The 57671-nt window shown below is 42.5% G+C and carries 62 protein-coding genes and 1 tRNA gene (2 of these 63 cut by a window edge); 14 read left to right on the top strand and 49 right to left on the bottom strand.

All coding sequences use genetic code 11. From position 1 onward, the window contains the following. The 4 genes from MN199_RS08620 to MN199_RS08635 all read left to right on the top strand — a co-directional run. Positions 1–287, top strand: partial view of an SDR family NAD(P)-dependent oxidoreductase gene (locus MN199_RS08620; RefSeq protein WP_335739115.1) — the 3' portion only. 436 nt of this gene lie to the left of the window's left edge; 287 of the gene's 723 nt are visible here — the last part of the coding sequence; its start codon lies off the left edge, out of view; its stop codon occupies positions 285–287. 119 nt (positions 288–406) lie between these two features. Further along, entirely contained in the window at positions 407–1708 is a 1302-nt protein-coding gene (gene aepX / locus MN199_RS08625) for a phosphoenolpyruvate mutase (RefSeq protein ID WP_335739116.1), read from the top strand. Beyond that, complete coding sequence (gene aepY / locus MN199_RS08630; protein WP_335739117.1) at positions 1709–2839, top strand: phosphonopyruvate decarboxylase; 1131 nt, start codon at positions 1709–1711, stop codon at positions 2837–2839. Then, entirely contained in the window at positions 2826–4010 is a 1185-nt protein-coding gene (locus MN199_RS08635; protein WP_335739118.1) for a phosphonoacetaldehyde reductase, read from the top strand. Before aepY ends, MN199_RS08635 begins: the two co-directional genes overlap by 14 nt. On the opposite strand, the gene MN199_RS08640 is transcribed toward MN199_RS08635, so the two are convergent. Next, complete coding sequence (locus MN199_RS08640) at positions 3961–5421, bottom strand: glycosyltransferase (RefSeq protein WP_335739119.1); 1461 nt, start codon at positions 5419–5421, stop codon at positions 3961–3963. The two genes, MN199_RS08635 and MN199_RS08640, sit on opposite strands and share 50 nt — an antisense overlap. Positions 5422–5503: 82 nt before the next feature. Between MN199_RS08640 and MN199_RS08645 the strand changes: the two genes are divergently transcribed. Further along, positions 5504–6751, top strand: coding sequence for a CDP-glycerol glycerophosphotransferase family protein (locus tag MN199_RS08645; protein ID WP_335739120.1), 1248 nt, complete (start codon positions 5504–5506; stop codon positions 6749–6751). On the opposite strand, the gene MN199_RS08650 is transcribed toward MN199_RS08645, so the two are convergent. The 33 genes from MN199_RS08650 to MN199_RS08810 form a co-directional block, all read right to left on the bottom strand. Continuing rightward, on the bottom strand, positions 6734–7123 hold the full coding sequence (locus MN199_RS08650; protein WP_335739121.1) for a nucleoside-diphosphate sugar epimerase/dehydratase: 390 nt from the start codon (positions 7121–7123) through the stop codon (positions 6734–6736). The genes MN199_RS08645 and MN199_RS08650 overlap by 18 nt on opposite strands. 23 nt (positions 7124–7146) lie before the next feature. Further along, positions 7147–8049 carry a nucleoside-diphosphate sugar epimerase/dehydratase gene (locus MN199_RS08655; protein WP_335739122.1) on the bottom strand — a complete coding sequence of 301 codons (903 nt, stop codon included), beginning with the start codon at positions 8047–8049 and terminating at the stop codon, positions 7147–7149. Between the two features lie 9 nt (positions 8050–8058). Beyond that, the gene (locus MN199_RS08660) at positions 8059–8763 is read right to left on the bottom strand and encodes a WbqC family protein (RefSeq protein ID WP_335739123.1); all 705 of its coding nucleotides are present in this window, start codon (positions 8761–8763) and stop codon (positions 8059–8061) included. Between the two features lie 14 nt (positions 8764–8777). Further along, complete coding sequence (locus MN199_RS08665; RefSeq protein WP_335739124.1) at positions 8778–9974, bottom strand: aminotransferase class I/II-fold pyridoxal phosphate-dependent enzyme; 1197 nt, start codon at positions 9972–9974, stop codon at positions 8778–8780. Then, the gene (locus MN199_RS08670; RefSeq protein ID WP_335739125.1) at positions 9961–11181 is read right to left on the bottom strand and encodes an aminotransferase class I/II-fold pyridoxal phosphate-dependent enzyme; all 1221 of its coding nucleotides are present in this window, start codon (positions 11179–11181) and stop codon (positions 9961–9963) included. Before MN199_RS08670 ends, MN199_RS08665 begins: the two co-directional genes overlap by 14 nt. Positions 11182–11215: 34 nt before the next feature. Further along, positions 11216–11920, bottom strand: coding sequence for a class I SAM-dependent methyltransferase (locus MN199_RS08675; protein ID WP_335739126.1), 705 nt, complete (start codon positions 11918–11920; stop codon positions 11216–11218). Beyond that, positions 11910–13697 (bottom strand): glycosyltransferase family A protein, encoded by a 1788-nt coding sequence (locus MN199_RS08680; RefSeq protein WP_335739127.1) that lies wholly within the window; start codon positions 13695–13697, stop codon positions 11910–11912. The genes MN199_RS08675 and MN199_RS08680 overlap by 11 nt, the downstream gene beginning before the upstream one ends. Continuing rightward, positions 13663–14778, bottom strand: a complete 1116-nt coding sequence (locus MN199_RS08685; protein ID WP_335739128.1) for a DegT/DnrJ/EryC1/StrS family aminotransferase — start codon at positions 14776–14778, stop codon at positions 13663–13665. Before MN199_RS08685 ends, MN199_RS08680 begins: the two co-directional genes overlap by 35 nt. Beyond that, the gene (locus tag MN199_RS08690; RefSeq protein WP_335739129.1) at positions 14775–15182 is read right to left on the bottom strand and encodes a sugar 3,4-ketoisomerase; all 408 of its coding nucleotides are present in this window, start codon (positions 15180–15182) and stop codon (positions 14775–14777) included. The genes MN199_RS08685 and MN199_RS08690 overlap by 4 nt, the downstream gene beginning before the upstream one ends. Then, positions 15173–16051 (bottom strand): glucose-1-phosphate thymidylyltransferase RfbA, encoded by an 879-nt coding sequence (rfbA, locus tag MN199_RS08695; RefSeq protein WP_335739130.1) that lies wholly within the window; start codon positions 16049–16051, stop codon positions 15173–15175. Before rfbA ends, MN199_RS08690 begins: the two co-directional genes overlap by 10 nt. Positions 16052–16079: 28 nt before the next feature. Continuing rightward, positions 16080–16550 carry an acyltransferase gene (locus MN199_RS08700; RefSeq protein ID WP_335739131.1) on the bottom strand — a complete coding sequence of 157 codons (471 nt, stop codon included), beginning with the start codon at positions 16548–16550 and terminating at the stop codon, positions 16080–16082. Between the two features lie 6 nt (positions 16551–16556). After that, positions 16557–19376, bottom strand: coding sequence for a motility associated factor glycosyltransferase family protein (locus MN199_RS08705; protein ID WP_335739132.1), 2820 nt, complete (start codon positions 19374–19376; stop codon positions 16557–16559). A 24-nt stretch (positions 19377–19400) separates the two neighbouring features. Further along, positions 19401–19706, bottom strand: coding sequence for a hypothetical protein (locus tag MN199_RS08710; RefSeq protein ID WP_335739133.1), 306 nt, complete (start codon positions 19704–19706; stop codon positions 19401–19403). Then, positions 19706–20140, bottom strand: coding sequence for a flagellar export chaperone FliS (fliS, locus tag MN199_RS08715; RefSeq protein WP_335739134.1), 435 nt, complete (start codon positions 20138–20140; stop codon positions 19706–19708). The genes MN199_RS08710 and fliS overlap by 1 nt, the downstream gene beginning before the upstream one ends. Before the next feature lie 11 nt (positions 20141–20151). Beyond that, entirely contained in the window at positions 20152–21615 is a 1464-nt protein-coding gene (gene fliD / locus MN199_RS08720; RefSeq protein ID WP_335739135.1) for a flagellar filament capping protein FliD, read from the bottom strand. 9 nt (positions 21616–21624) lie between these two features. Continuing rightward, positions 21625–22002 (bottom strand): flagellar protein FlaG, encoded by a 378-nt coding sequence (locus MN199_RS08725; protein ID WP_335739136.1) that lies wholly within the window; start codon positions 22000–22002, stop codon positions 21625–21627. Positions 22003–22070: 68 nt separating this feature from the next. After that, entirely contained in the window at positions 22071–22895 is an 825-nt protein-coding gene (locus MN199_RS08730) for a flagellin N-terminal helical domain-containing protein (RefSeq protein WP_335739137.1), read from the bottom strand. A gap of 208 nt (positions 22896–23103) precedes the next feature. Further along, on the bottom strand, positions 23104–23931 hold the full coding sequence (locus MN199_RS08735) for a flagellin N-terminal helical domain-containing protein (protein ID WP_335739138.1): 828 nt from the start codon (positions 23929–23931) through the stop codon (positions 23104–23106). 122 nt (positions 23932–24053) lie between these two features. Further along, positions 24054–24878, bottom strand: a complete 825-nt coding sequence (locus MN199_RS08740; RefSeq protein WP_335739139.1) for a flagellin N-terminal helical domain-containing protein — start codon at positions 24876–24878, stop codon at positions 24054–24056. A 197-nt stretch (positions 24879–25075) separates the two neighbouring features. Next, positions 25076–25903, bottom strand: coding sequence for a flagellin N-terminal helical domain-containing protein (locus MN199_RS08745; RefSeq protein WP_335739140.1), 828 nt, complete (start codon positions 25901–25903; stop codon positions 25076–25078). Positions 25904–26065: 162 nt separating this feature from the next. Next, positions 26066–27301 (bottom strand): flagellar hook-associated protein FlgL, encoded by a 1236-nt coding sequence (flgL, locus tag MN199_RS08750; protein ID WP_335739141.1) that lies wholly within the window; start codon positions 27299–27301, stop codon positions 26066–26068. A gap of 2 nt (positions 27302–27303) precedes the next feature. After that, positions 27304–29322, bottom strand: a complete 2019-nt coding sequence (gene flgK / locus MN199_RS08755) for a flagellar hook-associated protein FlgK (RefSeq protein ID WP_335739142.1) — start codon at positions 29320–29322, stop codon at positions 27304–27306. A gap of 42 nt (positions 29323–29364) precedes the next feature. Further along, the gene (gene flgJ, locus MN199_RS08760; RefSeq protein WP_335739143.1) at positions 29365–30384 is read right to left on the bottom strand and encodes a flagellar assembly peptidoglycan hydrolase FlgJ; all 1020 of its coding nucleotides are present in this window, start codon (positions 30382–30384) and stop codon (positions 29365–29367) included. A gap of 1 nt (position 30385) precedes the next feature. After that, positions 30386–31477, bottom strand: coding sequence for a flagellar basal body P-ring protein FlgI (locus MN199_RS08765; protein WP_335739144.1), 1092 nt, complete (start codon positions 31475–31477; stop codon positions 30386–30388). A gap of 10 nt (positions 31478–31487) precedes the next feature. Next, on the bottom strand, positions 31488–32165 hold the full coding sequence (gene flgH, locus MN199_RS08770; RefSeq protein WP_132584446.1) for a flagellar basal body L-ring protein FlgH: 678 nt from the start codon (positions 32163–32165) through the stop codon (positions 31488–31490). 11 nt (positions 32166–32176) lie between these two features. Then, positions 32177–32965 (bottom strand): flagellar basal-body rod protein FlgG, encoded by a 789-nt coding sequence (flgG, locus tag MN199_RS08775; RefSeq protein ID WP_132584448.1) that lies wholly within the window; start codon positions 32963–32965, stop codon positions 32177–32179. 36 nt (positions 32966–33001) lie between these two features. Further along, a complete protein-coding gene (gene flgF, locus MN199_RS08780; protein WP_132584450.1) occupies positions 33002–33748 on the bottom strand; it encodes a flagellar basal-body rod protein FlgF in 747 nt (248 codons plus the stop codon). Positions 33749–33905: 157 nt separating this feature from the next. Continuing rightward, positions 33906–35270: a flagellar hook protein FlgE gene (gene flgE / locus MN199_RS08785; RefSeq protein ID WP_335739145.1), complete on the bottom strand. Its 1365-nt coding sequence runs from the start codon at positions 35268–35270 to the stop codon at positions 33906–33908. Positions 35271–35289: 19 nt separating this feature from the next. After that, the gene (locus MN199_RS08790) at positions 35290–35991 is read right to left on the bottom strand and encodes a flagellar hook assembly protein FlgD (RefSeq protein ID WP_335739146.1); all 702 of its coding nucleotides are present in this window, start codon (positions 35989–35991) and stop codon (positions 35290–35292) included. Positions 35992–36003: 12 nt separating this feature from the next. Next, positions 36004–36429: a flagellar basal body rod protein FlgC gene (gene flgC / locus MN199_RS08795; protein WP_335739147.1), complete on the bottom strand. Its 426-nt coding sequence runs from the start codon at positions 36427–36429 to the stop codon at positions 36004–36006. A 2-nt stretch (positions 36430–36431) separates the two neighbouring features. Beyond that, positions 36432–36833, bottom strand: coding sequence for a flagellar basal body rod protein FlgB (gene flgB, locus MN199_RS08800; protein ID WP_335739148.1), 402 nt, complete (start codon positions 36831–36833; stop codon positions 36432–36434). 75 nt (positions 36834–36908) lie between these two features. After that, positions 36909–37742 (bottom strand): CheR family methyltransferase, encoded by an 834-nt coding sequence (locus tag MN199_RS08805; protein ID WP_335739149.1) that lies wholly within the window; start codon positions 37740–37742, stop codon positions 36909–36911. 16 nt (positions 37743–37758) lie between these two features. After that, on the bottom strand, positions 37759–38688 hold the full coding sequence (locus MN199_RS08810; RefSeq protein WP_132584462.1) for a chemotaxis protein: 930 nt from the start codon (positions 38686–38688) through the stop codon (positions 37759–37761). Between the two features lie 132 nt (positions 38689–38820). Between MN199_RS08810 and flgA the strand changes: the two genes are divergently transcribed. The 3 genes from flgA to MN199_RS08825 all read left to right on the top strand — a co-directional run bounded on the left by flgA (position 38821) and on the right by MN199_RS08825 (position 40354). Further along, positions 38821–39525, top strand: a complete 705-nt coding sequence (gene flgA, locus MN199_RS08815; RefSeq protein ID WP_335739150.1) for a flagellar basal body P-ring formation chaperone FlgA — start codon at positions 38821–38823, stop codon at positions 39523–39525. Between the two features lie 77 nt (positions 39526–39602). After that, a complete protein-coding gene (gene flgM, locus MN199_RS08820; RefSeq protein ID WP_132584466.1) occupies positions 39603–39923 on the top strand; it encodes a flagellar biosynthesis anti-sigma factor FlgM in 321 nt (106 codons plus the stop codon). Continuing rightward, positions 39920–40354, top strand: a complete 435-nt coding sequence (locus MN199_RS08825; RefSeq protein ID WP_335739151.1) for a flagellar protein FlgN — start codon at positions 39920–39922, stop codon at positions 40352–40354. The genes flgM and MN199_RS08825 overlap by 4 nt, the downstream gene beginning before the upstream one ends. A 27-nt stretch (positions 40355–40381) precedes the next feature. Here MN199_RS08825 and MN199_RS08830 read toward each other — a convergent pair whose 3' ends face one another. After that, positions 40382–40840 carry an LPP20 family lipoprotein gene (locus MN199_RS08830; protein WP_132584470.1) on the bottom strand — a complete coding sequence of 153 codons (459 nt, stop codon included), beginning with the start codon at positions 40838–40840 and terminating at the stop codon, positions 40382–40384. Positions 40841–40981: 141 nt separating this feature from the next. On the opposite strand from MN199_RS08830, the gene MN199_RS08835 reads away from it, so the two are divergent. The 3 genes from MN199_RS08835 to MN199_RS08845 all read left to right on the top strand — a co-directional run bounded on the left by MN199_RS08835 (position 40982) and on the right by MN199_RS08845 (position 42951). After that, positions 40982–42118 carry a flagellar assembly protein T N-terminal domain-containing protein gene (locus tag MN199_RS08835; protein ID WP_335739152.1) on the top strand — a complete coding sequence of 379 codons (1137 nt, stop codon included), beginning with the start codon at positions 40982–40984 and terminating at the stop codon, positions 42116–42118. A gap of 47 nt (positions 42119–42165) precedes the next feature. Beyond that, positions 42166–42240: transfer RNA gene (locus tag MN199_RS08840), tRNA-Arg, on the top strand. A gap of 294 nt (positions 42241–42534) precedes the next feature. After that, positions 42535–42951: a disulfide bond formation protein B gene (locus tag MN199_RS08845; RefSeq protein WP_335739153.1), complete on the top strand. Its 417-nt coding sequence runs from the start codon at positions 42535–42537 to the stop codon at positions 42949–42951. 152 nt (positions 42952–43103) lie between these two features. Here the strand turns inward: MN199_RS08845 and MN199_RS08850 are convergent, their stop codons facing one another. From MN199_RS08850 to MN199_RS08860, 3 genes are all read right to left on the bottom strand, one after another. Next, positions 43104–43646 (bottom strand): cytochrome b, encoded by a 543-nt coding sequence (locus MN199_RS08850; RefSeq protein ID WP_335739154.1) that lies wholly within the window; start codon positions 43644–43646, stop codon positions 43104–43106. Beyond that, positions 43646–44716 carry a catalase family peroxidase gene (locus MN199_RS08855; RefSeq protein WP_335739155.1) on the bottom strand — a complete coding sequence of 357 codons (1071 nt, stop codon included), beginning with the start codon at positions 44714–44716 and terminating at the stop codon, positions 43646–43648. The genes MN199_RS08850 and MN199_RS08855 overlap by 1 nt, the downstream gene beginning before the upstream one ends. An 89-nt stretch (positions 44717–44805) precedes the next feature. Next, positions 44806–45027, bottom strand: a complete 222-nt coding sequence (locus MN199_RS08860; RefSeq protein ID WP_132584476.1) for a hypothetical protein — start codon at positions 45025–45027, stop codon at positions 44806–44808. Between the two features lie 103 nt (positions 45028–45130). Here MN199_RS08860 and MN199_RS08865 point away from each other — a divergent pair, with 103 nt between their 5' ends. After that, a complete protein-coding gene (locus tag MN199_RS08865; RefSeq protein ID WP_335739156.1) occupies positions 45131–45568 on the top strand; it encodes an Rrf2 family transcriptional regulator in 438 nt (145 codons plus the stop codon). A 34-nt stretch (positions 45569–45602) separates the two neighbouring features. Here MN199_RS08865 and MN199_RS08870 read toward each other — a convergent pair whose 3' ends face one another. From MN199_RS08870 to rppH, 8 genes are all read right to left on the bottom strand, one after another. Beyond that, positions 45603–46289, bottom strand: coding sequence for a FlgO family outer membrane protein (locus MN199_RS08870; RefSeq protein ID WP_335739157.1), 687 nt, complete (start codon positions 46287–46289; stop codon positions 45603–45605). An 84-nt stretch (positions 46290–46373) separates the two neighbouring features. Then, positions 46374–47039, bottom strand: a complete 666-nt coding sequence (locus MN199_RS08875) for a FlgO family outer membrane protein (RefSeq protein ID WP_335739158.1) — start codon at positions 47037–47039, stop codon at positions 46374–46376. Next, positions 47036–47656, bottom strand: a complete 621-nt coding sequence (locus MN199_RS08880; RefSeq protein WP_335739159.1) for a FlgO family outer membrane protein — start codon at positions 47654–47656, stop codon at positions 47036–47038. The genes MN199_RS08875 and MN199_RS08880 overlap by 4 nt, the downstream gene beginning before the upstream one ends. A 70-nt stretch (positions 47657–47726) precedes the next feature. Continuing rightward, complete coding sequence (locus MN199_RS08885) at positions 47727–48560, bottom strand: thymidylate synthase (protein ID WP_335739160.1); 834 nt, start codon at positions 48558–48560, stop codon at positions 47727–47729. Then, on the bottom strand, positions 48557–49375 hold the full coding sequence (lgt, locus tag MN199_RS08890; RefSeq protein WP_335739161.1) for a prolipoprotein diacylglyceryl transferase: 819 nt from the start codon (positions 49373–49375) through the stop codon (positions 48557–48559). The genes MN199_RS08885 and lgt overlap by 4 nt, the downstream gene beginning before the upstream one ends. A 9-nt stretch (positions 49376–49384) precedes the next feature. Continuing rightward, positions 49385–50179, bottom strand: coding sequence for a sulfite exporter TauE/SafE family protein (locus MN199_RS08895; protein ID WP_132584502.1), 795 nt, complete (start codon positions 50177–50179; stop codon positions 49385–49387). Positions 50180–50239: 60 nt separating this feature from the next. Continuing rightward, a complete protein-coding gene (ptsP, locus tag MN199_RS08900) occupies positions 50240–52498 on the bottom strand; it encodes a phosphoenolpyruvate--protein phosphotransferase (protein WP_335739162.1) in 2259 nt (752 codons plus the stop codon). A 44-nt stretch (positions 52499–52542) separates the two neighbouring features. Then, a complete protein-coding gene (rppH, locus tag MN199_RS08905) occupies positions 52543–53046 on the bottom strand; it encodes an RNA pyrophosphohydrolase (protein ID WP_132584506.1) in 504 nt (167 codons plus the stop codon). Positions 53047–53379: 333 nt separating this feature from the next. Between rppH and mutH the strand changes: the two genes are divergently transcribed. Continuing rightward, positions 53380–54093: a DNA mismatch repair endonuclease MutH gene (gene mutH / locus MN199_RS08910; protein WP_335739163.1), complete on the top strand. Its 714-nt coding sequence runs from the start codon at positions 53380–53382 to the stop codon at positions 54091–54093. A 240-nt stretch (positions 54094–54333) separates the two neighbouring features. On the opposite strand, the gene MN199_RS08915 is transcribed toward mutH, so the two are convergent. The 3 genes from MN199_RS08915 to MN199_RS08925 all read right to left on the bottom strand — a co-directional run bounded on the left by MN199_RS08915 (position 54334) and on the right by MN199_RS08925 (position 56218). After that, positions 54334–54963: a sterol desaturase family protein gene (locus MN199_RS08915; RefSeq protein WP_335739164.1), complete on the bottom strand. Its 630-nt coding sequence runs from the start codon at positions 54961–54963 to the stop codon at positions 54334–54336. A gap of 105 nt (positions 54964–55068) precedes the next feature. Then, complete coding sequence (gene folE / locus MN199_RS08920; RefSeq protein WP_132584510.1) at positions 55069–55713, bottom strand: GTP cyclohydrolase I FolE; 645 nt, start codon at positions 55711–55713, stop codon at positions 55069–55071. A 151-nt stretch (positions 55714–55864) separates the two neighbouring features. Continuing rightward, on the bottom strand, positions 55865–56218 hold the full coding sequence (locus MN199_RS08925; protein WP_132584512.1) for a DUF2750 domain-containing protein: 354 nt from the start codon (positions 56216–56218) through the stop codon (positions 55865–55867). Positions 56219–56377: 159 nt separating this feature from the next. Here MN199_RS08925 and ettA point away from each other — a divergent pair, with 159 nt between their 5' ends. Continuing rightward, a protein-coding gene (gene ettA, locus MN199_RS08930) for an energy-dependent translational throttle protein EttA (protein WP_335739165.1) crosses the window boundary here: on the top strand, positions 56378–57671 show its 5' portion. Its footprint extends 368 nt past the window's final position; 1294 of the gene's 1662 nt are visible here — the first part of the coding sequence; the start codon lies at positions 56378–56380; its stop codon lies beyond the right edge, outside the window.

The raw sequence follows: 57671 nt of genomic DNA on the forward strand, positions 1-57671 counted from the left end.
GTGTTTATGCGGCCAGTAAAGCAGCTTTAGAAGGCTTTACTAAGTCATTAGCCCGCGAAGTAGGCAAAGCCGGCATTACAGTAAATTGTGTTGCACCTGGTTATATGCAAACAGAAATGACTAATAGCTTGCAAGGCGACAAGTTAGAAAGCGTCAAGCGGCGCAGCCCACTGGGCCGTTTAGCTACGCCCGATGACGCAGCTAGCGCAGTGTTGTATCTATTAAGCGAGCAAGCCAACGCCATTACCGGCACAACAATTACTGTTGATGCCGGCAGTACGGCATAATCTCTTACCATTGACATTAAGAATTACATTATGCGTTTAAATAATTAACGCACTAAATAATTCACCCGATAAGCCGATAAGTGTTTAGCGCACATCATTTAATTAAATTTGGAATAAGTATGACTAAAACAGTTTATGTCGGTATGAGTGCAGATTTAGTTCACCCTGGCCATTTGAATATTCTGAAAAAAGCCGCGGAATTAGGTGACGTAGTGGTTGGCCTATTAACGGACCAAGCTATTGCTAGTTATAAAAGAGTACCTTTTATGACCTTTGAGCAACGAAAAATCGTAGTAGAAAACATTAAAGGGGTGAGTAAAGTTATCCCACAAACCACCTTAGATTATGTGCCTAATTTAGAACTATTAAAGCCGGATTTTGTTGTTCATGGCGACGACTGGCAAGAAGGCGTGCAAGCGAAAACGAGGCAGCGGGTAATTGATGCCTTAGCACAATGGGGCGGTAAACTCGTTGAGGTGCCCTACACCCAAGGTATTTCCTCCACCCGTTTGCATGCAGCCATGAAAGAAATTGGTACTACGCCAGATGTCCGTTTGCGCTCATTACGTCGCATGTTAGCCGCGAAACCCTTACTGCGTTTTTTAGATATTCACAACGCATTGTCTGGTTTAATTATTGAAAACACTAAAGTAAATACACCAAATGGCTTGCAAGAATTTGATGGTATGTGGGGCAGCAGCCTGACGGATTCAACCGGAAAAGGTAAGCCTGATATTGAAGCGGTAGATGTATCATCACGCATGGTGACATTAAACGAAGTACTGGAAGTGACCACTAAACCCATTATTTATGATGGTGACACCGGCGGTAAAACCGAGCACTTTGTATTTACCGTAAAAACGCTAGAACGGCTTGGTGTGTCTGCGGTGATTATTGAAGATAAAACCGGCTTGAAGAAAAACTCATTATTTGGCACTGATGTTGAGCAAACTCAAGATAGTATTGAAAACTTTAGCGCCAAAATTCGCGCAGGTAAAAATGCCCAAGCTACCCGTGATTTTATGATTATTGCTCGCATTGAAAGCCTAATTTTGGGTAAGGGTGTTGAGCATGCAATAGAAAGAGCTAAAGCTTTTCTTGATGCTGGTGCAGATGGCATTATGATCCACAGTAGAGACAAAACGCCCGATGAAGTTTTTGATTTCTGCAAAATATATAACCAGTTAGAAAATCGTAAAACTCTGGTAGCAGTACCATCTAGCTATAACAAAGTGACGGAAAAGGAGCTGATGGCTCATGGTGTTAATGTAGTAATTTACGCAAATCAATTATTGCGCAGTGCCTATCCCGCCATGGTTAAAACCGCACAATCTATTCTGACGTATAGCCGTTCAGCAGAAGCCGATGCCGACATGATGCCTATTAAGCAAATTCTTGAGTTAATCCCGGGAGGAAAGTAAATGATAAGCCCAGCAGTTTTTTTTACCGAGCTGGATAAGCTTAGCATTAGCTTTTTTACCGGAGTGCCTGACTCTTTATTACAAAGTTTCTGTGCGTATATAGAAGATAATTTGCCCAAAAGCCAACACACCATCACAGCAAACGAAGGTAATGCTTTAGCTATGGCGGCAGGTTATTACCTTGGTACCGGTAAGCCTGCTTGTGTGTATATGCAAAATTCTGGATTAGGTAATGTGGTGAATCCTCTGACCTCACTGACAGATGCAGAGGTTTACCGCATTCCTGCCCTGCTTGTTATCGGCTGGCGTGGCGAACCCGGAGTGAAAGATGAGCCGCAGCACATAAAACAAGGCAGGATCACACCACAAATGCTGGAACTATTAGGGGTTCCGTATTTTAGTCTGAATGCACAAAGTGATGTTCAGGACTTGCTTTTACAAGCAACAACAATAATGCAGCAGACTCAGAGTCCAGTCGCATTATTGGTTCATAAAGACACCTTCGTAAGTTATAAATCGGCTCAGGATACAACACCCGTCAGCACGTTTAGCAGAGAAGCTGCTCTTAAAACGCTATTGGATTTATCTGACGCTGACACAGCTATGATAGCGACAACAGGAAAGACCTCACGCGAACTCTATGAATTAAGAGAACAAGCTGGCCAAGCTCAGCGAGATTTTTTAACGGTAGGTTCTATGGGTCATGCCAGCTCAATAGCTCTGGGACTTGCGCTATCACGACCTGATAAAAAGGTCACTTGCCTTGACGGTGATGGTGCCCTGCTGATGCATCTTGGTGCCGCAGCTATAATAGGGCAAAGTAAAGCTAGCAACTTGCTGCATGTAGTATTGAATAATTGTGCTCATGAGTCTGTTGGTGGTCAGCGGACGGTTGCTGGCAATATCGATCTGCAATCGATGGCACTAGCTCTTGGCTATCGTCACTATTTTAGGGCATCATCAGCCGAAGAATTAAACGGGCTATGGCCAGAGTGTGCGGCTGCAGCTGGCCCCAATCTGTTAGAAATAAGCATTGCTTGTGGTTCTAGAACAAACCTAGCTAGACCTCACAATACCCCTGAACAAAATAAGCAGGCTTTTATGGAACACCTTGATCATGTCAACCACTGATATTTGGACTCACCACCAACCCATTCGTATAAGTAATGGGCCTTTGCAGGAAACTTTGCTAGCTTCTTTAAAGCTAATTCTGCCTACCGAGCAGATTAAACCCCAAGACTCTATCGTACTGATAACCACGGCAGGCTTTACCAAACGCGGAATAACAGCACAATTGGCTGAATGGCTTTCTCCACTGAAGCTACTAGTTATAGATGAAGTCACAGCTAATCCAGACATTGACACTATAGATAGCTGGATAAACCACTATTCAAAGCAACCCATTGCGGCTGTGATAGGCCTTGGAGGAGGTAGTGCCATGGACGCAGCAAAAGCCATGGCAGTAATGCAGTCGTTGGCTAAAACCGAACGTTCACCTCTAAATAAATTATTTCGAGAAAAAAGCATTAAACAACCGAATTCCAGGCTACCACTGTTGTTAATTCCAACTACTGCAGGTACTGGCTCTGAAGTAACGCCTTTCGCTACTATTTGGGATAACAGACACAAACAAAAACACTCGTTAACCAGCGACAGTGTTTATCCGGATATCGCATTACTGGATGCAAGCCTAACCTTGAGCCTGCCAATCGATGAAACGTTGTATTCAGGTTTAGATGCTTTATCGCATAGCCTTGAATCGTTATGGAACAAACACAGTACGCCCATTAGTGAAGCCTATGCCAAACAAGCTATTGCCCTGTTGGCGACTCATTTCACAACAGTATTAATCACCCCATCCAATTTTGCGGCTCGTCAGGGAATGCAAATGGCCAGTTTATTAGCTGGTTTGGCAATTAGCACAACAAAGACAGCTATCGCCCACGCGATTAGTTACCCTCTCACTAGCCACTATGCCCTGCCCCATGGGCTTGCATGTAGTTTTACCTTGCCCGCATTACTGGAAATGGTGCAATCCTCAACAGAGCTTTCTCATTTGAGTTCTACCCTGCGACAAGCGCAAAGCTTATTGCAACAACTACCTCTGAACGAGGCTCTGCAAGCTAAAATCAATTTCTCACAAATTTATAGCCATACAAATGAAATGTTTCATCCTGACAGAGCGGGTAATTTTATCATGCCATTTGCGACTTCAGATCTGTTAAAACTATTGCAGCACAGTGAAGTACTCCTTAAAACGGCACTAGTATCAGCAGAGCTATCAGCGCTATTGCCACAATGAATGCTATAGGTATAACTAAGGCAGTAGTGAGTGCAGCGGTGACTCCCGACGGGTAAGGTTGAGTAATACAAGCATAAGACGCCCGGCTGATTTTTGTCGCAGGTATTCCTAGATCTTCCGTCAGCTTAGCTTTAATCTCATGAAAGAATGTGCTGGCAACAATAATACAATCAATAGTGTCGATGTCCTGCTTTAATTGAACAGGGCTGATGACGGGCAGACCACAGAATTGACCACCGTGCAGCTTGGTATTATTGTCGCACACAGCGACAGCATGAAACCCTCCGCTCAGATTGGCCAACGCGCGCTCGCCACCAGTACCTGCACCAAATACAATAGTGCGCAGAGCCGGCGCGTAATCAGCGCCTAGCAAATCACCATGATACAAGTAGTGCATATTGCCGAACCTGTACCGCAGAGCCCATAACACTTGAAGTGCGTCGCAACGAAAAACCCGTACTTTCTCACCAATACCTCCCTTCAAAAGCAATAAGCGACGATGACGCCAGATTAATATCTGCCATAGCGTAGCAACCACTGCCTCGTCAGCGCTTGCTTGTCCCGACTGCACAGCGCTTCGGTAATCAAGCCATTGCTGGGTTGTCAGTTGATGCAGCCTAAATACACCGACGTTACCAGCTGCAAACGTCATCGTTTCCGACAGCAGGTTCTGGTACAACAAAGGTATATTTAACACTCTGGGCTTAGGTTTCATTGGTTTTGCGGTAAAATTATTCGCATGCCGGCGATACTTCACCAACACCTGCGGGAAATAATGCACGCCGTTACTGAGTAAGGCTCGGAAATACATCAAGTGATCTTCGTAGCAAGGCTTGGCGGTCGGAGTACCAAACTGCATGTATACATCTCGTCTGTAAGCCAAAGCTGCGCCAATATAAGGTAATGGAAACGGATTTCTTAGATAGTCATGCAATGCCATACTCTGTGGCCATTGATAAGGTTGCTTTTGGATCCGGTATTGCACTGTGCGGCTGCCTGAAAATAAATGCCCGACCTCATTAATTTCTTCAAGCGCATGAGCAACGAGCGCAGGCTTACCATGAGCAAGCCATTCTTCAACAATTCGGCTAACCCGGTTTGGTGTGGAAATATCATCACCAGCGGATGCAACAACTAGCTCACCATCCACTAGATTATCCATAATATGGATAAAGTGCCGACCTATACCCAGATTCTTATCGTTTCTATTTAGCGTTAACTGATGCGGACCAGAATATTGAGCTGTAATGGATTCAATAATACGGTAAGTATCATCAGATGAAGCATCATCTGAAATAATGATCTGCAGGTTGCTATAATCTTGAGCTAATGCAGCAGTTACAGCCTGCTCGATAAAGTCAGCTTGCTGATAACAAAAGACAAACAACGACACCCGCGGCAATGAAACCATGATAACCCCAAAATTTTTATTTATTTTATACAGTTATCACTTTACTATGCCACTGACAATAATCAACTTTTCAGAGTTTATTATGAGCTGGAAGACGTTTTTAACATTTCTTGGTTACCATTGGCGCTATCATGCTGCACTTATTGCTTCTTGGCTTATTCCGCGCAGTAAAAAAATCTGGGTTGTCGGCGGTTCAAAAGGTCTTCGCTTTGCCGACAATGCTCGGCATTTTGCTCTCCAAGCTAAACGTCAGTGGCCAAAACAAACTATTATCTGGATATCTCCCTCTGCCGAAATTCGCGCAGAAGCCATTCGCGCAGGCATCAACAGTTATCATCCCACCAGCTTGTTAGGTATTTGGTACAGCCTGCGAGCTAGTTGGCATATATTTGACACCAGTTTCAAAGACATTAATGAATTTACCGGCATAGGCGCTAAGTGGTTGAACTTGTGGCATGGAGTGCCGTTAAAAAGTCTTGATAACATTAAACCTTGGCCAAGCACTGATACGTTAAGCCGCCTGCATGACTGGTGGTATCGCAAGAACAGCCAATACCATAAAAAGTATCTCGCCTACCCGACATTAGCCCATTTTGATTACATGAGTCAGATACTTGATCTACCATTGGCGAATATTATTGCAGCAAACCTGCCTCGCAATCAGCAATTACTCACTGCTCCAAGCCCTGATTTGTCATCTGAAGAGCTTCAACTACGGCAGCAGTTAAAACAAACTGGAAAAACCTTGATTGGTTACTTTCCGACCTGGCGTGATACAGGTATGGATAAATTTATGGGCGCGTTGAATACTGAAGATATTAGTGCGCTTAATGCATTGCTGGAAAAACACAACACTTTATTGATCACGAAATGGCATAGTTGCTCCTATGTTGAGTATCAACACAGAGGAGTCAGTCAAACTGCAGCCGAGATTGACCAGAATCTTGCTCAATCATCACATATTATGGCGTTGCCTTTTCAGTGCGATTTAAACACCGTGCTCGATTGTTGTAGCATGCTTATAAGTGACTACTCGGGTGTATTGATCGATTACTTGTTGCTACAACGCCCGATAATCCAGATCCCGTATGATCAAGAAGAATATAAGATGTTTACCGGAGTTATGCCGGATTATGAGCAATTCGCAGCCGAAGCTGGCCCACTAGCTGAGAATTTCACCCAGTTATTAAATCAATTAGAACGTTACCTAAACCACAGCGATGATTGGCAAAAAGAGTATAAACTTAGTCAGGAAAAGCTAAAACACTACTATTTTGCAACGACTGACAGTATTACAGCGTTAGAATCAGTGCTACAACCAATGCAGTAACCCTGCAGCCAATAAAAAAGTCGATAACAGCCAGAACGCGGCAACAGTAAAAGCCGCAACGTAATAAAGAGGATTGGCTTTTTTCAGCAAGGATACAGATAAACGTATAATTTTTTCAGGAGCAATATTCTCTTCGAATACTAACTGACGGTGGATCTGTAAGCCGTATGTGCTGGCAACAATAATCTTATCTACAGGGAAGTCACGGAGCTCTTGTGCAGAAATGATCGGAAAACCATTTAACATTTGGCCATGTTTGCGTTTGTCATTATCTGCGAAAACAACAAGTTCATAATCACATTTAAGATACTCATACGCATTCAGCCCGCCGCTGCCGGCACCGAATAAAGCAATACGTGGTTTTGTAGCCATAGAGCTGTCCTTCCGCGAGATTATTAATAAACTTGCTTAGAATGTAACCCAGCCGCTTTAAACTGTTCAAAACTAGATTCTTGCAAGTTTGCGTAGTCTGTCAACTGCATCTGACGTTTTGGCGTTCGCCAATCGCCATAAACAAAGTTCAAATAGGACTCTTTGTCTATGGGCACTGGAACGTCAACACCCTGCCAATTTAACCAATCCTGACCTGAAAAATGTTTGGCTGGCGCATACCACATCCCCAAACTTGGCATGTGCCTGCTTTGCCCTTGTTGTTCTTGCCGCACACTGAAAGAAACGGTAAAAGGTCGCACCAGCTCAGAATTTGGCCACCGAAGCAATACGCTTTGGATTTGCTCAGTTACATCGCACAACACGTCGATGGACCAACCATCAGGAACCTGCAATCTCGCCATTTGTTCAGCCAGCCAGGGAGAAAACAGCGGAGCTACATCTGTCGTAATAGCAAAATCCACATCATCATCCCAAGGGATAATATCACCGTCTCGTACTAACCCTAGTAAGGTGCCAAAATCGACCCACAATTTCAGGTTATCATGCAATGCTTGCGCTGATAATTCTGCGATCAGAACACGAGCGAGTTCTAAAGTAGGCTTATGCTCAAATGGCCGAACCGTTTTTAGCTGCTCTTTTGCCGGCACAACGATCCGGTTTTCATCAACCAGAAGCTCTTCGATAAGCTGCTTTCTAACATCAGCCACCCATTGCGTGGTAATTACAATTTCATCGTAAACAAGCGTCGATAATGCTTCGATATTGTAAACAGGTAAACCAGCATACTCTGTGCCGTGCTTGCGGCTATCATTATCGATAAAACCGACAAACTGACAGTGCTCTCTCTGGTTGTTTATGTAGTTAACTGCGCCTGGGCCAGCGCCGAATAATAATGCTCTTTTCATCACGCACTCCTATACATAATCAATATGGTGCAATTTTACTATGGCGTTTTTAATCTCTTCAGGCGAGCACCACATCATTACGTCAATTATTGACAAGCCGGCTTCAAAAGTACGACCAGTGGCATGATAAACGAAGGGATCAAAATAAGAAAAACCCAGCTTGATATCAGCGCGTTCAAATGCCGCCGGATCAAATAACCGCAAACCACTACTCGGGTTGATATAGGTGTTAGCACCATATTGACGACTGATCTCTAACGCCCAATCACCTGGTGCCATATCAGGCGAAAACGTTAGATCAAGTTCTGAACAAATCTGGTAATTAAAAGACATACCCAGATAAGAGGTTACTGCTTTAAGTGATTGTATATTGAGTGTAACTAAACGATTGTCAGCCACTGCAGCAAAGCATTCCTTTACCAAGCTAACCACTTGTTTGTAATAAGGCGCAACTTTGCAGTAATGGCTTAACTTTCCTAGTAACTCATCACGGCTAGCGTCCAAGTCTTTCACTAAAATCTGAGATGTTGCAATACCAAGAGTAGCATTTTCGACAGGTATTGAAATATATTGCCAGCCTTGTTTCGGATGTAAAATCCGATTTCTATTCATCCAGCTTTTACGAGTATATTGGCTTATATCAAATACAATCCAGCTATCGCAGGCCGAAATTAGCGCAAAATGTCCTAAATAAGGAAAGAAATATGGCTGCATTATGCCAACAACCATTACGAATCAGAATCTAGATAATGTAATAACTTTGCACTATTGCGCTGAGCACTGCGTATCAGGTTACATATAACTTCTACCTTATCAATATCAAGCAATGCCCCGACAGGAAGTTGTATGCACGTCTCGCACAACAGTTCTGTTATAGTCAATGCATTTTTCTGCTTATTATACAGTGAATTGAATTCGACGCTCCTGTGTACGCCGGGATAAAAATACCTTCTGGCATTAATATTTTCTGCTTTGAGGATACTAAGCAGTTGCTGACGGGTTACCCCGAATTGCTCTGTATTGACTTCACATACAATGTATTGGTAATTAGATCGACTCACACCGCTTGGACTAATCAGCTTTAGCCCAGGAATACCTGCTAGGTGTTTTTGATATGCTAGGAAAGTTGCTTCATTATTTGCCCGATTTATCTCAAAATCATCAAGATTGAGTAGTGCAATAGCGGCTTGCAGCTCTGACATACGTCCATTGGACGTTTTCACTACAGATACAGTATGTCCCGCGCCGTAGCTACTTCTAATATTGCGTAATTTCGCCGCTAAATCATCGTCATTAGTACAAATACAACCACCTTCTGTGGCACTGAGCATCTTAGTAGCATGGAATGACATCACTTCAAGCGACCCGAAACAACCAACTTTTTGACCATTAACTTCACAACCAAAAGCATGGGCAGAATCAAAATATAACTTGATACCTGTTTCCTGTACCAACTGTTCAAGCGCTGTGATATCAGCAGCTCCTCCCCACAAGTTTACGGCCATAATTGCAGAAACATCTTTAGTAATCATTTGTTTCGCCTTTGACACGTCGATATGGTGAGTGTTTGAGGCTACATCACAAAAAACGGGTTGTAGACCAGTCCAACTCAAAGACTGCGCTGAAGCCAAAAATGTAAAAGATGGCAGAATAACTTTACCTTTTAGTTCAAGTGCTTCAGCAGCCATCATCAAGCCTACCGTGGCATTAACTACACATATCACATGTTTAACACCAAGCATTTGCTGCAGTCGGCTTTCAAGCTCCTGTGCCAAGGGTCCCTGGTTAGTATAATAGCGGCGGTCGAAAATATCTTTTACTGCTGACTCATAACGAGTCCAGTCTGGAAAGTAAAGCTGGCCTACCGGAATATCAATATCAAAAATAGGTACGTTTCCGGCGATGGCAAATCTAGTTGCTATCATGATTAGCCTCCGATAATTGCAGTGATTTTATCTGGTCGGCATTGTCACGCAAAAATTGTAATAACATTACTACCTGGCTTATATCATTTGCACCAATAAAATCACCACATGGTAACAACATAAATCTTGTACACAAATAATCTGTCAAGGGTAAGTCGGCACTACACGCCGGGTATAACATCTTCTTTTGGTGTAATGCTGGTGAGTAATAGCTGCGTGCAAGAATACGTTCAGCATTAAGCAACTCTATCGTTTTATCTCGGGAAAACGGCCAGTCATTAGTAAGCTCAACGATTATTGTTTTAAAACTTGTCTGATATCTTTCATCAAATTGCAGTAAACGAACACCAGTTACAGCCGACAGTAACGTTTTATAAAGGTCATATCTTTTCTTATTAGCCACAACCAATTGTGGTAACTCGTCAAGATTGGCAAGAGCCATAGTTGCATGCAACTCATTCAGTTTGGCATTAAGCCCACCACCAGCTATGCAATTGTCCTGGCCTGCAAACCCAAAACTGCGTTTTAATCTGAGCTTGTGAGCCAACTCTTCATCATTGGTAGTAACATAACCACCTTCACAACCATTAAGCAGCTTACTAGCATGCATTGAAAAGCATTCTGCATTACCAAAGCTGCCTATTTTCCCTTCTGCGATTGTCTCGTACATTGACTCAACCGCATCAAATAAAACAGGAATACCGTACTCTATACCAAGTTGCTGTAGCCCGGTAACATCGCAGCAATTTACGATTGGGTGTACAGCTAAAATTAAAGCCGTTTGCTCATTAATATAAGGTTTCGCAGTGTCATAGGTTGCAGCCAGAGTGTCAGGGGAGACCTCGCAAAATCTTGGTTTTAAACCAACCCACGCTGCAATATCAGCCATTCTTCTATAGGTAAAAGAAGGCATAAGAACTTCTGTTTTACCCGCTAATGCCAGCTCTTTCATCGCCAGAACAATTGCCCAAAAACCGTTGGAAAAAGTTATGCAGTATTTTGTCTGATGAAATTCAGCCAGTCTCTTCTCAAGCAGCTTTACGTTAGGTCCGTTATTGGTATAGTGCCTATTGTCGAAAAAAGCTTTGGAGTACTGTAAAAAGCTGGACAGTGCCGGCTGATATAAGCTAGAGGTAGATTTGAAATCATTGAATAATGGACTCCCGGAAAAGACTGCCAAGTCATCTACTGATTTTTTTACAAACATAGCACCTCACTTTCAATAGCTACAAGCACGTCTACTATGTGCATCCAAGACGGGTAAGAACGACATCATAGCGATAATGTGCAGCATAATAATGTTCCGGCATTTTAGTAAACTCTGCATGCCAACCGCATTGTGTCGCAAGCTCACTGAACTCCTCTTTGCTTCTCCATATCCCTATTGCAGAATCAGCTTTCGTTTCAATTCCTGGGTAATAATGCTCAGTTGAATAAAAATTAAAAATTTTATCGAGATCAGGATAGTTACCGATAAAAACTCTGGTGATGTTCTCGAAATTAACACTCAATGCTGTAAGCAACTTTCTCGCATTCTCGTTATCGAGATAAGAAAAAGCTCCGTAGCACAATGCTTTAGTAAAACGCTCCGTGGCGATGTGCTGTTGGCAAAAGCTGACTACATCCTGCAAGATATACTCCTGCTGAGGTCTTTTTTCAAAGTTAGTTTTAGCAACTTCAATTAAATATTCAGAAAAATCGACACCCAAGCTAGCTGAACAATATTTAAGTAACCTATCTGTAAGAGCGCCATTACCACAGCAGAGATCCAGAAGCTGATCTTCAGGCTCGAATAATAAGCCCTTAAGAATAGCATCAACAATCATTTGTATTTGAGCTTCGGAAACCGGAATGCCATCTACAGTTCTTTTCACCTGACTCCAGAAATCTGTAGGCGGACAACTCTTTGGATATTCTTTATGGATATGAAATTTATCATCTCCCATTTATTGGCCCTCTGATTATGCGTTTAATGCTGCTTGGAACAATTGATGATTTATGAATTCGACATAAAAATCTATTTCTAAATGAAATCATACTGTACAGAGTACTAGACAATTTTTTATTAATCTTTATCTGTTCTTCTTTTGATATCGAAGACCAAACGCCTTTTCCGCTGTAGCGATAGAAATTCATGACGTTGGGTAATAGATGCATTTCACCGCCGTTCTCCAGCATAAAGTGCGCCAACATTACATCACCATTTGATTCAGGGAGTTCAAACTTTACCGGAAGAAAAAATGCTCTTTCTTTGTAAAATATATTGCGCCATAAAATACTCGACGTATGAGTGTAAAAACTAATTTCTTTATGAAGCAGTAATAAATCAAACAAATTCCACTGGCTTGGTTTTGGCGATATCATAGTTTCATAATCATTAGCTTCGTCACGCATAATAGTAGCACAAGCGCAACCTACAGCCTTTGATATTCTAAGGAGATAATCTGCTTGGAACCAAAGGTTAAACGGAGTAAGCCAGAAATCATCCCCAGAAAGGAATGTCCAAAAATTTCCTTTTATATCAGGCTTATGTGTCAATAAACTCTGTTTACCAGACCCCTGGTTCGCTCCACTAATATAAAGTACCAACAACTCACTAAATTTCTGCTGATACTCCCTTAGTAATTCAGAGCACCCATCACTTGATGCATCGTCAAGACAATGAACAACAACTCTGTACGGCACTAGTTGGAATAACACACTTTCGATAGCTTCATTCAAATAATCAATATTGTTATAAACCAGTAACACGATACTTATATCTTCACAGCCAACAAAGATCCATGGCTCTTTAGTTTTAAGCGCTTGTTGCACGTCATCTGGCAATGCACCGCATCCGCGATGTTGATATTGATACAATTTAAGGTTAACTTCACTGTCTTGCCAGAGCTCATACATAAAAGTTAGATATTTTTCCCATTCCATTGGAACACGACAAGTTATTTCACCGAATCTATGTAATACTGTTTGGCTACGCAAAAATAAAGGAGAGAAAAACATTGCACGACTAGGTAAATCAATTGTATAGCCATTAACCTCAGCATAGCCGCGAAATATAAAACTAAATAACTTAGTCTCATGCTCTACTAAATTGATATCAAGCAAATAAGCAATAATTTCACCGCTTGAAGTTTTCATTGGATTTAGTTGCCAATTGAAATTTTCTGTTGCTGACAGCTCGCATAAAATTTGCTTTATGTATTCAGCAAAGGTAACCAATCCTGAGTTAGGTAAAGACAGATGAATTAAAGACGCCTGCGATCTAACAGTGCCAAATAAAGCCAGCGCTTTCAGAGTATCCATATCCACAATCACACCCAACTTTGCTGCAGTCTCAGAAACGGTCAGTTTACTCAATAACAGGTGGGCTAAATTCTGATTAGCTTCTATACAAAATGCTTGCAGTGGCTTGCTCAAATGCCGCCTTGGTAAAACCACCTTTTCTTCAGATATTTCGAGCTGTCCAATCAATTGTGCTCGTGCTTCATTAACTCGCCCAGTGGTAATCATAACTTCATCAAACACGGTATTATTAATACTAGCAGGGGCTATTATCGGGATGCCATAAAACAAACCACCTACTTTATTTTTATCGTTATCAGCGATAGCTACAATATTGATGTTTAGATCATATAAAATAATTTGAGATGCAATAGTGCCAGCACCAAATAATATTGTTTTTTTCATTTTATATAATACTAACCAAGCTATGATTACAAACATCTATAACCCAACTAACCTGAATCTCAGACATTGTCGGATCGATCGGCAAACTCAGTATCTGATGCTGTAACTGTTCCGTAATTGGCAGACTCAAATATGCGTATTCAGCATAAGCCTCTTGTTTATGCGGTGCACAAGGATAGTGAACCAGTGTTTCAACCTTATTGTCCGCCAACCAAGTCTGCAATCTAGTTCTATGATCCGTTTTTATCACAAACAAATGCCAGACATGGCATTCAGGATCGATATTTTTTGGTAAGCTGATAAATGGATTATTAATTTCAGACAAATAACGCTGCGCTATTGTGCGCCTTAGCTGAATATCGTCATTCAGACGAGTAAGTTTAACCCCTAACATCGCAGCCTGAATGGGGTCTAACCGACTATTAAAGCCTTGGTACTTGTGTATATATTTTTGCTCTGAACCATAGTTCCCCAAGGCGCGAATAGCCTCTGCGAGCTTTAAATCGTCTGTCGTAACTGCACCAGCATCACCCAAAGCTCCTAAATTCTTACCTGGGTAGAAACTGAACGCCGCAGCGTGCCCCCAACTGCCGGCTTTTTTACCCTTCAAGCTTGCACCATGCGCCTGGGCGGCATCTTCAAGCACAAGCAGATTGTGCTGCTTTGCCAACGTTAGCAAAGCAGGCATATCGACCAATTGGCCATACAAATGTACTGGAATAATCACCCGGCTTTTTTCAGTAATTGCCTCTTGAACTGTTGCAACTGTAATAAGGTAACTATCAGGATCTGGTTCAACAAATACCGGAACTAAATTACTGTCAGTCACGGCTAAAACTGTGGCAATAAAGGTGTTGCCGGGCACTATGACTTCGTCGCCATTCTTTAACAGTCCTAACACTTTCCAGGCGGCCAAAGTCAGTCGCAGCGCGTCTAAACCATTAGCAGCACCGACACAATAGTCAGCACCACAAAACTCAGCAAATGCTTGCTCAAATGAGCTCACTTCAGAACTTTGAATGTACCAGCCAGATTTTACAACGCGCTCACAAGCCGCCAGTAACTCAGTTTCATCTCGCTGGTTGATGGCTTTGAGATTTAAAAATGGGACTTTCATCCGGCCGTCCCCCGAATTACATCCTGAAAGGTTGTATAGTCGCGAATATAGTCGGATTCATCATAATGCTCGCTAGCCAAAACCATAATGACGCAGTCGTCAGAAAAATCATGCATTTCACGCCAGATTAAATTACCGATCAGTAATCCTTGCGTAGGCCTCGACAATGTAACCTCATCTCTTTCAGTGCCATTATCTAAAATAAAACGACAGCTACCGTGCACACAAAACGCCAGCTGCTGTAATTGTCGGTGCGAATGCATTCCGCGGGGATGGTCAGCTAAATTAAAAAGGCAATAAACCCTTTTAATATCAAAAGGAATATGTTTAGAAGCTTCAATTGAGACTAAATCTCCTCGCCCATCACCGAAAATAGGCAGTTCAATCAACTGTATCAGCGACATGGCATATCCTTAATTAGAAACTTGAGGTAACTGCCATAACTACTTTTCTCGAGTCGCACCGCGGTCTGACATAATTGCTCCGCGCTTATCCACCCTTGATTAAACGCAATTTCTTCGAGACAAGCTACTTTGTAGCCTTGCCGTTTTTCCAATGTCTCTACAAACTGCGCGGCTTCCAACAAACTCGAACATGTCCCTGTGTCAAGCCACGCAAAACCACGACCAAGAATATCAACATGCAAGCTGCCATCGGCAAGATAAGCCTGATTAATTGAGGTAATTTCTAATTCACCACGAGCAGACTTCTCTACTTGTCTGGCAAACTTTACGACCCTGTTATCGTAAAAATACAGTCCCGTTGCAGCAATATTGGATTTAGGCGAAACTGGTTTTTCCTCGATAGAGCAAACCCGCGAGTTTTCATCGAATTCCACGACTCCAAAGCGTTCAGGATCCTTAACCTGATATCCAAATATGGTAGCGCCATGGACCAGACCTTTTGCCTTTTGTAGCTTTGGAGTAAAACCTTGACCATAAAAGATGTTGTCTCCGAGAATAAGACACACTGGGCTATCACCAATAAAATCCTCGCCGAGAATAAAAGCCTGAGCTAAGCCATCAGGCGCCGGCTGGGTGATATAAGTTAGTTGAATACCAAACTGGCTACCATCTCCTAATAAACGCTGAAACGCGCTTAAATCTTCAAGTGTGGTAATTAACAAAATGTCCCGGATCCCGGCCAACATTAATACTGAAAGAGGATAATAAATCATCGGCTTGTCATAAACAGGCAGCAGTTGTTTTGAAACCCCTTGTGTGATCGGGTACAAGCGCGAACCAGAACCACCAGCTAATACAATACCTTTCATCGACATTTCCTTGCTTTAGCCAATAGGCTCATTCCGCCTGTTTAAGTACACGGATCACTTGCGCTGGGTTACCGGCGACCACATTCCAGTCTTGAACATCTTTTGTGACTACAGCACCAGCTCCAACCATAGCTCCTTTTCCTATCCGAATACCTGGCAGCAAAGTCGCATTTGCGCCAATACTAGCGCCATCATCGACAACAACCCCAACAAACTCTGCTGGGTACTGTTTTGAACGAGGGAATGGATCGTTGGTAAAAGTTGCATTTGGGCCAATAAAAACGTCATTGCCTATCCGGGTACCTGCCCATAAAAACACACCCGACTTCACAGTCACACGGTCACCTAATACAACATCATTCTCAATAAAAGTGTGCGCACATATATTACAATTACGCCCGATAATGGCGCCAGCTAATATAATAGCAAACTGCCAGACCCTAGTACCCAGACCTATTTGGGTGCTGCTGACATCAGCAAATTGATGAATAAAGGTCATATCATCCTACTTAAAAAGCCTACCAACATCGACGTCATCAAACTTAAGTGGTTCATCTTTATATTGCTGATAACCAGTAGCAATATAATTACGCCATACCATTTTAATTTGATTAAACGTATTTAATAATTCTACATCTTCACTATTATTATCACTTATACAAGACACTAGCTTAGTCATTATACCGGCAAAATAGTTTGTGCTACCAAAAAACAAACAAAAAGTGGGGTCGCTTGGTACTGCACTCTTACGTTTTAGTAGCTGCCACTGCGACTCTAAAAACTCTTTTGCTTCGGTTCGACTGTTCACGTCTTTGTCAAACAATAGCAACCAGCTTTCTATAGTGTCGGTAAATGTAGTCATATCAAATTTATTATGAATACTATCAGCATACTGGCTAAGATTTACATAATAAGCTTGTTCTAACAAAGTAGGTAATATTGTGTTTTTATCTGCTAAGTTAGATTCTAATAATATATTTTCTGGCGCAAGAGCAATTGCCCCGTCTATTCTTACTCCGTTACTACAATTGTATATTTCAATTTTATGCGCGGCTGATGCAATCGCCTGTTCGAGTAATTTACGCGATACGTCAAATTCGGGCTTAGTAAAGACCATCGGTAAAAAGTTACCTTTAATAGGAATGCCACCACCATGGACGTTTTGATAATTGTAGATTTCAGAACCATCTTGCCGATAGTATGCCGAGGCTTGTGAGTGATGATAACGAATATCTATATAACCTAAATCAACGCCAAACAAATACATTACCTTGCTACCAAGCTGCAGCATATAATTGACGACTAAGTTAGTTACTGTGGGATACGCATAGCTTAAATCGGCTATAACATAACCTTGATTGTGCAAGTCTGTCTGAAAAATGTGCGTTGATGCTTCTCCAGACTTAAAACATAAAAACGTGTCTTTAAATAAATCGGCAGTATCGGGATGAATACCATTAACGCTAATTAAATTTATATCTTTTAGCCAAGCCTTATCATCTACCTGACTTACCCAAAAATAGGTTGATCTATTTTGCTCAATTTCGGCATGAAAATCGGGTTTGATACCTTGCTTATAAAGCGAATACAGCGCAGTACCGCAGCTGATTAAAATTACTTGATCACGATACTGACGCAGGTAATCAAAGCTCTGGTCTAAACTAGGCCCATTGCCAACTATAAATACTGGAAAATCTAATGCTTTATTGTTTTTATACTCTTTGTTATCAAGCTTAAGAAACTTATGCCCCTGTTTAATACTATTGTAGGTATGAGCAATACCATAGCGTGCATTGTCGTAGTATTCTCCTAATGCTAGTACCACCCTAAACTCGGCTCGTAAATTACTTATCGCTTTTTGCATATTGTTATTAAAATAACTGCTTAGCATATAAGTATTCGCTATAGAGTAGGCCCCAACCTGATAAAACTGCGTCATTAAGTCATTAAAATAAGTTAAGCCATCGCCACCTAAGTTTAAATATATGCGTTGCTGATTAGCGTCTGCTCGCTCAAAGATACTAGCCCAGTTTGTCACATGCAGGCTGGCGGCAAAAAAATCTAAATTGGGCTCGCAAATATACAAATTGGCTATATCTCGCTGCTGGGTTAACAGTTCAATGTGCCGGCCTAACGCCACGCCAAAAATAATCAGTGAGTCAACCTGTTGCGGTAACTGAATTCGCTGCTGCAATTGCTGCTTAATTAACGGTCTAATTTGCGCAACATGAGTAAAATGCAAATAATGCTTAAGCTTACGAGCCGCTCCCTGCCCCACTACAACATCGTCTTTATAAGGATGACGAATAAAATAATCGACTAGTTGCTGCGATTCAGCATCGATATTCTGGTAGAAAAAGGCCTTTCGTTTAGTATGAAATAAGTTAACACACTGCTGCTCATCCAAACATAATTGCCAATGCTTGTTGTGATGTTTAATAATTTCTTGATAAACATTAGGATAAAATCGTTTTAATGCAGTGATATTACGTTGATACAATGTGGATTCTGCTTCGCATTCAGAGCTTTTTTTATTACCCAATACATTGTTGTTTCTCTCAGCAACATAATCATAAAAGTTGTTATAACCATCAAAATTGTAGTGGCTATTAGTTAAGCTTTTTTTGTCGCCTGAATGCAAAAATAAATAATCAATAACCTCATCCATTACCGGATGAAACCTATGCCGATACACATATATATGATCAATTTTGGTGACGGCGAGTAATTCAGCTATGTCTTCAGTAACTGAGCTGCCATTTTTACCTAACTGCAAAAAAACTTGGGTGCCAAGTGCCGCGGCAGTTTCAAATAGCTCAAGCCAATTGTTAGCCTGCGCTGATGCAATTAAGGTGTCTAAACTTGGCTCATAAACTATTAAGTATTTAACTCGCGTATTTTGTAACAACTCGTTTAATTGATAGCCCAGCCCTAAACCAAACATAATAATCACATTGACACTTGCGGGTAACGGCTCGCTTAACCAAGTGTTTTCAGTAACCTCTCTACTGGAGTGCATTGTAATAAAAGGCGCTTGCTGACAAAACTCGGCAACCTCATCTGCCACTTCATTAAAAGGAGTGTCGCTATACCAGACTCGGCCTGTGGCAAAATCGACAATATTTAATTCGCCCTTACGAGTGCAAAATATAGAATATTGCTGAATAGTGTGCTGTTCAATTAGCGAAACAACACTGGGCATAAAGTGTGAAAATGCGCTGAGGTTGTCTTTAAATCGTTGATGTATCTGAGGGGTAATATTCTGCTCTAATGAAGCCTGCGCTTTATCATCAGGCTCTAACTGATAGTTAATATATTTCAGCATTAGGGGCCTAAATTGGTAAATAAGTTAGTTATTTTCACCGTAACTATGACGGGCTCGTATGCCTTTTTGTAAATGTAATACACTTGCAGCAACCCTATCTTTGTCTTCTGTTAGTTTTGCCATTAATGACTGCAGCCAGTCAAGGTTTAGTTTTAAAAACAGTGCATATTGCTCTTCGTCGTCTTCAGGTTGTATTGGCTCACTAAGAATAGTGTTAAGTTGTTCGCTAAGTATTGATAGCTCTTCAACAACATACAAATCAGCACTTATTAAGCCGTCTATTTTTTCACGCAGCAATTGGCATTGCTGCGCTTTGTTAGACAATTTCACTAGGCACCCACAACTTGCTGTTGGTTTGCTTGCGCCTGTAACTGGTAGCCTTTCTCGCGATCACTAACCGATATCTGATCCCATGCCCCCTTAATAACCAATAAAATTTCCATTACTTCATCTAGCTTAGCAATATTTTTTTCGCGGCTAGCTTGAATAAGGTGGTTAAGCATAAAGTCATACAAAGAAAATAAATTATCTGAAATTTCACCGGCATTCATATCTAACGAACCTTGTAATGCCGAAATAATCGATATTGACCGACTAATAGTGCTTGATTTACCGGCGTAGTCGTTACGTTCAATACTGCCTTTGGCTTTGGCCAAATTTTCTAACGCACCTTGCATCAGTAACTGAATAACACGATGCGGATCTGCCACAGCTAGGTCATCTTTAATACCAACAGCTTTATATGCCTTGATTCCATAACTCATAACGCTCTCCACTACTTAGATTTATTAAAACCAAACCCCGGCAAACTTGATAACTGTGCTGTCACTGTAGATGCCATATTCTGCATTGAACCTAATAACGCATCTAACGCGGTATAGCGACTACGTAATGTTTGCTCGAAGCTTACTATGTATCGGTTAGCAGCCTCTAAATCTTTAGTATTTTTATCAATTTGTGTTTTAAGCGTATTTTGTTTAGTCGCAATAATACCGCCAGTTTGCGTAAACTCTTTTACAAAACCATTTAACGTTGCACTTAGACCCTTTTCGCCACCAAAAAACGCCGCAACGCCATCATAGTTTTCGTTAAGTGCGTTATCAAAGCGGGTTTTACCTGAGTCAGTGCCAAATTCAGAACTGGTAGAAATTTCTAATTTTCCGCCGTCTTTAAAAGTAATACCTAACGAATATAAAGTAGATAAAGACGAGTTAGCACCTTCTACCACATTACCAAGCAAGCCGCGCAATTGTGTCATGATATTTTTCGGCATTTGGTCCGTTGCTAAAGCGCCACCTTCAGCAGTTACCGTTTTACCATCCGCACCTAAGGTTCTTTTTTTGGTCAAACCTGCAACCTGATCAACTAACACATTATAGTTATTAATAAAATTTTGAATGTTTTCTTTAGCTGCACTTTTGTCGGTTGCTACCTCGACCTTGGCATTATTATCATCGGGTGTTATCGCTTTTACTGTTAATGACACATCCTGAATAGCATTGCTAAACGTATTACTAGCGCTAGTTGCTGTAATACCGTCAATTTGAATAATGGCATTTTGTGCTGCTTGGCTTACATTTAGCCCCGCTAAGGCACCGGTAGGTACGGTTGACAGTGCGTCAAGCTCAGCGTTGCTATTGGTAATAACTAAATCATTACCATCACCGGTTTCAGAAGAGCTAAGCACTAATTTAGTACCCGCTGCGCCACCGGAATTGATAATATTAGCGTTGACACCAAAGTTATCTGATTTTGTATTAATTTTCTGACGTAACTCGTTTAACGTCATACCTGCGGTAACGTCGATATCAAAACTTTTGCCATTTGCGGCAAAAGATAAAGTGCCATTAGTAGTCGAAATAACATCGTTAGCCGAGTTATAAGCTGCATCAGCACTTTCTAACCGACTTCCAGACGCCAGTTGACTCACTTTTATGTCAAAAGATGCCGCAACTGCGGTATTTGAAGCGGATGCTTCTATATAGGTTTTATTTTCGGTAGGCTGCTTTACCGTGGTCGTTCTAGCGTTAAGTGTATTGCCACTTAATTTTTTTAGTGAATCTTGAAAAGCAGACAACGCCGATTTTAACTGGCCTACACCTGACAATGAGGAGTCTAGTGTTTTTTTAGTCGTATTAATTCTACTAAGTTTACTATCACGCTCAACCTTAACCAGCGTTGTTAGCAACTCATCTAGTGGCAAGCCCGACGCTGAACCAAGAAAATTAATACCCGCCATAACACACCTCTACACTTTATTATCAATTAACAGGCCGATAGACTGCCCCATCTCTTCCTGTAACCGTTTGATATTTTGTGAAACCTTTAGTAATTCTTCAGTTGGTATCTGCTTAATTAACTCTTCAGTTTCGTAGTCTACCACTTTAATGACTGAGCGCCCTGAGGCATCGTCAATTGAGAAACTTAGTGACCGCTGATCTAGCGCTAACGCTTGGTTTAATACATCAACCGCTTCTTCTAATTCAGTATCACTAATATTAACAACGGGTTTAGTTTCAGCAACTACTTTTACTGCGTTCGGCTCAGCTTGTACCGGTTTAACCGTCATCTCAGCTACAGCAGCATAGTTCACTAATGTGGGACTATTTGCGTTAATACTGCTCATATTTACACTCCTTAAAGGCGCGTAGGGTGAGAACTTTATAAACTATTCTCACCGCTACGCCTATTAGTTTAACCTAATAAAGACAATGCTGCCTGTGGACGTTGATTTGCCTGGGCTAAAACAGTAGTGCTGGTTTGCTGCAAAATTTGCTGGCGAGTCAGTTCGGCTGTTTCGCGAGCGAAATCAGTATCACGAATACGGCTACGTGCACCGGATACGTTTTCAGAAATGTTAGTTAAGTTACGGATGGTTGATTGGAAACGGTTTTGCAGCGCACCTAAGTCAGCTCGGGCACCGTCTATCTGGCCAATAGCCGTATCAACTAGGGCCATTGCTGATGACGCACCACCGACAGTATCGATATTTAATGCGCTTAAACCTAACGCCGTAGTACCATAACCACCACTGTTAGTTAACGTTACCGCGATATTTTGCGCAGCATTAGCACCAACTAAAAAATTCGCATCAAATTTACCATCAAGTAATTTTGTTGTGCCAAATTGTGTAGTAGACGCTACCCGGCTCATCTCTGCCTTTAATGCGGTTACTTCTTTTTGTAACGCCGCACGGTCGGTAGAACTGTTAATACCGTTTTGTGACTGAATGGCCAAAGTACGGATACGCTGTAATGAGTTAGTAATTTCTTCCATTGCACCTTCAGCAACTTGGGCAACTGAAATACCATCGTTGGCGTTACGTGCAGCCTGGTCAAGACCATTTACCTGGCTGGTTAAACGGTTAGAAATTTGCAAGCCTGCCGCATCATCAGCAGCACTGTTAATTCTAAAACCAGAAGATAAGCGTTTAAACGCCGTATCTAAATTGTTACCCGAATTGAACAGTTGACGCTGAGCATTCAACGACGAGGTATTGGTGTTCACAAATAAAGCCATGAGTCACTCCTTAGTTGTCGGTAGCTCTGCTACTTTCAACTGATGTTTAAATATACGGTTATCCCGTTAACTGAGCCAAGCTGCAACTTGGCTTAACCATTATTTCGGCCGCGTCCTCATAAACTTTAGTAAAAAAATGTATTTTTTTTATTATTTATTAATTGATTATAAATCATATAGATAAAACCACCTTAACGGTGGTTTTATCTTAGCCTGCTAATACAGTTAGTGCCGCTTGTGGTCTTTGGTTCGCCTGTGCTAAAACCGAGGTACTACTTTGTTGAATTATTTGGGTACGAGTAAGTTCAGTTGTTTCATATGCATAATCGGTATCGCGAATTCGGCTTCGTGACGCCGATACATTTTCACTAATATTCGTTAAGTTTCTCATCGTAGAGCTCAACGTATTTTGCCAAGCACCTAAATCGGTGCGCGCGTTATCTACCGTCAAAATAGCACTATCAAGTGCAGATAATGAGTCTGCGGCATCATCTACGCCAAGCTGCACAGCTGAAACATTTAAACCAGAAGCGCCGCTGCCAAAGTTATTTGATAGATCAATTTTAATTTTTTGTCCGGCATTTGCTCCAATCTGAAATATAGCACTTGGCGTACTGCCATTAAGTAACTTAAGCCTGCCAAACTCGGTATTATCAGCAATACTTTGAATCGCACTGGCTAATTCATTATATTCTTGCTGTATGGCTTTTATCTCAGAGGCAGTGTTAATACCATTTTCTGACTGAATAGTTAGCACTCGCATTCGCTGCAAACTAACGCCTATTTCATCCATCGCGCCTTCGCTAACTTGCACTAGCGAGATAGCGTCATTAGCATTGCGCACGGCTTGGTCTAACCCATTAATTTGACTGGTTAGTACATTGCTTATGACAAGTCCGGCCGCGTCGTCGGCCGCACGGTTTATTCGTAAGCCTGATGTTAATCGCTCAAAACTCGTACTTAAGCCGGATGTCGCATTGCCCAATAAACGCTGAGCGCCTAATGACGACTGATTCGTATTGACAATTAAAGCCATACCATCATTCCTTTCGCATTTACTGTTGTTTAAACAATAAATATCTACTGACGTTTTTATATCGACATATAAAATAACTTATTAATTTAATTATTATTTATTACAAATAACAATTAATTATGTTACTGCAGTAGACTTAACGCTGCTTGTGGACGCTGATTTGCCTGCGCTAACACTGTAGTACTGGTTTGTTGCAAAATCTGCGTACGTGTTAGCTCTGCTGTTTCTTTAGCAAAATCGGTATCACGAATACGGCTACGTGCGCCCGATACGTTTTCTGAGATATTGGTTAAGTTACGGATGGTTGCCTGGAAGCGGTTTTGAATCGCACCTAAGTCAGCCCGGGCACCGTCTATCTGGCCAATAGCCGTATCAACTAGGGCCATGGCTGCTGACGCACCAGCGACACTATCAATATTTAAAGCGCTTAAACCTAACGCCGTAGTACCATAACCACCACTGTTAGTTAATGTTACCGCGATATTTTGTCCAGCATTAGCACCCACTAAAAAATTAGTGTCGTACTTGCCGTCCAATAAGCTAATTGACCCGAACTGCGTCGTAGATGCTACTCGGCTCATTTCTGCTTTTAACGCTGTTACTTCTTTTTGTAGCGCTTGACGGTCTGACGAGCTATTAATACCGTTTTGCGACTGAATAGCTAAGGTACGGATACGTTGTAATGAGTTAGTAATTTCTTCCATTGCGCCTTCAGCAACCTGGGCAACTGAAATACCATCGTTGGCGTTACGCGCAGCCTGGTCAAGACCATTTACCTGGCTGGTTAAGCGGTTAGAAATTTGCAGGCCAGCAGCATCGTCTGCCGCGCTGTTAATGCGAAAACCTGATGATAAACGTTTAAACGCAGTATCTAAAGAGTTACCAGAGTTAACCAGCTGACGCTGCGCATTTAGTGATGATGTATTGGTGTTTACAAATAAGGCCATGGTGTTACTCCTGCTATTTAATTAGACACTATCAAATTCGCACGTTTTATACGAAATGATGTATATATTTGTGTTACCTATATATCGGAAAAATAGAGTAAAACTTTAGAAAAATACTTAAAATAATCACTTCAATCAAAATGCAGAACGAAAACAAAAAAACCACCTAAAAGGTGGTTTTTTTGTTTTAAGTTATATTAGCCTTGTAATAAACTTAACGCTGCTTGTGGCCGCTGATTTGCCTGCGCTAACACTGTAGTACTGGTTTGTTGCAAAATCTGCGTACGTGTTAGCTCTGCTGTTTCTTTAGCAAAATCGGTATCACGAATACGGCTACGTGCGCCCGATACGTTTTCTGAGATATTGGTTAAGTTACGGATGGTTGCCTGGAAGCGGTTTTGAATCGCACCTAAGTCAGCCCGGGCACCGTCTATCTGGCCAATAGCCGTATCAACTAGGGCCATGGCTGCTGACGCACCAGCGACACTATCAATATTTAAAGCGCTTAAACCTAACGCCGTAGTACCATAACCACCACTGTTAGTTAATGTTACCGCGATATTTTGTCCAGCATTAGCACCCACTAAAAAATTAGTGTCGTACTTGCCGTCCAATAAGCTAATTGACCCGAACTGCGTCGTAGATGCTACTCGGCTCATTTCTGCTTTTAACGCTGTTACTTCTTTTTGTAGCGCTTGACGGTCTGACGAGCTATTAATACCGTTTTGCGACTGAATAGCTAAGGTACGGATACGTTGTAATGAGTTAGTAATTTCTTCCATTGCGCCTTCAGCAACCTGGGCAACTGAAATACCATCGTTGGCGTTACGCGCAGCCTGGTCAAGACCATTTACCTGGCTGGTTAAGCGGTTAGAAATTTGCAGGCCAGCAGCATCGTCTGCCGCGCTGTTAATGCGAAAACCTGATGATAAACGTTTAAACGCAGTATCTAAAGAGTTACCAGAGTTAACCAGCTGACGCTGCGCATTTAGTGATGATGTATTGGTGTTTACAAATAAGGCCATGGTGTTACTCCTGCTTTTCTATTCGTATCTGAAACAACACCTTGTTAATTTGTGCTGTTTTCATCTGATACTTATTTATCGGAGCAAGACGTAAAAACTTGAGTAACTTTTTTATTCTTTTTACAGAAACATTTAAAACCCAGCACAAACACTCAGTAAAACTTAACGAATATAATCAAATAAACTAATACCAGATACTTTGACAAAGGTATTAGATATAGCCTGCAAGGCAGTTTCCTGCTTAGTTATTTCAGTTAACGCAGCGGCGTAATCTACCTCAGATAAATCAGCACGATATGATTTATTGTTGATAGTTAAATCTTCGTTAGTACCGTACACACTATCAAGCACATTGATTCGCCCACCAATAGATGACAAATAACGGTCAACACTCGTCGCCGCAGACGTTATTTGCACAAGGTTATCGCTCATCGCTTCGTTAAAATTTAAATTAGATATCGTCGGATCTGATAGCGCAGTAATAAACTCGCCTATCGTAGTTAATATATTTTTCTTTTCTGGTGCTTGTAGTGAAAAATCTACTTGGCCTGGCACTGCCGCCGCGCCACTTATCGTAATAGTTAAGCCATTAAAGACAATAGGTGCATCAGGAGTGTAGGCGCCGGTTACTGGAGGGACTAATGCGGCACCATTTTTTTGAATTTCATAACTGGAAGGCGCCGTTAAAACCACATTATAGTCATTATTAGCCGGTGTTAACCTGTCGTAGTTTTTTTTAAAATAGGCATCAAATTGGCTTTGATCTGTTACGATAACAGACGCAGCCGTTGCACCACCTGCAGCTATTGCTGCTGGGCTAGCTTTAAAACGCGCATCAACATTTTCAAATACAAATTTACCACTATCATTACCCGCTAGAGCAATAGTGGGTGAAATTTGTAAGGCTTTTTGACCATCATCACCCTGAAACTCATAAATACCAGTGGCATTGTTGTAGCTATAGGTTTGTTTTTTATCTTGAAAACCAGAAAATATATAACCACCCTCGGCATTTTGGGTGTTCATTAAATCGAATAACTCAATCTGAATATTTTTTAGCTCTTGCGCTACGGCCTCTCGCTCTGCGCTAGTATAGGTGCCATTACCTGAGGCTATGCCTAGTACGCGTGCTTTATCAAGCGTAGTGCGCATATTGGTTAACACAGTTTCTTCTAGTGCCAGATTGTTTTTTAATAGCACACTGTTGTTTTGAAACTGCGCCACCTGCTCTAAATTTTGATCTAAGCCTAATACCTTTGCCGATGCCGCCGGATCATCGGCCGGTGTTAACAGTCGAGTTTGTTTTGTTAACTGGTCTTGGGCTCGGTTCATTTTTTGCTGGGTATTTAAAATGCCATCTAAGCCGGCATTAAATTTCATATTAAATGACAATCTCATAATTACCTCACCGCCGATAATAGGGTATCAAACACGGTTTGTGATGTAGAAATAATTTTTGCTGCTGCCGCATAGGTTTGTTGAAATCTAACCAAATTAGACGCTTCTTCATCTAAACTAACACCTGACAAAGACTCATACCAAGCTGTAGTTTGGTCTAGTAATGCTTTACCAGACGCCTCGTTATTTCTACCTTGGCTAGTGCGTTCACCAATTAGGCTAACCATATCGGCATAGGTTTGGTTAAAGTTAACCGCATTAGCGCTATTGGGCGCAGATAAGGGGTTTAACCTAGTGGTTTTTGCTGTTTGTAATGCCGATAGTTGCAAGCCGTTACGGTTATCGTTAAAACCACCGTCGTTAAAACCAATGGTAAAGGTATCGCCTACAGCCGGAATACCGGTAATTGAAAAATCAAAACCGGGGGCAAAACCAGCCTGTGCAAACACATTTTGATACTGGTTTGAACCAAACGTAGCGGTGGCAATCGGGTTGCCAATGTTATCAATTATTTCAAAGGTATCTGCGCCAGTGTAAGTCATGGTCCAAGGGCCATTAGTTAACCCAGCGGGTGTATCAAAGCCATAATTAGGCAACACAGCCGGTGTAGTATTGGTTACCTTTAAACCTTCCACTTGTGAATTACCCAAATTAGTTACTGTAAATTCAGTGCGTACTGGTGATGCAAGCGCAATATCTTCGGGGCGCGTAGTCGCTAATTGTATGGTTCTAGATGCTTCATTCAGTGGTTTTAGTTCAAATTTATCGCCAATAGCTGGCGCACCATTAAGTGTAATTTCTAAACCATATAAATCACCTAACGCGTCAGATGAGTTAATTGTAGCCGGGTAGGTGGCTATGGGTACTACTTTATCAGAACCCGCTATAACCTTACCTTTTGCATCTAGTGCTTGCAGCCGTACACCACCGGCTTCAACGGTTAATAAAAAATCGTTCGGCGGTAAACTATCGCCTTTGCCAGGTTCAAGAGTCATACTTACCGAACCGGTGCCGGCATTAGACGTAAAAGCAAAACCATTACTGGTGGGCAAGGTAAATAAATTACCACCAATTTCGCCGTTTAAGTTCATACCTAAACTATTTTGTTTGTTCATTGCATCGGTCATAGACAGTGCTAACTGTCCTAGCCTATTTTGCGTTGGCACTAAAATCTCTTCACGAAATGCGAGTAAACCGCCAATTTTTCCGCCAACGGCTTCAATATCGATATCACGCTCGACCGTTTTTTTGGTTGAAAGCTGCAGCTTTAATTCGCGCTGTGTTGGGTCTGGATCGCCGCGTAAAGACATTAAATTAAAATCACCGCGTTCAACCACTAATGATTGACCAGTGGCAAGAAACACTAATTTTTCACCATTTTCTGCATCTAGGGTTCTTATATCCACCATTTCTGATAGGTTTTTTATCGCCAAATCACGTTTATCTAATAAATCTAACGGAATGGGCCTGCTTGCGCCCGTGCCAAAAGAGGCGATCTGTAAATTTAAATCAGCAATTTGCTTAATATAGCCGTTGGTTTCACTGGTATAGATATCTAACTGCTGATTGACGAAGTTGTCTTGATCTAGCACTAAGCTAGAAAGCGTATTAAATTTATCGAGTAAGGCTTGCGAGCTACCAATTATTAACTGGCGATTAGCTAATGTTGCCGGTTCATTATTCGCAATCTGAAATTGCTTAAACAGGTCATTAACCCCAGTAGCAATGCTATTGGCCGGATTAGAGAATAATGCATCAACACGATTTGCTTCAGTAACATATTGCTGCGCAAAACTATAGTTTGATGTATCACGGCGCAGCTGCTTTTGCGTAAACTCACTGACTAAGCGTTCGGTAGTGCCTCTACCCACCCCTAAACCAAGAATTTGTGATTCAAATTCGGTGCGCTGGCGGGTGTAACCTTCAGTATTAATATTGGCAATATTATTACTGGTGGTATTAAGCAACGAGCTATTCGCCAGTATCGCCGAAGTACCTATTCGCAGTAAATTATCTGACATTACTCTCTCCGCTAACGCTGTTTAACTGCGCTATATACATAATTATTCGGCTGTATCATCAATTTCTTGAATTTGACTGTTCTGCAAATCCGCTTGCTGTAACGCAGGGCTTTGATAAACAGCCATAATTTTCTGCGCATACGCAGGATCAGTGGCATAGCCCGCTGCTTGTAACTGCTCAAAGTAAGCTTTAGCGTTACCACTGGCATTAACCGCATCTTGATAGCGCGGGTTTTGCTTAATAAAATTAACGTAATCTTGCATGCTATGTTCGGGTGACTCGTATGAGCGAAATTTAGCCTGCTCTTTTTTTGCTATACCGCCGCGGTATTCCAGTGTATCGACTACCGCTGTTTTCCCCTGCCAGCCGTTATTGGCTTTAATACCAAACAAGTTAAAGCTATTGCTACCTTGGCCGTCTTTAATCATGCGCTTGCCCCAGCCGGTTTCTAGCGCGGCCTGAGCCACTAAGGCTAACGGGTCTAAACCCAAGGCTTTTGCCGTTTGCCGTGCAGCAGGTAATAAATTTTTCACAAATTCGGCTGGGCTTGTTACCTGCCAATCCGCTTTAGATTGAGCCACGTCAACTGCATGGTTTGCCGCCAGATAAGGCATAACGTGATCTGTCGTCTCAATACTGGCTTTAGGTTTAATACTCACCTTAGGTAAAATAATTTTTGGTAGTGCTAGTTCTTTTGCTGAGTTATCGCGCACCAGCTCGTGCTTATGAACCTCTGGTACCGCATTAACGCCGATGGCAGGGCTAAGTTGTTGCACTAATAAATCAGCTAAACCTAGTGCACCTTTTTGCGCTAACTCCGTCGCCATCTGACTATCTTGCATATCACGGTAAAACTTGGTGGTTTCACTATTCATCATGCCATCTGCTTCAAAAGCTTCATTGGCTTTGCGCATACTGCCTAGTAGCATACTAAAGAAAATAGACTCGAACTGCTCAGCAGCTTGACGCAGTGCGCCCGCCTGATCTTTGGTTGAGTTGCTGCGAATTTGCTGCAAACTGCTTAGATCATGATAAGACATATTGTTCGGCGTCGTATTCATATTAGATCACCACCAATTCGCCATGAATTGCGCCAGCTTCTTTAAGCGCTTCTAAAATAGCCATTAAATCGCCTGGCGCTGCACCAACCGCATTTACTGTGCGTACCAAATCATCTAGCGTTACACCTGGGTCAAACTTAAACATCCGTGACTGATCGGGACGTACATCAATAATTGAGTTTTCTTCCAGCGCCGTCTGCCCGCCCGCTAATGGGTTGGGTTGCACTACACGTGGGTTTTCCGCAATCGTCACCGTTAAACCACCGTGCGTTACAGCGGCAGGAAACAGCCTAACTTCTTTACCAATAACGATGGTACCGGTGCGGGAGTTAATAATAATTTTTGCTGAGGTATCACCTGGCTCAAAAGTAAGGTTTTCTAGTGTCGACATGTAAGACACTCGCTGGCTGACATCACGTGGTGCCCTTACCTGTACCGAGGTAGCATCTAATGAATATGCCGTTTCAGGGCCCATAAAACCGTTTATTGCTTCTGCTAGTCGTTTTGAGGTAGTAAAATCAGAGCGTTTTAAGTTAAAGGTAATAAAATCGCTTTGAGCAAAGGGTGTCACTACTTCACGTTCAACCATTGCACCATTAGGAATTCGGCCCACAGTAGGCGTATTAACTAATATGCGTGAGCCATCAAGCCCTTCAGCGCCTAAACCGCTAACAATTAAACTGCCTTGTGCTACCGCATAGACGTTGCCATCTAAGCCTGTTAAAAAAGTTTGCATTAAAGTACCGCCACGTAAGCTTTTAGCACTGCCAACCGACGATACTGTTATATCTATGGTTTGCCCGGGCTTTGCAAAAGCGGATAACTCAGCGTGTACCGCTACCGCAGCGACATTTTTTATCTGCGCTTTCATATTGCCTGGCAAGGAAATGCCAAAATTGCTTAGCATGGTGCGAAAACTCTGCTCGGTAAACGGGCTTTGTTCACCCGTGCCCGGCAGGCCGACAACTAAACCATAACCCACTAATTGGTTCGGCCGTACCCCTTCTACATCAGCGACATCTTTAATCCGTGCTGCGCTGACAGGTAAAGCAAATACACAGATAGGCAGTATTATTAGAAGCAAACGTTTCATTTATGCTCTCCTAGAAAGGCCATAATGGGCCATTGAAGAACTGGCTTAACCACCCTGGCGATTGGCCATTATGGTGCGCACCCGTGCCACTATATTCAATGCGTGCATTGGCTATCTTGGTCGATTCAACCGTGTTATTTACATCAACATCTTGTGATCTAATAACGCCAGTAAGACGGATATACTCTTTACCGGTATTAAGTGTTAACCACTTTTCACCACGAATTACTAAGTTACCGTTATTAAGTACCTGTAATACATTCACCGAAATATTACCAACTAAACTATTGCTTTGATCGGCTTTTGAATCGCCCTTGTAGTCAGAAGTAGAGCCAGCGCCAAACTGCAACACATTACCCGCCACAGATACCGGCCGACCACTAAGGCCAATCATCGGCTCAATAGACGTTGAGCTATCTTTTTGCATTTCAGTTTTAGCTTTTTTACTTGCCTGCGTACTTTCGCGCAGCACCACGGTAATAATGTCACCTTCGTGTCTGGCTTTATTATCCGAATACAAACTATTAGAGTAATTCCCAGCAAACAATGAGCCACTTTGCGCTAAAGATTTAGCGGGCTGATCCGGTGCCAGTGGCGCGAAATAAGGATCATCCTGCTCGGGCGGTTGCAATGACGCACAACCACTGAACAATAACATGCAGCTTAACCCTAATAATATTCGCAACATAACGCCCCCTATTACAGCTGCTGAATTGCTGTGCCCAGCATTTGGTCAACGGCTGAAATAACTTTAGAATTCATCTCGTACACACGCTGGCTTTCAATTAAGTTAACGAGCTCTTCCGTTACGTTGACGTTTGAGGTTTCAAGAGCACCCTGCACAATAATGCCTAAGCCTTCAAGGCCAGGGATCCCCTGCACGGGTGCACCACTGGCCCCCGTTTCACTAAACAAGTTTTGGCCAATAGGTTCAAGGCCAGCTGGATTAATAAAATTAGTAACCGTAAGCTGCCCTAACACTGCCGGTTGGCCTTGCCCTGGAAGCTGCACCGATACTTGCCCATCTTGCGATACAGTAATACTTTGTGCATCAGGTGGAATAGCAATGTTCGGTTGCACTTGGTAACCAGCACCAGAGGTAACCAGATTACCTTCATCATCAACGGTGAATTGACCATTGCGACTATATGAAATAGAACCGTCTGGCATCATAATTTCAAAAAAACCATGGCCTTGAATCATCATATCCAGACTATTGTCCGTGGTAATCATGTTGCCCTGAGTAAAGTTTTTCTGGGTTGCCACCACCTTAGTACCGGCACCTATCATCAAACCGTTAGGCAGTTCCGAGTTTTGTGACGAGGCACCGCCTGGCTGATTGACGTTTTGATACAATAAATCTTCAAAAATAGCGCGGCTTTTCTTAAAGCCTACCGTGCTGGCGTTAGCCAAGTTGTTTGAAATAACCGATATATCGCGCTGTTTCGCATCTAAACCGGTTTTACTTATCCATAAAGCTGGATGCATGCTTGCCTCCCGGGCTTTCGCCCTAAAATAAATCTATTAGCCAACTATTCTGAGTAACTGATTTTGCTGACGATCCATATCTTCAGCGCTTTTCATCATCTTTACTTGCAGTTCAAATTGGCGCTGTAAGCTGATCATGTAGGTCATTTCACCCACTGCATTCACATTACTGCCTTCTATCGCACCTTTTAGTAGGCTAACATCTACACTAGCTTCTGCGATTTGGCCGTCTTTGCGGCGAAATAAGCCATCATTGCCTTTATCCATCTCGCTATTTAACGGCCGAACTAATTTAATACGGCCTACTACCGCCATAGCTTCTGCTGGTGCGCCCTGCGGCAATACGCTAATACTGCCATCTTGAGCAATTTCGACTTTAGCTAAAGGTACAGGTAATTGGATTGGACCATCATCTCCCATCACCGGTAAGCCACTGGCTGTTTCCAGCATGCCGGCGGCACTAATTTGCAAATTGCCGCTACGGGTATAAGCTTCGTTGCCATCGGGCGCTTGCACCGCAAGCCAGCCATCGCCTTGAATAGCGACGTCTAGCTCACGCTCAGTTAAAATAATTGCGCCTGCGTCAAAGTTTTGACTTGGTCGTTCAGTCAATGAAAACACCCGCGTAGGCAAGCCTTCACCAAATGCCTGCATTGAACGTGCTTGCTCAAAGTCGGCTTTAAAACCAGCAGTGCTAGCATTAGCAAGGTTGTTTGACCGCACGGCCATGCCATTCATATTTTCTTTAGCGCCGCTCATGGCGATATATAACAGGTGATCCATAACGAGCTCCGTTAATCATCTCTACAATAACAAAGCACGTTTAATGCCAACAAACGCACATAATTAATAAATCACTGTAATTCATTGAAAAATGGCGTTATATTCATGCATAAAAAAACACCACCGCAAGCGGTGGTGTTTTTTTAATTTAACAAGTTTAGCGTATTTGCAGTACGGTTTGCTGCAAGGTGCTATTAACTTCAAGCGCTCTTGAGTTCGCTTGAAAATTACGCTGTGCGCTAATTAAATCAACCAGTTCTGTCGTTAGGTTAACGTTAGACTGCTCCAGCGATGAGGCGTTAACCGCGCCAAAGGTACCGGTATTGGCCTGGCCGCCTATCGGCTCGCCCGAGGTAATACTTTGCTTCCACGAGGTATTACCCACCTGCTTTAAGCCCTGCACGTTAGCAAAGCGAACCAAGGTTACTTGCGCTAAGTAGGCGGAATCACCGTTACTATAACTTGCAAGTACTCTACCAAACGCATCTATATCAACCCCAGTTAAGTTACCTACGGTTGTACCATCTTGGCTCAAATTTTGAACATCAAAGTTAGAGGCATATTGCGTAGGCAATTTAACACCCGATGCATCGCGAAAATTTACTACTACTGGTGCTGAAAATTGTGCACCATTAGTAAGGTAGCCATTAGCCGGATCATTTAAATCCGCTGTTGGTACCCCAATTGTTGGCGCAGCTGCTGGCGGTGCTGGCAATCTAAATGAACCGTTTGAGTCAAATTGCAGATTATCGCCACTAAACCAAGAATTAGGATTACGCGTTGCCGGTGCCACTGGTGCCGGAATAGTTGGATGCGCAGTATTATCATCCCACACCAATTTCGTTTCCCACTCTGCCGCAGCAGGTGGTGTAGGCGTAGCTAATTTTCTAAAATATGTTGTAACCGTATGTGCCTCACCTAAGCTGTCGTAAACGGTAACAGAGGTAGAGTGGTTATAAGTCGCTCTATCAGTAGGGTCAAAAGTCGTTGAGCCTGTTTCTACAGCTCTAGAATCTAAGTTCATGCTTAAAAATACATTACTGGTTGCACGAGGGGCGCCAGCCGACGTTGGAATTGATATTGGCTGTGTCGTACTTAAACTGACCGACTGGTTTTCACCCGTTACCGGATCGACCGCAAAGCCCTGCAAAAAATTGCCGTTATTATCGACAATAAAGTTATCTTTATTTAGCTTAAACGCACCAGAACGCGTGTAGGTTAAATCCTGAGATTGTCGGTCCGGTGTTAATGCAAAAAATCCTTCGCCAGTTACCGCTAAATCTAGCGAGTTATTGGTAAATTGTAGTGAGCCTTGGCTAAACTGCTGGGCAATAACTGATGTAGCAACACCGTCACCCACTTTAGTGCGGCCAGATGAGAAAATCGACGTGGCATACACATCGGCAAACTCAGCACGCGACTCTTTAAAACCCGTGGTATTTACGTTGGCGATGTTATTCGCCGTGGTATCTAAATCTTTTTGTGCTGCGGCTATGCCGCTTAATGCAATATTAAAACTCATAATTCACCTCAGCTCGCTATTAACTGTAAGATACTTCTAATACATCACTTAATTTCACTGCGCCTAGCCCAAGCACGTTCAGTGTTATGCCGCCGCCGGCATTATTCATGCTAACGCTACCCACTGGCGCGTATACATTAACCGGTAAGCTGGCGTTAGTTCCGTCGGTATAACTGGCTTCAACTTTAATTTTGTACACCCCTGCGGTCACTATTTCGTCGTTGGCATCAGTGCCATCCCAAACAAAATCGTTTTTACCCATTTTGGGGTTTTCCACGCTAAAGCTGCGTACCAATTCACCTTTTTCATTTTCAATTCGCACTTGCATCATGTTGGCCGGTTTATCTAGCTCAATGCTGCCGCGAGATAGGGTTTCGCCAGTAAACACCAATTCTTTGGATTGTATAAGCACACTTCGCCCCACCAATGAGGATGCCTGCAGTGCTTGGTTTGATGACATGCTTTCGGCAAAGCCTTTAAAGCTCTTGTTCAGTGAGCCAATACCGTCTGCCATGGTAAAGTTGGTCATTTGCGCGATCATTTGATCATTTTCAACTGGTTTAGTTGGGTCTTGGAACGCTAGTTGCTGCGTTAACAAAGCAAAAAAATCTTCCTGTGTTAGCGCGCCGTTGTTCTTTTCTGCAACCTTATCTTTGGCTTTACTGTCCCAATACATGCCATCTAATGCAGAGTTATTATTATTACTTACTGAACTAGTCATAATTTATATCTCTTAGTTAGCCTGGCCTAAGCGCAAAGTGCGCATAATCATCTGCTTGGCAGAATCAGCGGTTTGTACGTTAGTTTCATAAGAACGTGACGCAGAAATCATGTTCGCCATCTCTTCCATAATGTTAATATTTGGCTTATAGATATAGCCATTTTCATCAGCTAAAGGGTGGTTTGGCGCATACTCAACATTTAGCGGCGCGTCTGATTCGACAATGCCTAATACTTCAACACCAACGCTATCATCGCCCTGTCTGCGCTGCGCATCAGACAGTTGTGCTGCAAATATCGGGTGCCTACCACGATAGGTTTCATTCACACTGCTACTAACACTATTCGCGTTAGCAATATTACTGGCGGTGGTATTCATGCGTATTGACTGCGCCGTCATGCCGCTACCTGAAATATCAAATATCTTATATGAGCTCATGGTTATTGCCCTCCGCCGGTAATGGCTTTTTTCAGGCCACTAATACGCGCATTAAGAAAGGTTAAACTGGTTTGATATTCAAGGCTATTTTGCATAAAAGCATTACGCTCGCGGTGAATATCAACACTGTTGCCATCACCCGTATCGGGTTGATCGGGATTACGAAACATAGTCTCTTGGCTTCTTGCTATAGAAATATTGAAATGCTGTTCATGAGTACGCGACACCGAACCCGACTGTCGAGCCTTGGCGTTGTTAAGGGCCTGCTGAAAATCAATATCTTTAGCTTTATAGCCTGGAGTATCTGCGTTTGCGATATTTTCAGCTAGCACCTGCGCCCGCCGGTCACGAACCAACATGGCTTCAGGGTGCAAACCAAATGCTTTTTCAAAACTGATTGCCATTTTTTTGCCACCTGTTATCTACGATGACAAATCAAATGCAAAACTCAGGCCAAAAAAGCAACAAGTAGCGGAGTATTAGGTTTTCTTGCGGTAAATAATGCCTGGATTACAGCGTATCATCTCAAAATCACTGTTTAAACTGGATAAAGATTCCGATGCGCCTAAAAGCAGATAACCACGAGGGTTCAAGGATTGAGCAAATTGGCGGATAATTTTTGCCTTTAGATCAGCAGAGAAGTAAATAAGCACGTTGCGACAAAAAATAATATCGAACTTACCTAGTAAGGTGTAACTATCAAGCAAATTAAGATGGCGAAAGCTAACATTTTTGCGTACCGGATCTTTGACACGCATCATGCCTTTGCCGCTATCTTCAAAAAATTTGCTGCGCCGCTCGGGTGATAAACCACGTGATAAGGCTAAACCATCGTATTCGCCGCGCTGGCAATGCTCAAGCATAGTGTTAGAAATATCAGTGCCCAATATATGCACGCCCAAACTAAAGGCACCGGGTTTAATTTGCTGATATTCTAATGCCGTCATTGCGATAGAATAAGGCTCTTGTCCGCTAGAGCTGGCTGCAGACCAAATTTTTATTGAACGGCTAGTTTTTTCCATCTCAGGAAAAATTTGATTTTTTAGCAACTCGTACGGATAGGTATCTCGAAACCACAAGGTTTCATTAGTGGTCATCGCGTCGATAACGGCAGAACGCAGTTGTCGTTCAAATGGGCTTAAGGTTTTACTTACCAGTTCAGACAACGATGCAACACCAAAGCGTTGCATCAAAGGTGCTAACCGGCTTTTTACTAGATACTGCTTATTTTCTCCCAGTACAATGCCACACTGTTGCTCAAGAAAATCCCGGAACAATACATATTCTTTATCTAGTAAATCTCTATTCGGCACAGGTCTTCCTTAACAATTAGTCAGCATGTAGCCATTTTTGTACCGATTCTGCTAGCTCATCAGGATTAAACTTAGCGATAAAATCATCTGCTCCCACTTTTTGCACCATTTGCTGGTTGAATACGCCACTTAATGAAGTATGCAAGATAACATGGAGTTTTTTTAGTGTTGCATTAGATTTTATTTCGGCAGTTAAGGTATATCCATCCATTTCTGGCATCTCAATATCTGAAATAAGTAAGCCTACTTTTTCAGTAATAGATTCAGCACAGCCTTTAGCCATGTCTTGTAGGTAAATTAGCGCTTCTTTACCGTTATTTACTAAATGCATTTTTACGCCCAAACCTTCTAAGGCACGTTTAACCTGATTACGTGCTACGGCAGAGTCGTCGGCAATTAAAATTAACCTATCACCTAAATCAGCAGAAATGCTTTGTGTATCCATAGCTTTAGATATCGCGGTAGGTGATGGTGATATTTCTTCAAGAATTTTTTCGACATCAAGAATTTCAACTAGCTCATTATCAATTTCGGTGATTGCAGTTAAATAACTTTGTTTACCGCTTGTGCCTTTGGGTGGCGGTAAAATAGCCTCCCAATTGATATTAATAATGCGCTCAACCGAATTAACTAAAAAACCCTGCACTGAGCGGTTGTACTCAGCAATAATAATAAAGCTGTCTTTAGTATTTTCTATCGCCCTGCCCCCTGTGGCCAGGCTAAGATCAATAACAGAAATGGTTTGACCACGCACATGCGCAATGCCGCGTACAAACTTGTTGCGCTTAGGTATTGCCGTTAATGGCGGGCATTGCAGCACTTCTCGTACTTTAAACACATTTATACCGTAACGCTGACGGCCAGCGAGCTTAAACAGCAATAATTCTAGACGGTTTTGCCCGACTAATTGCGTACGCTGGTTTACTGAATCTAAAATACCGGCCATCTATTGATCCTTTTTAATACCTTCGGGCGCAATTCTTGCTTAACTACGATAAGTAAATTCAAATTGGCCTTTTGGCGTCAAACTAACGTCGTATGTTATAACTACAAGCCAATAAAGCATAGCTGAAACCTTATGAAAAAGTACGAAAATTTATTTAAACAAGCACTTATCATTACAAGCTTTTTCGTTTTTAACGTGATTGCAGCCGAACCAGTTAGCTATTCTCCTGCCGAACTCACCGCGGCGGCTACAGATTGGCTAACCGAACAACTACCGGCTGACGCCAGCCAAAATATTAAAATTGAGGTTAACGAGCTGGATAATCGCATTGGCAATAAAAGTTGCAAGGCACCGCTGACATTTAATTTAGCGCAAGCCATAACGCAGCGGCAAAATACCATTCAAATTCGCTGCAACACAACTGACAGTTGGCAGCTTTATGTGCCAGTGAAAATAGATGAAATAATTGAAGCCGTAATTTTACAGCAAAATATTTCTGTGGGTAGTGTAATCACGGCCGATATGCTAACAACAGATACGCGCGAGCGGCGTTTTATCCGAGGTAGTTTGGTAACCCATGCTGAGGATGTCGTAGGAGCAAAAACGAAAAGATCGCTATCGATTGGGCAAATTTTAACCTTTCAAGATCTTTGCCTTGTGTGTAAAGGAGATGTTGTTACAATATCGATTAATGATAATAGTATTAGTGTAGCTGCAACCGGTGTGGCCCAGTCTGACGGTAGTTTAGGCGATACTATTAAAGTAATGAATCAACAGTCGAAGCGCGCTATTAACGCAGAAGTTATTGCGGTTAATCTGGTTAAAGTAAAATTTTAAAAAATTGATTAAAGTTTTAGCGCTCTAGGCCGTTAACCTGAGTATAAGGAACTGTAACAAGGTGATGAGGTCATAACATGGCTATTAATATCAATAACTTGCCAAATACAGCGCAAGTAAAAAATGACAAAGTTGAGCAAAATACTCAACGTCAGCAAACTGCTGTGCAGCAAAATGCTACTCAGGGTGCTAACCAAAAACAAGATTCAGTGTCAATTACGCCACAGGCGCAGCAGTTTTCTAAATTAACGGAAAAGGCTAGCAACAGTAGCGGTATCGACCAAGAAAAAGTAGAAAAAATTAGACAAGCGATTAGCGAAGGTAAGTATAAAATTAACGTTGAACAACTTGCCAGGCGCATAGTGCATTTTGAAAGCGAACTGTTTGGTAAAAAATGACTTTAGCTGTCGCCTCCGTCACCACCTTATTGACTAAACAACATCAGCACTTGGATGAGCTGATGTTGTTATTGCGGCAAGAACTTGCCGCGCTTGCTAGCCGTAATATTAACGAACTTGAACAAATCTCTTCCGCTAAATATGCTCTGCTACAGCAGCTAGAAGCCACAGATGTAGAACTGGCGAATACCACTGATTTAGAACAATACAAACAACAAGATTGGTTTAAACTCGAAGTTGAAAGCTTAGAGCACAAATTAGAGCAGTGCAAACAGCATAATAGTGTAAACCAGCAAACCCTTGAACAAAGCCAACTTACATTGGCCCGCTTTAAGACAGAAATATTGTCTAGTAGAGGCAAATCAGGCCTTACCTACACCAATAAAGGTGTACCATCGGTAGATAGCAAAGGTAAGGGTGTTAAAGCCTAGCTACCAACACGCAACACTCATACTTAATTAATGATAGCGCACACTTTTAATCGTTTGCTGCGGATTAGTATTCTGGTAAATATAATACACTTGTTCAAAATCAAGCTCTAACTCGGTTATATAAATATTATCAACCGCGTAAGTTTTAACTACCCTCGCCCCACTAATTGCCCCTTTAACTGACGCTTGCAGCTGATTATCAGTGAGCACCATCTCTTGTAACTTATTCGTAGCGTCAATTTTTTGGCCATATACCATTTCGGTAAGCTCTTTGTAGGCATCTAGTTTCGACGCTTTCATTGCTTGTAGCATTTTTTGTTGTTGATCTTTACCTAGCTGCGCATTTATTGGCGCGTAGCCCACGGCACGCAACATAGGGAAAGACTCCGGTTTCACCGTAGCATACTCTACATGACTGCTAAATAATGACGAACAGCCACCTAATAACATCGCACTCAACAAGCCGACACCTAACAATACCTTCATGTTATCTCCTTTCGCCCTGCACATATTAAGTACCCCGGCAGCTATCTCACTGTAATAACATTAACACAGCAAAATTCAAGCCAGCATTAAGGCACGTATTTTGCTTTGTTGGGTAAAGCGTTAAAAGTTTGCCGAGGCAGCATGAAAATACAGATTATGATTGGCGCAATACTCAGCGCTGTTGTTAGCATGAATGCGCATAGCGATTGGTATGAAGCAACCGGGCAGGCCTTTATTCAACAAGGTAACACAGCACAAGCACGGCAAACGGCAATAGATGACGCGATAAAGCGTGCCAGTCTAGTTGCCGGCGCTAAGATAAGCAGTAGCCAACTGGTTCAAAATGGTGTTTTGCAAAATGAACGTTTTAATATTTCAAGCCAGGGCGAAATTAAACAATTACAACTGATATCAGAAAGCCAGAATGGCAATCTTTTAACCGTGACCGTGCGTATTAATATCGACGCAGACACCAGCGCTTGTGTTGGTAGCTCGTATCATAAACCTTTATTACTAAGCCAAGTTCAGCTGCAAGCGCGTCAAGATGCTATCTATGGCCAACTTTTTAAGCTTGGCACTGATATCACCGCGCAATTAGAGCGTCATTTACATGATTACAGCCCCGCGGCATTAGTTAAACCAATGCCGCAAATAGTAACTGCAGCACAGCTGGTTTATCCAGAAACAGATCGTTTGTTTAGTAATGGTAACCAATACATTTTACTAGCAACAATTAACGACTTATCTTTGGGTGAAACCACCAGCAAGTTTTGGCAAAACGAACAGAAAGAGCGATTTTTTTCACTCAACGTCAGCTTGTATGACTTATTTGAACAACATTTGGTTTATCAGCAGGAATATCGCACCAGTGCAGGTTGGCCGTATAAAAATAAAAATACTCCCCAAAGCCATAGCCAAGCATTTTGGCAGCTACCCTATGGCCAGAAAATTGATCGGTTGCTCCTTGGCGTGGCAGAAGATATACAACAGCAATTACAATGCAAACCATTATTAAGCAGTATTAGGCAAGTAAAAGATAATCAAGTCATGCTAGAGCTAGGCAAAATGCATGGTTTGCGCATTGGTGACGAGTTACAACTATTTCAGTTACAACGTCACCCTACGCAATCAGGCGTTAAGCGCGTTATCGCCGATAGTATTAGTTTAAAAATAACCGAGCTCACCGAGCAAAACGCCTGGGCTAGCGGTAAATCAGAATTACTACAACACATTCAACAAGGCGATGTTGTAAGTGTTAGAAAAAGCACTGACTTTTAATATCTTGATTCCCAAGCACCGTCGAGTCTGGTAAAATTTCGCGCCGTTGCCCCATAGTTAAATGGATATAACGGCCCCCTCCTAAGGGGCAGTTGCAGGTTCGATTCCTGCTGGGGCAGCCATTCTACATTTTTGCACCGTCTAATCATTTTCCATTTAACACCAATCATACCTAAACGTTTCGCGGTTTGTTAACGCGCCAAACTTATGTGTAATGCTACGGTGGCGTTTACACAGTAAATAGCCTCATTTCTACCGCAAAAGCCGTTATTTCACCGCTTATTTTTAGATTTAGCTAAAATTTTGTTGTATTAATAATAAGCCTAACTAACCCTATGGCATGCACATACTTAAAACTAATACATTAAAAAATGCTATGGCCTATGCCCTAACCTAATACCGTACAGGAAAGTAAAATGGATACATGTTTATTAAATTGGTTATGGAATAACAGAAGGTTAATTGGCGTGGTGGCTATTATTATTTCCATAGCGACTTGGGCGTTAGAACTAACCGATTTAGTTTACGTTTGCCCCTATTGCCGAACCCAGCGCACTATAATTGGGCTGTTAGGCTTATCGTTATTACTGCCTAACACCCGCAACTGGATTAATTTATATTTAGCCAGCACCGTTGCCGCTTTTGGCTTTTTTGTTGCAGCCTACCAGCACTTCGAAGGCTGGAAGAAAATTATGTTCGGCAAGTTTGAATGGGGAGAACACTGGTATATTAGCCCTTGGTTACTATCAGGTTTTGCACTATTTATAATATCTGGTTTGTTATTACTTATTTGGACATCGCCACGTGCGGCTAAACATGTTGACTCTGAATAAAGAACACATCGTTTAGTAATCATCCCAGATACCTGTGTTGGGATGGTTATAAATACTAATAATGTGCTGATACATTCTATAGACTGCCAAACGACTTATGGTGTTTGGCAGTCTAACTAGATAGTAAATACAATTCGTTTTACAACAGACAATTACTTATTCTTAAACCTAAACAGCATAGATTGCAGCACACTATCTTGTCTGATTAAACCATGATGTAAAGCGGCACTAATGTGCAGCACGATAACAGCAAATAAACTCCACGTTAGTAGCCCGTGTAATTCTCTAAACACGGCATAGGCTTTGATATTAGCGGGTATTAAGCTGGGTAAATTTAAAATACCAAACGGGCTAACGGTTAAACCGGCAGCGTTTTGCATTAACCAACCAGATAACGGTATCGCTAACATCAATGCGTATAATACGATATGGCTAGCTTTAGCGGCAAAGCGTTGCATCGCGCTTAAATCTGCAGGTAAAGCCGGTATTTGCATGAATAATCGGTTTATTAAGCGAATAAGCACTAAAACCAATACCAATGCGCCTATTGATTTGTGTAACTGCAAGGCGGTATGTTGCCAGGTTGCCAAGCTTTGGATCATTGAAACGCCTAAAAACAGCATTGAAATAATCAGTAACGCACTTAACCAATGCATAAATTTAGCACTTGCTGGAAACTCGGTAATTTTAGCCATTAGTGCGCTCCTTGCTGCGGTTGGTTAGTTTGTTGTAATAAGGTTTCTTTAGCGCGCCGACGGTAGGATTCAGCATAGGCCGCACCTCTAGCATTTAAGATTGGGTCTTTAGTTGCTTCGATACCTTTGGGTAACACCAGCGGATCGAAGGTTATACCATTGCAGGCGCCGTCTTGCTGTGCTTGCCACTGCGTTATAACTAGGGTGCCCGCATTGACTTGCTCTCTGTCATCTGGCCAAAGCACCGTTGGATCATTTTCATCATCTGTTTGATTAGCCAGTGTAAACATCAAATCAAATTTAACCGGTTGTTGCGCTAACCGAGCGGCTAGCTCTAATTGCAACGCATCTGGTCCGGCATTCGCTATAGCATTTTCTGGTTGCTTATCTGTTGCTTGCGGCACTGCGGCCCAGCGCGCCGCGCGGCGTTGGCCTTTGGCGTCAATTAAGTAAAAAGCATTAATGCTATGATATTGTTCAGTAGCAAAGCTACTAGTGGCTTGGTATTGCTGTTTCCAGTGATTAAATGTGGCACTTTCTGGGTGCGCCTGAAAAAAAGCTTTAATTTTACTGGGATCGGGCTTACCGGTTGCGGGATCAGGCGATAACGCCGTTAATTGCTCGAAAAATGCTTCGGGTGTGCGAACGGCTACAACAGGAGGGGTATTCATGCCTGTGCGCCAACGCTCACCATCGGCTGTGGCAAAACTGAGGGCAAAACTGCGCACCGGTGCGGCTAAGTCTGGCGCTAACGGATTATTACCTGCAATAGAAAAACGACCAGTGAAGGTGTTACTACCGGTCTGAAACAAACTCGATTGACTAAAGGGTGCTAAAGCGCCATTAGCAATAAATTCACCCTGCAAACAAACACCTTTGGCATGCGCTCGCCTAAAACCGAAATAGGGCTTAGCGCTTTGCTGCAAGTTAACAAAATCTTGCGCGGTTACATCTTTATTGCCAAAGAGGCCTGCTGCGTATAAAAAGCTGAATACTAGTACTGCTATAACAACAAAAATAAGGCTATAGCGCCTATTAATGCTAATTTTTTTATTAGGTGAAGTAGACATGTCTATCCCAAGGCTGTATTAAAAGTACAGCCATAAGACACGTCATAATCAGGATATATTTCAGCGAAGAGTAAATTATTACAACGTATTTAACGCAGCACTAACCCTAACTGGCTTTGCGCAATTAAACGCAATACATACGACAACTTAAATAGCGCGGCAAACACTATTTGTAGCATATGCATTACAGCAACCATACGCAGCGGCAGCGTTTGATCTTTAAACCATGCCAGATAAGCAGCAGCACAAAATAATACTAAGGTAATAACCATGGCGCTATTAGCGGTAACGAGTAATTTTCTCGCGTTCATAATGCACATTCCTAATGTATATTTATAATGTGCATTATTAATGTATATTAAGAGAAACTCAAGTGTTATTTAGCATAATTTTTAAGCAAACTACGAGGCCAACGTGCAATTAAAAAAATACACTGATTATGGTTTGCGAGTTCTAATGTACTTAGCTTGCCAACCTGAGCAAACGATGACCAGCGTACGAAAAATTTGCGATGTATTCAGCCTATCCGCTAATCATGTAAACAAGGTGGTACATCATCTGGCTAAGCTTGAATTGATAGATACTCGACGCGGTAAAAACGGTGGTTTTGTACTCGCGAAACCACTAACAAGCATTCGCTTAGACTATGTTATTCGCCAATTAGAGGGAGATGAAGAGTGGATTGACTGCCATTCGCCAAGTTGTGTTGCACTGCCAGCTTGCCAGTTAAATGGCATTGTTGCACAAGGTAAGGTGTTATTTTATCAACATTTAAGCCGATATACTGTGGCAGATTTAGTAACAGATAAACGTGCTGAGCTACACGCTATCTTTGTGCAACAAATAGCCTGATTAACAGGCTGTTTGTTATTGTGCACTAACGCGTTTAGTTACGTATTGCAGGGTAAATAGAACTTATAACAAAATGTGGAATAAGCTGTTGCGCACTGGCCGTAATAACTTTAGTGCGAAAATTAACAACCCTAGCATTAACCATAATGCCTTTGGGCGTATGCACCATAGTACCTGACAACACGTAATCTATCATTTGCAAGGTATCGAGCTTGTTGTGATCACGACTAAAAACAAAATCACCATTTGCGGTAACTTGAATATCGCGCGTGGTTTTATAATCAACTACCGCAAGACCAAATTGCTGAAACTGGTGCATAAAGCTTTCAGCAAGCTGATTACCAACAATATTCGTATGATTAAGATCTGAACCTAGATCAACGAATGACGCCACAGCAATTCGTGAATTTAACGGAAAATTATGTAGCGTTTCAACCAGCTGCATCGCCATCTGCGCAGCGTAGTCATCTAGCTGTTTATTTGAATTTAATGTTGTTACATACTGATACGGCACTTTCCAGCCACTGGCTGATACCGCTCGCTGCTGTGGCATCGGTGTTATAGCACCGTTACCTTGATGATCATGGTGCCGTTGTTGAATTTCACTGGTGCACTCACCTGCACTATTACACCGTGTATAACCATTTTCAACTCGATGATGGCTATAGCAACCGGTAGTCAGTAATGCGACGACACCGGCTACTACAAGATTTTTTGTCATACTTCACTCCGATAAACACTACGTTCTATAGAGTTTATCGGCTTTACAAAATATAACGTTAATAATTATTGAAGTATTAGGCATTTAACCCTGTTTAAACTTTAATTGTTGCTCATTTTCATATTGTAATAATGCTTGCACAACAGTTGACGGAATAAAGGTGCGCGCTACTGATATTACTTTTTTATTGTTAATTTGTACTAACCGAGCATTTATTAATAAACCCATTTTATGTTGTGTCATGGTTCCTGTTACGACATATTTTATCGGTAACTGCGCACTTAGCTCGGTAAAATCACGGCTTAATGCGAAATCGCCGCTATCGGTTACACGCACATAATCTGTAACTTTAAAATCAAGTACGGGTACACCAAACTTATGTAAATCATAAATAATGGCCTCGCTCAGATGATTACTTAACACATTGCCATGTAATAAATCACTATCAACAAAAGTAAGATCAGTAACACCAACATAGGCACCATCGTCTAGAGCATGGTTTAATGCCATTAATTCATGTACTAAATTTCTTGAATACTCGTTTACCGTAATTACCGGTTGTGTGCGCATTACGAGGTTAGGCTCGGTACTTTGAAATACAGAGCGCTGGTTTGCTTTATCTTGGCGTTGATTAATTTGTACTTGGCGCTTATTAACTCCATGTAAAGCTACACCCTCTTGCGGCTTGGCTTTTTGCACAACGCAACCCGTTAATAACATCAATAAACTTAGTATCAGGGTGTATTTCATTTTCTATCTCCAGTTGTACTGTGGCGATATAAATAATCACCTCGCTTCATAACCTGCTGCTCACTCCAAAACACATTAATTGGAATGTAATCTGTTGCTGCGGCAATTACACGGTTTGTTTGTACATCAATTAGCCTAGCGTTAACGATCAAGGCGTCCTCTTGAATTACATAGGTACCGGTTAGCACCGCATCTGCTTGGCTATGCTGTTTTAAGCTATCAAGTGTTCTGCTAAGTGCTTGTTCATGATCAGGTAACAGTAAAACTTGCTGGCGTAAACGAAAATCAACAGCATCTAGCCCTATGTTAACTGCGTAGCTCAGCATACTTTCGGCTAATTGATTAGCAAGCTGCAACTCATCAGCATCTGTTTGATTAAGGCTTAACTGCTCTATCGGCAGAAAGCTGGTTACGGCGAGTTTAGGGTTTGGATTATTAGCTAAACCCCGTTTAGGTAAATTTTTTAGTAAGTTAGCAGCTATACGGTCGGTATAAAACCCCAGCGGGTGGTAACTTAGTTTAGCATCGCTAGCGCGGTTAACTGGCGGCGATGTATTTACATTAGCACTGCAAGCACTAAGCAATAACAATATAATAAAGGGTGTTAAGTGTTTCATACGCACCTCAAATTCTGGCTTGCTTTGCATGTGCAAAATACAGGCCAGAATTATTGGCGGGCTTTTGGCGCTATATTGCTACCGGCGCTTTAATATGAGGATGGGCTTGATAATCACTTAGCGTAAAGTCTTCAAATTTGAAGGAAAAAATATCTTTTACCTCGGGGTTTAGCTGCATTTTTGGCAAGGCAAAAGGTTGCCGTGCTAATTGCGTATTTACTTGCTCTAAATGGTTAGAATAAAGATGTGCATCGCCAAGGGTATGAATAAAATCACCCGGTTGCAGGTCGCATACTTGTGCCACCATTAAGGTTAGTAAAGCGTAACTGGCGATATTAAATGGCACGCCAAGAAAAATATCGGCACTACGCTGATAAAGTTGGCACGATAACTTGCCATCATTTACGTAAAACTGAAATAACGTATGACACGGCGGCAATGCCTGCTTGCCGGCTGCAGCGTTTTGTTTCGGTGAGATACGGGTGTCTGGCAGTAAAGCTGGGTTCCAAGCACTAACAATTAAACGGCGCGAGTCTGGAGTACGTTTAATATCAGTTATTAGCTGGCTAATTTGATCTATAGTACCGCCATCAATAGCTTGCCAGCTGCGCCACTGCGCACCATATACCGGCCCTAACTCGCCGCTTTCTGTTGCCCACTCATTCCAAATGGATACGCCATTATCGGTTAAATAACCAATATTGGTTTCACCCTTTAAAAACCACAGCAACTCATGAATAATCGAGCGCAAATGGCATTTTTTTGTCGTTACTAACGGGAAACCTTGCTGTAAGTCAAAACGCATCTGATAACCAAATACACTAATAGTGCCAGTACCAGTACGGTCAGTTTTTTTATGACCCTGCTCAAGCACATGGCGCATTAACTCTAAATACTGCTTCATTTGTTAGTAACCTGCTTCTGCTGTTTTAACTTAGTATTGTAGGCATAAACTATCAGGCCAATACCAACGATAATCATCGGCAATGACAACCACTGCCCCATCGACATACCCGCGGATAACACACCAAGATGTGCGTCGGGTTCGCGGTAGAACTCAATAAAGAAACGTGCACTACCGTAACCGACTAAAAATAGGCCGCCAACGCTACCCATAGGGGGTTTAAACCGGCGAAATAGCATTATAACAATAAACAACAACACGCCTTCTAAAGCAAACTCGTATAACTGTGATGGGTGTCGCGGTAATGGGCCAGCGCCTGGGAAAAGTACCGCCCAAGATACGTCAGTTGGCCTGCCCCATAGTTCGGCATTAATAAAATTACCTAGCCGACCTGCACCAAGACCCAGCGGAATAAGAGGCGCGACAAAATCACCTAATTCTAAATAGCGTTTGTTATTACGCCATGCAAACCACGCCATAGCCACTAGAACACCTAGTAAGCCGCCATGAAATGACATACCGCCGGTCCAAATTTTAAATAAGTATGAGGGCTCGCGAAGAAAAAGCTCAAACTGATAAAACAGTACGTAACCTATACGCCCGCCCAGCACAACGCCAAGGAAGCCGAGAAAGAGTAGATCGCTAACTTGCTGCTCATTCCAGCCTGAATTAGGCTGTTTTGCCGCCCGATTTGCCAGCCACCAAGCCAAACCAAAAGCAACCAAATACATTAAGCCGTACCAACGTAAGCTTATGGGCCCAATGGAAAAAATAATCGGATCTATTTGCGGAAATGTAATATAACTTGCAGACATAACAACCCTTTAACTAAACATCATCTTCACTGCTATTAGCAGCAGCAATACGCCAAATACACGTTTCATCGTCAGTACCGGCAAACGTTGAGTAAGTTTAGCGCCTAATGGCGCTGTAAATACCGAGGTAGCGACTATACCCAGTAGCGCGGGTATATAAATATAACCAACAAAACCATCACTTAGCTGATAATGCTGCCAACCTGCGATTACATAACCAAGCGAGCCAAATACAGCAATAGCAATACCACTAGCTGCAGCGCAGCCGATAGCACGACGCATATCTAGTGAAAAATAATTTAGCATTGGCACAAATAACGCGCCGCCACCGATACCTAATAAACTAGCAATACCACCTAAAAATGCCGAAATAGCGATCATTGGAGCAGACCCCGGCATTGGTTTTTTACCCTCGGTGGCGCGAGATGCGAGCATACGTATTGAAATCAGTAATACCGCAATGCTGAAAATCATTTGCAATACGTGAGCACTAATATTATGAGCTAAGTAACCGACTGCCCATGCACCTAATGCGGCGCCAAACATAATAGCGCTCGCAATTGACCAAGGCACATTACCCCAGCGATGGTGCGCTAAAACTGACGAGCTAGCCGTAACAATTATTGACGCTAACGAGGTCGCTATAGCCACTAAAATAGCTTGATCAACAGGCACAATACCAAACGCAGGCAACAACATAACTAATGCTGGTACCACAATTAGGCCGCCGCCAATACCCAATAAGCCAGCCAAAAAGCCAACTAAGGCACCCAGTAACAAGGTGATGATAATAAAAATTAACACAGGCTTCTCATCAGTTTAGTAGTAAGCATTGTATAACAACTAACGTAATTGGCTATGCTTTCAACTGCGTATTTGCGTCACTAATTGTTTTTGCTCTAAAAATCGTTGTGTACATAGCCTTACTTGCCTTGCCGACTCGCAGGCCAATACCTCAGGTAGCAGTAGTGCAAGCTCAGCCATTTCCACCCTACGCAATAGCCATTTAATTTTTGCCAAGTTACTGCTATTCATACTAAAATTGCTATAACCCATAGCAGCTAATAGCATTACACCGCCAGGATCACCGGCTAGTTCACCACAGACACTGATCGGAAATTGTAAGCCTTTTGCTTGCTGCGATAGCTGATTTAACGCCCTTAATACCGCAGGATGCATCGCATCATATAAGTTAGCCACACGAGGGTTATTACGGTCAACGGCGAGCAAATATTGGGTTAGATCATTAGTACCAATAGAGCAAAAATCAACTTTGCGGGCTAATTCAGGTAATTGATACATGATTGAGGGCACTTCGATCATTACCCCTACTTTCGGCTTTGGCTGCTCAATAGCAAACTCTTCACTTACTTCAAAACTCGCCTGATTTATTAGCCGCAAGCATTCATCCACTTCGGCTAAATCAGAAATCATCGGTAGCAAAATATGGAGATTATTTAGCGCAAGATTGGCTTTAAGCATAGCGCGAACTTGGACTAAAAATATTTCCGGATGATCTAAGGTTAAACGGATACCACGCCAACCTAGGAACGGGTTTTCTTCGCTGATACTAAAATAGGGTAGCGCTTTATCACCACCAACATCTAACGTACGCATAATAACCGGCTTATCAGGGCAGCTTTCAAGCACCCGACGATATAACTCAATTTGTTCTTGCTCGGTTGGAAAGCGACTACGAATAATAAACGGAAATTCTGTGCGGTATAAACCCACTCCGCCAGTATGTTGCGGATCGGTTGTTTCCAGCTCGATGGCTAAACCAGAGTTGACCATTAAATTAAACGGTGTGCCACAAATAGACTGCGCCGCCAAGGCAATCTCTGACAGATAACCCGCATTTAGCGCGGCATCTTCAGACATTAGCCGTTGGTACTCTTGTCGCACGGCATCAACTGGCGATAACAAAACATGCCCGTGATAACCATCAATAATAAGTTGTTGCCCACGCCAATGTAGCAAAGGCAGCTCGTTAACGGCCATTACCGCCGGCACACCCAAAGCTCTAGCCATAATTGCAGCGTGCGAGTTTACCGAACCTTTTAGCGAGACAATAGCGACTAGCTGCTCACGAGGTACTTCAGCCAGCATACTTGCCGTAACGTTATCGGCAACTAAGACCACATGCTGTGGTAATTTCATGGTACGCTTTTCGGTATCTAACAAATTATTCAGTACGCGTTGGCCTAGATCGCGTATGTCGGTGCCACGCTCGCGCAAATACGGGTCATCCATATCATCGAACTGGCGGGCAAATTTTTCCACTACCCGCTTTAACGCACTTTTTGCGCACCAGCCATCGGCTATTTGCTGTTCAATTTCTTGGCCTAGGCTAGCTGCATCAAGCAGCTGATGATACACGTCAAAAATAGCCAAGGCATCCGGCGGCAAATGGCCACTCATGCGCTGGGCTAAGCGATTAAATTCCACTTTCGTTATTTTTACTGCTCGGTAAAACAGCGCCAGCTCTTTATCTGGATCATCGGCACGCTTAATTGATATAGCGTTAAAATCATTCGCAGGCTCTAATACAAAGGCCTCGCCTATTGCGATGCCTGGCGAGCCAGGTAAGCCTTTTAATAACCCAGTGTGATTTTGGCTAGCACCACTCTCGCTGGCGGCTTGACGCATTTCTGCATTCGCTAATACCGAGGCCAATTGTGTACTTAGGGTGGCTAAAAACGACTCTTCGTCTTCGTTAAATACGCGCTCTGCAGCTTGCTGAATAGTCAGCACACCTAAGACTTTACGATGATGAATGATAGGACAGCCCAAAAACGCAGAAAAGCGGTCTTCACTTACTTCGGGCGTAACTTTAAAACGGGGATGCAAATGGGCTTTAGCTAAGTTGATAGGTTCTTCGCGTTGGCCAACCCAGCCAATTAAACCTTCAGAAAAGCCGATGGCAATAGTACCAATAGCCTCAGGATTAAGGCCGTCGCTCGCCATAAGCATAAAATGTTGTTTATCGTAATTAGCCAGGTATACCGAACAACATTCGGTTGCTAACGCCAGCTTTACGTTTGCGACTAAGCCAGCTAATGCGTCTTGCAGCACTGGCTCTTGTGCAACATCTTGAACAATTCGCCTTAGCTGGCTTAACATAAGAGCCCCATTTTCAGTCTAGCTAATTGTTTAACCTACTTTTATTAACTCTTCTTTTTACTTTCACGGCGAATAAACGGCAAAGCGACCGAGGCAAACTCTTTCATAACTTTTCTGTAAACTTCACGCTTAAACGCCACAACTTGGCGCACTGGATACCAGTAACTAACCCAACGCCAGCTATCAAACTCTGGATGAGTCGTTTTAAGTAAATTTACATCTTCGTCAGCACAAGTCAGCCTAAGCAAAAACCATTTTTGCTTCTGGCCAATACACACAGGATTACTGTCTTTACGAATTAGCCGTTTCGGTAGTTTGTACCTTAACCAGTGCTTAGTTGTGGCAATAATTTCCACGTCGTTAGCACTCAGGCCTACTTCTTCATGTAACTCGCGAAACATGGCTTGTTCTGGCGTTTCGCCATCATCAATGCCACCTTGTGGATATTGCCAAGAATGCTGACCATATCGTTTTGCCCAAAACACCTGTCCTTGGTGGTTACAAATCACTATGCCGACATTGGCCCGAAAACCTTCGGCATCGATCACACAAACCTCTGGCGGATCTTAAAACAATATGTAAAAGATTCTTTCATAAACTAGGGGCTTGGGCAAACGGTATTTTCCAACACAACTTTTACACAGTTATCCACAGCAATAGCAAAACAACCTAAGCCAATGTGTACTTTCTCACAATTTATGTGAGCAACACTGTGCATAACCACGTTTAACGCACTGAATAACTGAATTAAGCATTGTTTCAGTCGCATAAAAATGACAACATAACCAAGAAATATCAATCACTTAATTAAATAAAAGCATTTAAACAAATAAATTTTTGCTGTGTGTAAGTTAGTTTGCTGCGTTTTTAAGCAGCTAAACATGGCGAAAAATGCTAGCGTATTCTTGTATTTGCTTATTATGGTTATTATGTACTCATCCCCCGTATCTTTAGTTGAATTGCAGTTGCGAAGTAATGCCCTCGCCGGTTTGACGTTGGGGCAAATTGCCGCGCAATTGCAGCTACCCGTACCGGCCAATTTACAAAAAGATAAAGGCTGGGTGGGCCAATTATTAGAACAAGTATTAGGCGCCAGTGCCGGTTCAAAAGCCGAGCCGGATTTTCCTCATTTAGGCGTCGAACTTAAAACCTTACCCATAGATCGGCATGGCAAACCTCTAGAAAGCACCTATGTTTGTGTTGCACCCCTTACTGGGGTTGCAGGGCAGCAATGGCACGAGTCTTGGGTCTGCCGAAAATTGCAGCACGTGTTATGGGTGCCTATTTTAGCCGAGCGGCAAATTCCGTTAGCTGAACGCGTTGTCGGCAGTGCCTTTTTATGGCAACCAAACAGTGAGCAGCAACGCGCACTGCAAATGGACTGGGAAGAATTGATGGAAAAAATTAGTCTAGGTGGTATTGCCGATATTCGGGGCGCACAAGGTAAGCTGCTGCAGCTTCGACCGAAAGCCGCTAATAGTAAAGCACTCACTAACGCGATAGGCGCACACGGTGAGCCTATACGCACCCTACCCCGAGGTTTTTACCTAAAGGCCGGCTTTACCGCAAGTTTACTGCAACAGCAGTTTGGCTAGCATTTAGCATGGATAAGAATATTAATCTAACTTGGTATCATTTGTACCATGATGCACCGGCTCACCAAATAATATCGTGACCAACTGACGCCAAGACCGGCAAGCTTTAATTTCATTTAACATGTGCCGCCACTCATAAAACGTGATCTGCAGTGGGTTTTCAGAATAAAAATCATCGGTAATGCCATAACGGCAAGGTTCATTATCTTGCTCGACAACAAAACTACCAAACAGCCTATCTCAGATAATTAATACTCCGCCAAAATTTTTATTAATGTACTTTGGGTTACAGGCATGATGCACGCGATGATGCGACGGTGTATTAAATACCCACTCCAACACGCCTAACTTTTTAACCGCCTGGGTGTGGACAAAAAACTGAAAAGCTAAATTCAATGCCACTACGGCAAACACTAGCGCTGGCGTAAAGCCAAGTAAAATAAGCGGTGTCCAAAATAACCACATACCAGATATTGGATAGGTTAGGCTTTGGCGAAATGCGGTGCTAAAATTCATTAACCGCGAGCTATGGTGCGTAACATGCGATGCCCACAACCAACGGATATGATGTGATGCGCGATGAAACCAATAGTAAAGAAAATCTTGCAGTAAAAATGCTAAGGCAACGGAGTAAACATTAAGCTCAATAGTAAAAAGATGAAACTGATACAGCCAGATAAAAAATGGCATTAACAACAATAGCGCCAGCATATCGCTGCCTTGGTGCATCAAGGCGAGCACAACGTTAGCGGCAGAATCCTGCCAACGATAACGGCCAACAGCTAATCGACGCGAACTTAACCACTCCCAAGCAATAAAGCCAACAAATACAGGGCTTAACGCCAACAAGATAAGCTCAACAGGGATCATCTAACGCTATCCATTAAAGTTTAGTAATACCGAATACTACGGCAAACGTCGGCAAACAGAAATGACAAAGGCGCTTAAAAGCGCCTTTGTTGTTAGGTGTTCTGCTTAATAACGTGCAAGAAACTCAGCTCTGGTGCGGGCATCCTCTTTAAAGGTGCCGCCCAAGGCTGTGGTTTGGGTTTTTGATGTCACGTCCATCACCCCGCGCGATTTAACACAGTAATGCACCGCTTCCATCGTTACCGCTACATTATCTGTTTGTAGCAAGGTTTGTAACGCGACTAATATTTGCTGCGTTAGGCGCTCTTGCACCTGCGGCCGCTGCGAGAAAAATCGCACAATACGGTTAATTTTAGACAAACCAATAATACGAGCATCAGGTAAGTAAGCTACAGTAGCTGTGCCGTCAATAGTGACAAAGTGATGCTCACAGGTGCTGGTAAAGCTAATTTCTTTTACCTTCACCATTTCTTTAACTTGCATCTTATTTTCAATTAATGACATTTTCGGAAAATTAGCGTAATCAAGGCCACCAAAAATTTCGTCAACATACATTTTAGCAATTCGATGCGGTGTTTCGCGCAAGCTATCATCCGCCAAATCTAGCCCTAGTGTACTTACCACCTCACTCATCAGGGCGTTTATTTTGTTGTATTTCTGATCACGTGACAGCCCGTTGTGCTGCATTGGCGTTTCTAGCCCCTGCGCTTCTAAAGCACGGCGAACTAATATTGCTTCATCTGATAACATAACTATTCCCAACCCGGCGTTAATAACCATAATGCGAAAACTACAATACGTGCCGCTGAAGGCAATAGTTTACGAAAATAGTTATTTCTTTGCCATTTTATGATCGAAGACAGCTCAAATTGACAACCGCAGCGCCGTCTTATCAGCGGTATTATTGAACCAGTGCTAACGCTTCAAGCAACTCACGCGGCTCTACTTCTGGGCCATTTAAACTTTCGTCCCAGTTAGTGCCAATAAGTACGCCGTCGTCATACATTTCTTTTAACCAACCGTCACAAAACACATCTAATGGAATAGCCTCTACTTTATACATATCCCATTCTTCCGAGCAATGGGCTTTAGCGGCAGCTTCATCAGACCAGAATGGCATCACGTCGGTATCTTCAAACTCTACAGATTCAACGACCAATAAATCTTCGCCCTCTGCCAATACATAAACCACACCATTGGTTTTCGCTTCTTCGACAAAACGCTGAAAAATTGGATCTTGCGCAAACTGACTCATATTCATTTCCACCTAAGATAAAGAATTACTGCTATTAGACCAGAAACCGCAGCAAAAAAGCGAGTTTTATCTTCTAGGCCAACTAGCCCAGATTCCTTGTTCAGACAAAATGACGTACAATCAACGGCACTCGTTTTAGGCAGAGAAAAGCATAACATTATGGCTCAATATATCTACTCGATGTATCGCGTGTCTAAGGTGGTTCCACCTAAGCGCACAATTTTAAAAGATATTTCTTTATCATTTTTTCCCGGTGCCAAAATTGGTGTACTAGGTTTAAACGGCTCAGGTAAATCAACCTTGCTGCGTATTATGGCAGGTGTGGATACCGAATTTGAAGGTGAAGCTAAACCCTTAGCCGGTACAAAAATTGGTTATCTACCGCAAGAACCGGTACTAGACCCAACTAAAACCGTGCGCGAAATTGTTGAAGAAGCGGTAAGTGATGTAAAAACAGCACTGACTCGATTAGACGAAGTGTATGCCGCCTACGCCGAAGAGAACGCCGACTTTGATGCGCTAGCCCGTGAACAAGGTGAGCTAGAAGCGCTGATCCAAGCTAAAGAAGGCCATAATTTAGATAATACGTTAGAGCGTGCCGCCGACGCGCTGCGTTTGCCGCCTTGGGATGCAAAAATTGAACACCTATCAGGTGGTGAACGCCGCCGGGTAGCCATTTGTCGTTTGTTGTTAGAACGTCCAGATATGTTGTTGCTAGATGAACCAACTAACCACTTAGATGCTGAATCTGTCGCCTGGTTAGAGCGCTTCTTACACGACTACCCTGGTACCGTTGTGGCAATTACCCATGACCGTTATTTCCTCGATAACGTTGCCGGTTGGATTTTAGAGCTAGACCGTGGCTATGGTATCCCTTGGGAAGGTAACTACTCTTCTTGGCTTGAACAAAAAGACGCCCGTTTGCAGCAAGAAGAAAAGACTGAAAACGCACGCCAGCGTTCAATTAAACAAGAATTGGAGTGGGTACGCACCAACCCGAAAGGTCGTCATGCGAAAAGCAAGGCACGTATGGCGAGGTTTGAAGAGTTACAAAGCCAAGAGTTTCAAAAACGTAATGAAACCAATGAGCTATTTATTCCACCAGGGCCACGTTTAGGTGATAAAGTATTAGAAGTGTCCAACCTGCGTAAGTCTTATGGCGACCGCTTACTGATTGATGACTTAAGCTTTAGCATTCCTAAGGGTGCAATTGTTGGTATTATCGGCCCGAACGGTGCGGGTAAATCAACATTATTTAAAATGATCAGCGGTACTGAACAGCCAGATTCTGGCGAAATAAGCGTTGGCGACACCGTACAACTGGCGAGTGTTGATCAGTTTCGCGATAACATGAACCCGAAAAATACCATTTGGCAGGAAATCTCGAACGGCCAAGATATGTTACAAATTGGCAGCTTTCAGATCCCTAGCCGTGCTTATGTTGGTCGTTTTA

It is taken from the genome of Rheinheimera metallidurans (genome assembly GCF_036983985.1).
In the GTDB taxonomy this organism is placed as follows: Bacteria; Pseudomonadota; Gammaproteobacteria; order Enterobacterales; family Alteromonadaceae; genus Alishewanella; species Alishewanella metallidurans.

Bases quoted from the DNA above. Each gene is read 5' to 3' on its own strand.
- aepX (WP_335739116.1), top strand. From the start codon at position 407: ATGACTAAAACAGTTTATGTCGGTATGAGTGCAGATTTAGTTCACCCT.
- aepY (WP_335739117.1), top strand. From the start codon at position 1,709: ATGATAAGCCCAGCAGTTTTTTTTACCGAGCTGGATAAGCTTAGCATT.
- MN199_RS08635 (WP_335739118.1), top strand. From the start codon at position 2,826: ATGTCAACCACTGATATTTGGACTCACCACCAACCCATTCGTATAAGT.
- MN199_RS08640 (WP_335739119.1), bottom strand. From the start codon at position 5,421: ATGGTTTCATTGCCGCGGGTGTCGTTGTTTGTCTTTTGTTATCAGCAA.
- MN199_RS08645 (WP_335739120.1), top strand. From the start codon at position 5,504: ATGAGCTGGAAGACGTTTTTAACATTTCTTGGTTACCATTGGCGCTAT.
- MN199_RS08650 (WP_335739121.1), bottom strand. From the start codon at position 7,123: ATGGCTACAAAACCACGTATTGCTTTATTCGGTGCCGGCAGCGGCGGG.
- MN199_RS08655 (WP_335739122.1), bottom strand. From the start codon at position 8,049: ATGAAAAGAGCATTATTATTCGGCGCTGGCCCAGGCGCAGTTAACTAC.
- MN199_RS08660 (WP_335739123.1), bottom strand. From the start codon at position 8,763: ATGCAGCCATATTTCTTTCCTTATTTAGGACATTTTGCGCTAATTTCG.
- MN199_RS08665 (WP_335739124.1), bottom strand. From the start codon at position 9,974: ATGATAGCAACTAGATTTGCCATCGCCGGAAACGTACCTATTTTTGAT.
- MN199_RS08670 (WP_335739125.1), bottom strand. From the start codon at position 11,181: ATGTTTGTAAAAAAATCAGTAGATGACTTGGCAGTCTTTTCCGGGAGT.
- MN199_RS08675 (WP_335739126.1), bottom strand. From the start codon at position 11,920: ATGGGAGATGATAAATTTCATATCCATAAAGAATATCCAAAGAGTTGT.
- MN199_RS08680 (WP_335739127.1), bottom strand. From the start codon at position 13,697: ATGTTTGTAATCATAGCTTGGTTAGTATTATATAAAATGAAAAAAACA.
- MN199_RS08685 (WP_335739128.1), bottom strand. From the start codon at position 14,778: ATGAAAGTCCCATTTTTAAATCTCAAAGCCATCAACCAGCGAGATGAA.
- MN199_RS08690 (WP_335739129.1), bottom strand. From the start codon at position 15,182: ATGTCGCTGATACAGTTGATTGAACTGCCTATTTTCGGTGATGGGCGA.
- rfbA (WP_335739130.1), bottom strand. From the start codon at position 16,051: ATGAAAGGTATTGTATTAGCTGGTGGTTCTGGTTCGCGCTTGTACCCG.
- MN199_RS08700 (WP_335739131.1), bottom strand. From the start codon at position 16,550: ATGACCTTTATTCATCAATTTGCTGATGTCAGCAGCACCCAAATAGGT.
- MN199_RS08705 (WP_335739132.1), bottom strand. From the start codon at position 19,376: ATGCTGAAATATATTAACTATCAGTTAGAGCCTGATGATAAAGCGCAG.
- fliS (WP_335739134.1), bottom strand. From the start codon at position 20,140: ATGAGTTATGGAATCAAGGCATATAAAGCTGTTGGTATTAAAGATGAC.
- fliD (WP_335739135.1), bottom strand. From the start codon at position 21,615: ATGGCGGGTATTAATTTTCTTGGTTCAGCGTCGGGCTTGCCACTAGAT.
- MN199_RS08725 (WP_335739136.1), bottom strand. From the start codon at position 22,002: ATGAGCAGTATTAACGCAAATAGTCCCACATTAGTGAACTATGCTGCT.
- MN199_RS08730 (WP_335739137.1), bottom strand. From the start codon at position 22,895: ATGGCTTTATTTGTGAACACCAATACCTCGTCGTTGAATGCTCAGCGT.
- MN199_RS08735 (WP_335739138.1), bottom strand. From the start codon at position 23,931: ATGGCTTTAATTGTCAATACGAATCAGTCGTCATTAGGCGCTCAGCGT.
- MN199_RS08740 (WP_335739139.1), bottom strand. From the start codon at position 24,878: ATGGCCTTATTTGTAAACACCAATACATCATCACTAAATGCGCAGCGT.
- MN199_RS08745 (WP_335739140.1), bottom strand. From the start codon at position 25,903: ATGGCCTTATTTGTAAACACCAATACATCATCACTAAATGCGCAGCGT.
- flgL (WP_335739141.1), bottom strand. From the start codon at position 27,301: ATGAGATTGTCATTTAATATGAAATTTAATGCCGGCTTAGATGGCATT.
- flgK (WP_335739142.1), bottom strand. From the start codon at position 29,322: ATGTCAGATAATTTACTGCGAATAGGTACTTCGGCGATACTGGCGAAT.
- flgJ (WP_335739143.1), bottom strand. From the start codon at position 30,384: ATGAATACGACGCCGAACAATATGTCTTATCATGATCTAAGCAGTTTG.
- MN199_RS08765 (WP_335739144.1), bottom strand. From the start codon at position 31,477: ATGAAACGTTTGCTTCTAATAATACTGCCTATCTGTGTATTTGCTTTA.
- flgH (WP_132584446.1), bottom strand. From the start codon at position 32,165: ATGTTGCGAATATTATTAGGGTTAAGCTGCATGTTATTGTTCAGTGGT.
- flgG (WP_132584448.1), bottom strand. From the start codon at position 32,965: ATGCATCCAGCTTTATGGATAAGTAAAACCGGTTTAGATGCGAAACAG.
- flgF (WP_132584450.1), bottom strand. From the start codon at position 33,748: ATGGATCACCTGTTATATATCGCCATGAGCGGCGCTAAAGAAAATATG.
- flgE (WP_335739145.1), bottom strand. From the start codon at position 35,270: ATGAGTTTTAATATTGCATTAAGCGGCATAGCCGCAGCACAAAAAGAT.
- MN199_RS08790 (WP_335739146.1), bottom strand. From the start codon at position 35,991: ATGACTAGTTCAGTAAGTAATAATAATAACTCTGCATTAGATGGCATG.
- flgC (WP_335739147.1), bottom strand. From the start codon at position 36,429: ATGAGCTCATATAAGATATTTGATATTTCAGGTAGCGGCATGACGGCG.
- flgB (WP_335739148.1), bottom strand. From the start codon at position 36,833: ATGGCAATCAGTTTTGAAAAAGCATTTGGTTTGCACCCTGAAGCCATG.
- MN199_RS08810 (WP_132584462.1), bottom strand. From the start codon at position 38,688: ATGGCCGGTATTTTAGATTCAGTAAACCAGCGTACGCAATTAGTCGGG.
- flgA (WP_335739150.1), top strand. From the start codon at position 38,821: ATGAAAAAGTACGAAAATTTATTTAAACAAGCACTTATCATTACAAGC.
- flgM (WP_132584466.1), top strand. From the start codon at position 39,603: ATGGCTATTAATATCAATAACTTGCCAAATACAGCGCAAGTAAAAAAT.
- MN199_RS08825 (WP_335739151.1), top strand. From the start codon at position 39,920: ATGACTTTAGCTGTCGCCTCCGTCACCACCTTATTGACTAAACAACAT.
- MN199_RS08830 (WP_132584470.1), bottom strand. From the start codon at position 40,840: ATGAAGGTATTGTTAGGTGTCGGCTTGTTGAGTGCGATGTTATTAGGT.
- MN199_RS08835 (WP_335739152.1), top strand. From the start codon at position 40,982: ATGAAAATACAGATTATGATTGGCGCAATACTCAGCGCTGTTGTTAGC.
- MN199_RS08845 (WP_335739153.1), top strand. From the start codon at position 42,535: ATGGATACATGTTTATTAAATTGGTTATGGAATAACAGAAGGTTAATT.
- MN199_RS08850 (WP_335739154.1), bottom strand. From the start codon at position 43,646: ATGGCTAAAATTACCGAGTTTCCAGCAAGTGCTAAATTTATGCATTGG.
- MN199_RS08855 (WP_335739155.1), bottom strand. From the start codon at position 44,716: ATGTCTACTTCACCTAATAAAAAAATTAGCATTAATAGGCGCTATAGC.
- MN199_RS08860 (WP_132584476.1), bottom strand. From the start codon at position 45,027: ATGAACGCGAGAAAATTACTCGTTACCGCTAATAGCGCCATGGTTATT.
- MN199_RS08870 (WP_335739157.1), bottom strand. From the start codon at position 46,289: ATGACAAAAAATCTTGTAGTAGCCGGTGTCGTCGCATTACTGACTACC.
- MN199_RS08875 (WP_335739158.1), bottom strand. From the start codon at position 47,039: ATGAAATACACCCTGATACTAAGTTTATTGATGTTATTAACGGGTTGC.
- MN199_RS08880 (WP_335739159.1), bottom strand. From the start codon at position 47,656: ATGAAACACTTAACACCCTTTATTATATTGTTATTGCTTAGTGCTTGC.
- MN199_RS08885 (WP_335739160.1), bottom strand. From the start codon at position 48,560: ATGAAGCAGTATTTAGAGTTAATGCGCCATGTGCTTGAGCAGGGTCAT.
- lgt (WP_335739161.1), bottom strand. From the start codon at position 49,375: ATGTCTGCAAGTTATATTACATTTCCGCAAATAGATCCGATTATTTTT.
- ptsP (WP_335739162.1), bottom strand. From the start codon at position 52,498: ATGTTAAGCCAGCTAAGGCGAATTGTTCAAGATGTTGCACAAGAGCCA.
- mutH (WP_335739163.1), top strand. From the start codon at position 53,380: ATGGCGAAAAATGCTAGCGTATTCTTGTATTTGCTTATTATGGTTATT.
- MN199_RS08915 (WP_335739164.1), bottom strand. From the start codon at position 54,963: ATGATCCCTGTTGAGCTTATCTTGTTGGCGTTAAGCCCTGTATTTGTT.
- folE (WP_132584510.1), bottom strand. From the start codon at position 55,713: ATGTTATCAGATGAAGCAATATTAGTTCGCCGTGCTTTAGAAGCGCAG.
- MN199_RS08925 (WP_132584512.1), bottom strand. From the start codon at position 56,218: ATGAGTCAGTTTGCGCAAGATCCAATTTTTCAGCGTTTTGTCGAAGAA.